This window comes from Nonomuraea sp. B1E8 (assembly GCF_039871515.1).
In the GTDB taxonomy this organism is placed as follows: Bacteria; Actinomycetota; Actinomycetes; order Streptosporangiales; family Streptosporangiaceae; genus Nonomuraea.
In genome coordinates this window covers 227,042-282,638 of the sequence record NZ_JBDPLS010000012.1, presented here as the reverse complement: position 1 = coordinate 282,638, position 55,597 = coordinate 227,042, and the positions used below count along the sequence as shown (strand labels likewise).

At 70.6% G+C, this 55,597-nt stretch carries 56 protein-coding genes (2 of these 56 cut by a window edge); 30 read left to right on the top strand and 26 right to left on the bottom strand.

The features are described 5' to 3' along the window. Window positions 1-697 carry the 3' end of a cytochrome c oxidase subunit I gene (ctaD, locus tag ABGA98_RS34285; RefSeq protein ID WP_347622576.1) on the top strand. Its footprint begins 1,001 nt before the window's first position, so the window shows 697 of its 1,698 coding nt (coding positions 1,002-1,698); its start codon lies beyond the left edge, outside the window; its stop codon occupies window positions 695-697. A gap of 10 nt (window positions 698-707) precedes the next feature. Here the strand turns inward: ctaD and ABGA98_RS34280 are convergent, their stop codons facing one another. The 3 genes from ABGA98_RS34280 to ABGA98_RS34270 form a co-directional block, all read right to left on the bottom strand. Further along, complete coding sequence (locus ABGA98_RS34280) at window positions 708-1,382, bottom strand: helix-turn-helix domain-containing protein (protein ID WP_347622575.1); 675 nt, start codon at window positions 1,380-1,382, stop codon at window positions 708-710. 94 nt (window positions 1,383-1,476) lie between these two features. Next, window positions 1,477-1,902: a hypothetical protein gene (locus ABGA98_RS34275; protein ID WP_347622574.1), complete on the bottom strand. Its 426-nt coding sequence runs from the start codon at window positions 1,900-1,902 to the stop codon at window positions 1,477-1,479. A 204-nt stretch (window positions 1,903-2,106) separates the two neighbouring features. Then, window positions 2,107-2,553, bottom strand: coding sequence for a DUF4383 domain-containing protein (locus tag ABGA98_RS34270; RefSeq protein ID WP_347622573.1), 447 nt, complete (start codon window positions 2,551-2,553; stop codon window positions 2,107-2,109). A gap of 116 nt (window positions 2,554-2,669) precedes the next feature. Here ABGA98_RS34270 and ABGA98_RS34265 point away from each other — a divergent pair, with 116 nt between their 5' ends. Both ABGA98_RS34265 and ABGA98_RS34260 read left to right on the top strand, forming a co-directional pair. After that, complete coding sequence (locus ABGA98_RS34265) at window positions 2,670-3,080, top strand: RidA family protein (protein ID WP_347622572.1); 411 nt, start codon at window positions 2,670-2,672, stop codon at window positions 3,078-3,080. 230 nt (window positions 3,081-3,310) lie between these two features. After that, entirely contained in the window at window positions 3,311-3,538 is a 228-nt protein-coding gene (locus tag ABGA98_RS34260) for a hypothetical protein (RefSeq protein WP_347622571.1), read from the top strand. A 144-nt stretch (window positions 3,539-3,682) separates the two neighbouring features. On the opposite strand, the gene ABGA98_RS34255 is transcribed toward ABGA98_RS34260, so the two are convergent. Both ABGA98_RS34255 and ABGA98_RS34250 read right to left on the bottom strand, forming a co-directional pair. Further along, window positions 3,683-3,829, bottom strand: coding sequence for a hypothetical protein (locus tag ABGA98_RS34255; RefSeq protein WP_347622570.1), 147 nt, complete (start codon window positions 3,827-3,829; stop codon window positions 3,683-3,685). 352 nt (window positions 3,830-4,181) lie between these two features. Further along, the gene (locus ABGA98_RS34250) at window positions 4,182-5,132 is read right to left on the bottom strand and encodes an AraC family transcriptional regulator (RefSeq protein WP_347622569.1); all 951 of its coding nucleotides are present in this window, start codon (window positions 5,130-5,132) and stop codon (window positions 4,182-4,184) included. 132 nt (window positions 5,133-5,264) lie between these two features. On the opposite strand from ABGA98_RS34250, the gene ABGA98_RS34245 reads away from it, so the two are divergent. Next, window positions 5,265-6,239, top strand: coding sequence for an SDR family NAD(P)-dependent oxidoreductase (locus ABGA98_RS34245; RefSeq protein WP_347622568.1), 975 nt, complete (start codon window positions 5,265-5,267; stop codon window positions 6,237-6,239). A gap of 68 nt (window positions 6,240-6,307) precedes the next feature. Further along, window positions 6,308-6,622, top strand: a complete 315-nt coding sequence (locus ABGA98_RS34240) for a hypothetical protein (RefSeq protein WP_347622567.1) — start codon at window positions 6,308-6,310, stop codon at window positions 6,620-6,622. Here ABGA98_RS34240 and ABGA98_RS34235 read toward each other — a convergent pair. Both ABGA98_RS34235 and ABGA98_RS34230 read right to left on the bottom strand, forming a co-directional pair. Further along, a complete protein-coding gene (locus ABGA98_RS34235; protein WP_347622566.1) occupies window positions 6,546-7,256 on the bottom strand; it encodes a DUF4158 domain-containing protein in 711 nt (236 codons plus the stop codon). The two genes, ABGA98_RS34240 and ABGA98_RS34235, sit on opposite strands and share 77 nt — an antisense overlap. 209 nt (window positions 7,257-7,465) lie before the next feature. Then, a complete protein-coding gene (locus tag ABGA98_RS34230; RefSeq protein ID WP_347622565.1) occupies window positions 7,466-8,788 on the bottom strand; it encodes an MFS transporter in 1,323 nt (440 codons plus the stop codon). A 181-nt stretch (window positions 8,789-8,969) separates the two neighbouring features. On the opposite strand from ABGA98_RS34230, the gene ABGA98_RS34225 reads away from it, so the two are divergent. Further along, complete coding sequence (locus tag ABGA98_RS34225; RefSeq protein ID WP_347622564.1) at window positions 8,970-9,551, top strand: hypothetical protein; 582 nt, start codon at window positions 8,970-8,972, stop codon at window positions 9,549-9,551. A 52-nt stretch (window positions 9,552-9,603) separates the two neighbouring features. Here ABGA98_RS34225 and ABGA98_RS34220 read toward each other — a convergent pair whose 3' ends face one another. Both ABGA98_RS34220 and ABGA98_RS34215 read right to left on the bottom strand, forming a co-directional pair. Further along, complete coding sequence (locus tag ABGA98_RS34220; RefSeq protein WP_347622563.1) at window positions 9,604-9,783, bottom strand: hypothetical protein; 180 nt, start codon at window positions 9,781-9,783, stop codon at window positions 9,604-9,606. Window positions 9,784-10,056: 273 nt separating this feature from the next. Next, on the bottom strand, window positions 10,057-10,701 hold the full coding sequence (locus ABGA98_RS34215; RefSeq protein ID WP_347622562.1) for a TetR/AcrR family transcriptional regulator: 645 nt from the start codon (window positions 10,699-10,701) through the stop codon (window positions 10,057-10,059). A gap of 121 nt (window positions 10,702-10,822) precedes the next feature. On the opposite strand from ABGA98_RS34215, the gene ABGA98_RS34210 reads away from it, so the two are divergent. The 4 genes from ABGA98_RS34210 (at window position 10,823) to ABGA98_RS34195 (ending at window position 14,768) form a co-directional block, all read left to right on the top strand. Further along, on the top strand, window positions 10,823-12,016 hold the full coding sequence (locus ABGA98_RS34210; protein WP_347622561.1) for an alpha/beta fold hydrolase: 1,194 nt from the start codon (window positions 10,823-10,825) through the stop codon (window positions 12,014-12,016). Window positions 12,017-12,095: 79 nt separating this feature from the next. Continuing rightward, the gene (locus tag ABGA98_RS34205; RefSeq protein ID WP_347622560.1) at window positions 12,096-13,112 is read left to right on the top strand and encodes a DJ-1/PfpI family protein; all 1,017 of its coding nucleotides are present in this window, start codon (window positions 12,096-12,098) and stop codon (window positions 13,110-13,112) included. Between the two features lie 104 nt (window positions 13,113-13,216). Continuing rightward, on the top strand, window positions 13,217-13,645 hold the full coding sequence (locus ABGA98_RS34200; protein WP_347622559.1) for an SgcJ/EcaC family oxidoreductase: 429 nt from the start codon (window positions 13,217-13,219) through the stop codon (window positions 13,643-13,645). A 154-nt stretch (window positions 13,646-13,799) separates the two neighbouring features. Continuing rightward, entirely contained in the window at window positions 13,800-14,768 is a 969-nt protein-coding gene (locus tag ABGA98_RS34195; RefSeq protein WP_347622558.1) for an NAD-dependent epimerase/dehydratase family protein, read from the top strand. Between the two features lie 210 nt (window positions 14,769-14,978). Here ABGA98_RS34195 and ABGA98_RS34190 read toward each other — a convergent pair whose 3' ends face one another. From ABGA98_RS34190 to ABGA98_RS34175, 4 genes are read right to left on the bottom strand one after another with little or no spacing between them, the layout of a single operon-like run. Next, window positions 14,979-17,147 (bottom strand): family 43 glycosylhydrolase, encoded by a 2,169-nt coding sequence (locus ABGA98_RS34190; RefSeq protein WP_347622557.1) that lies wholly within the window; start codon window positions 17,145-17,147, stop codon window positions 14,979-14,981. Window positions 17,148-17,150: 3 nt separating this feature from the next. Continuing rightward, window positions 17,151-17,960: a carbohydrate ABC transporter permease gene (locus tag ABGA98_RS34185; RefSeq protein ID WP_132633014.1), complete on the bottom strand. Its 810-nt coding sequence runs from the start codon at window positions 17,958-17,960 to the stop codon at window positions 17,151-17,153. Beyond that, window positions 17,957-18,871 (bottom strand): sugar ABC transporter permease, encoded by a 915-nt coding sequence (locus ABGA98_RS34180; RefSeq protein ID WP_347622556.1) that lies wholly within the window; start codon window positions 18,869-18,871, stop codon window positions 17,957-17,959. Before ABGA98_RS34180 ends, ABGA98_RS34185 begins: the two co-directional genes overlap by 4 nt. Beyond that, a complete protein-coding gene (locus ABGA98_RS34175; protein WP_347622555.1) occupies window positions 18,871-20,202 on the bottom strand; it encodes an ABC transporter substrate-binding protein in 1,332 nt (443 codons plus the stop codon). Before ABGA98_RS34175 ends, ABGA98_RS34180 begins: the two co-directional genes overlap by 1 nt. Window positions 20,203-20,339: 137 nt before the next feature. On the opposite strand from ABGA98_RS34175, the gene ABGA98_RS34170 reads away from it, so the two are divergent. Both ABGA98_RS34170 and ABGA98_RS34165 read left to right on the top strand, forming a co-directional pair. Beyond that, on the top strand, window positions 20,340-20,483 hold the full coding sequence (locus tag ABGA98_RS34170; RefSeq protein WP_347622554.1) for a hypothetical protein: 144 nt from the start codon (window positions 20,340-20,342) through the stop codon (window positions 20,481-20,483). A 386-nt stretch (window positions 20,484-20,869) separates the two neighbouring features. Further along, window positions 20,870-21,772: an NBR1-Ig-like domain-containing protein gene (locus tag ABGA98_RS34165; RefSeq protein ID WP_347622553.1), complete on the top strand. Its 903-nt coding sequence runs from the start codon at window positions 20,870-20,872 to the stop codon at window positions 21,770-21,772. Window positions 21,773-21,802: 30 nt separating this feature from the next. Here ABGA98_RS34165 and ABGA98_RS34160 read toward each other — a convergent pair whose 3' ends face one another. Beyond that, entirely contained in the window at window positions 21,803-22,930 is a 1,128-nt protein-coding gene (locus ABGA98_RS34160) for a serine hydrolase domain-containing protein (RefSeq protein ID WP_347622552.1), read from the bottom strand. A 342-nt stretch (window positions 22,931-23,272) separates the two neighbouring features. Here ABGA98_RS34160 and ABGA98_RS34155 point away from each other — a divergent pair, with 342 nt between their 5' ends. From ABGA98_RS34155 to ABGA98_RS34145, 3 genes are all read left to right on the top strand, one after another. After that, the gene (locus tag ABGA98_RS34155) at window positions 23,273-23,794 is read left to right on the top strand and encodes a snapalysin family zinc-dependent metalloprotease (RefSeq protein ID WP_347622551.1); all 522 of its coding nucleotides are present in this window, start codon (window positions 23,273-23,275) and stop codon (window positions 23,792-23,794) included. Between the two features lie 183 nt (window positions 23,795-23,977). Continuing rightward, the gene (locus ABGA98_RS34150) at window positions 23,978-25,084 is read left to right on the top strand and encodes a hypothetical protein (RefSeq protein WP_347622550.1); all 1,107 of its coding nucleotides are present in this window, start codon (window positions 23,978-23,980) and stop codon (window positions 25,082-25,084) included. Between the two features lie 49 nt (window positions 25,085-25,133). Beyond that, window positions 25,134-25,778, top strand: a complete 645-nt coding sequence (locus tag ABGA98_RS34145) for a hypothetical protein (RefSeq protein ID WP_347622549.1) — start codon at window positions 25,134-25,136, stop codon at window positions 25,776-25,778. 2 nt (window positions 25,779-25,780) lie between these two features. Here the strand turns inward: ABGA98_RS34145 and ABGA98_RS34140 are convergent, their stop codons facing one another. Further along, complete coding sequence (locus tag ABGA98_RS34140; RefSeq protein ID WP_347622548.1) at window positions 25,781-27,040, bottom strand: aspartyl protease family protein; 1,260 nt, start codon at window positions 27,038-27,040, stop codon at window positions 25,781-25,783. A gap of 142 nt (window positions 27,041-27,182) precedes the next feature. Between ABGA98_RS34140 and ABGA98_RS34135 the strand changes: the two genes are divergently transcribed. Together ABGA98_RS34135 and ABGA98_RS34130 are read left to right on the top strand one after the other, a co-directional pair. Next, window positions 27,183-27,860, top strand: coding sequence for a response regulator transcription factor (locus ABGA98_RS34135; RefSeq protein WP_347622547.1), 678 nt, complete (start codon window positions 27,183-27,185; stop codon window positions 27,858-27,860). After that, a complete protein-coding gene (locus ABGA98_RS34130; RefSeq protein WP_347622546.1) occupies window positions 27,857-29,002 on the top strand; it encodes an ATP-binding protein in 1,146 nt (381 codons plus the stop codon). Before ABGA98_RS34135 ends, ABGA98_RS34130 begins: the two co-directional genes overlap by 4 nt. Here ABGA98_RS34130 and ABGA98_RS34125 read toward each other — a convergent pair whose 3' ends face one another. Further along, window positions 29,003-29,593: a TetR/AcrR family transcriptional regulator gene (locus tag ABGA98_RS34125; RefSeq protein WP_347622545.1), complete on the bottom strand. Its 591-nt coding sequence runs from the start codon at window positions 29,591-29,593 to the stop codon at window positions 29,003-29,005. Between the two features lie 83 nt (window positions 29,594-29,676). On the opposite strand from ABGA98_RS34125, the gene ABGA98_RS34120 reads away from it, so the two are divergent. The 3 genes from ABGA98_RS34120 to ABGA98_RS34110 all read left to right on the top strand — a co-directional run bounded on the left by ABGA98_RS34120 (window position 29,677) and on the right by ABGA98_RS34110 (window position 31,977). Continuing rightward, a complete protein-coding gene (locus ABGA98_RS34120; RefSeq protein WP_347622544.1) occupies window positions 29,677-30,708 on the top strand; it encodes a saccharopine dehydrogenase NADP-binding domain-containing protein in 1,032 nt (343 codons plus the stop codon). Further along, entirely contained in the window at window positions 30,705-31,556 is an 852-nt protein-coding gene (locus tag ABGA98_RS34115; RefSeq protein WP_347622543.1) for an NAD(P)H-binding protein, read from the top strand. The genes ABGA98_RS34120 and ABGA98_RS34115 overlap by 4 nt, the downstream gene beginning before the upstream one ends. Window positions 31,557-31,677: 121 nt before the next feature. After that, window positions 31,678-31,977: a hypothetical protein gene (locus tag ABGA98_RS34110; protein ID WP_347622542.1), complete on the top strand. Its 300-nt coding sequence runs from the start codon at window positions 31,678-31,680 to the stop codon at window positions 31,975-31,977. Between the two features lie 286 nt (window positions 31,978-32,263). On the opposite strand, the gene ABGA98_RS34105 is transcribed toward ABGA98_RS34110, so the two are convergent. From ABGA98_RS34105 to ABGA98_RS34070, 8 genes are all read right to left on the bottom strand, one after another. Further along, complete coding sequence (locus ABGA98_RS34105; protein ID WP_347622541.1) at window positions 32,264-32,767, bottom strand: N-acetyltransferase; 504 nt, start codon at window positions 32,765-32,767, stop codon at window positions 32,264-32,266. A gap of 438 nt (window positions 32,768-33,205) precedes the next feature. Beyond that, window positions 33,206-34,921, bottom strand: a complete 1,716-nt coding sequence (locus ABGA98_RS34100) for an ABC transporter family substrate-binding protein (protein ID WP_347622540.1) — start codon at window positions 34,919-34,921, stop codon at window positions 33,206-33,208. After that, entirely contained in the window at window positions 34,918-36,987 is a 2,070-nt protein-coding gene (locus ABGA98_RS34095; RefSeq protein WP_347622539.1) for an ABC transporter ATP-binding protein, read from the bottom strand. Before ABGA98_RS34095 ends, ABGA98_RS34100 begins: the two co-directional genes overlap by 4 nt. Further along, window positions 36,984-37,826: an ABC transporter permease gene (locus tag ABGA98_RS34090; protein WP_347622538.1), complete on the bottom strand. Its 843-nt coding sequence runs from the start codon at window positions 37,824-37,826 to the stop codon at window positions 36,984-36,986. The genes ABGA98_RS34095 and ABGA98_RS34090 overlap by 4 nt, the downstream gene beginning before the upstream one ends. Window position 37,827: 1 nt before the next feature. Beyond that, window positions 37,828-38,805: an ABC transporter permease gene (locus ABGA98_RS34085; protein WP_347622537.1), complete on the bottom strand. Its 978-nt coding sequence runs from the start codon at window positions 38,803-38,805 to the stop codon at window positions 37,828-37,830. 516 nt (window positions 38,806-39,321) lie between these two features. After that, window positions 39,322-40,545, bottom strand: coding sequence for a four-carbon acid sugar kinase family protein (locus ABGA98_RS34080; RefSeq protein WP_347622536.1), 1,224 nt, complete (start codon window positions 40,543-40,545; stop codon window positions 39,322-39,324). Then, window positions 40,542-41,870, bottom strand: coding sequence for a RuBisCO large subunit C-terminal-like domain-containing protein (locus ABGA98_RS34075; protein WP_347622535.1), 1,329 nt, complete (start codon window positions 41,868-41,870; stop codon window positions 40,542-40,544). Before ABGA98_RS34075 ends, ABGA98_RS34080 begins: the two co-directional genes overlap by 4 nt. Then, complete coding sequence (locus tag ABGA98_RS34070; RefSeq protein ID WP_347622534.1) at window positions 41,867-42,529, bottom strand: aspartate/glutamate racemase family protein; 663 nt, start codon at window positions 42,527-42,529, stop codon at window positions 41,867-41,869. The genes ABGA98_RS34075 and ABGA98_RS34070 overlap by 4 nt, the downstream gene beginning before the upstream one ends. A gap of 294 nt (window positions 42,530-42,823) precedes the next feature. Here ABGA98_RS34070 and ABGA98_RS34065 point away from each other — a divergent pair, with 294 nt between their 5' ends. From ABGA98_RS34065 to ABGA98_RS34040, 6 genes are read left to right on the top strand one after another with little or no spacing between them, the layout of a single operon-like run. Further along, window positions 42,824-43,540, top strand: a complete 717-nt coding sequence (locus ABGA98_RS34065) for a FadR/GntR family transcriptional regulator (RefSeq protein ID WP_347622533.1) — start codon at window positions 42,824-42,826, stop codon at window positions 43,538-43,540. 13 nt (window positions 43,541-43,553) lie between these two features. Further along, window positions 43,554-44,330 carry an enoyl-CoA hydratase/isomerase family protein gene (locus ABGA98_RS34060; protein WP_347622532.1) on the top strand — a complete coding sequence of 259 codons (777 nt, stop codon included), beginning with the start codon at window positions 43,554-43,556 and terminating at the stop codon, window positions 44,328-44,330. After that, window positions 44,330-45,520: a CoA transferase gene (locus ABGA98_RS34055; protein ID WP_347622531.1), complete on the top strand. Its 1,191-nt coding sequence runs from the start codon at window positions 44,330-44,332 to the stop codon at window positions 45,518-45,520. Before ABGA98_RS34060 ends, ABGA98_RS34055 begins: the two co-directional genes overlap by 1 nt. Beyond that, window positions 45,508-46,563: a hypothetical protein gene (locus ABGA98_RS34050; RefSeq protein ID WP_347622530.1), complete on the top strand. Its 1,056-nt coding sequence runs from the start codon at window positions 45,508-45,510 to the stop codon at window positions 46,561-46,563. Before ABGA98_RS34055 ends, ABGA98_RS34050 begins: the two co-directional genes overlap by 13 nt. Further along, window positions 46,560-47,261, top strand: a complete 702-nt coding sequence (locus tag ABGA98_RS34045) for an SDR family oxidoreductase (RefSeq protein WP_347622529.1) — start codon at window positions 46,560-46,562, stop codon at window positions 47,259-47,261. Before ABGA98_RS34050 ends, ABGA98_RS34045 begins: the two co-directional genes overlap by 4 nt. Then, complete coding sequence (locus tag ABGA98_RS34040; RefSeq protein WP_347622528.1) at window positions 47,258-48,304, top strand: aldose 1-epimerase family protein; 1,047 nt, start codon at window positions 47,258-47,260, stop codon at window positions 48,302-48,304. Before ABGA98_RS34045 ends, ABGA98_RS34040 begins: the two co-directional genes overlap by 4 nt. 16 nt (window positions 48,305-48,320) lie before the next feature. On the opposite strand, the gene ABGA98_RS34035 is transcribed toward ABGA98_RS34040, so the two are convergent. Continuing rightward, window positions 48,321-49,163 (bottom strand): amidohydrolase family protein, encoded by an 843-nt coding sequence (locus tag ABGA98_RS34035; RefSeq protein ID WP_347622527.1) that lies wholly within the window; start codon window positions 49,161-49,163, stop codon window positions 48,321-48,323. Between the two features lie 299 nt (window positions 49,164-49,462). On the opposite strand from ABGA98_RS34035, the gene ABGA98_RS34030 reads away from it, so the two are divergent. Beyond that, window positions 49,463-51,886, top strand: a complete 2,424-nt coding sequence (locus ABGA98_RS34030) for a glycoside hydrolase family 95 protein (protein WP_347622526.1) — start codon at window positions 49,463-49,465, stop codon at window positions 51,884-51,886. On the opposite strand, the gene ABGA98_RS34025 is transcribed toward ABGA98_RS34030, so the two are convergent. Then, window positions 51,873-52,973, bottom strand: a complete 1,101-nt coding sequence (locus ABGA98_RS34025) for an FCD domain-containing protein (protein ID WP_347622525.1) — start codon at window positions 52,971-52,973, stop codon at window positions 51,873-51,875. The genes ABGA98_RS34030 and ABGA98_RS34025 overlap by 14 nt on opposite strands. Window positions 52,974-53,134: 161 nt before the next feature. Here ABGA98_RS34025 and ABGA98_RS34020 point away from each other — a divergent pair, with 161 nt between their 5' ends. The 3 genes in view from ABGA98_RS34020 to ABGA98_RS34010 are tightly spaced (each overlapping or abutting the next) and all read left to right on the top strand, a layout consistent with a single transcriptional unit that may run on beyond the window. Then, complete coding sequence (locus tag ABGA98_RS34020) at window positions 53,135-54,406, top strand: extracellular solute-binding protein (RefSeq protein ID WP_347622524.1); 1,272 nt, start codon at window positions 53,135-53,137, stop codon at window positions 54,404-54,406. Then, window positions 54,403-55,335, top strand: coding sequence for a sugar ABC transporter permease (locus ABGA98_RS34015; RefSeq protein ID WP_347622523.1), 933 nt, complete (start codon window positions 54,403-54,405; stop codon window positions 55,333-55,335). The genes ABGA98_RS34020 and ABGA98_RS34015 overlap by 4 nt, the downstream gene beginning before the upstream one ends. Next, window positions 55,332-55,597 carry the 5' end (the start) of a carbohydrate ABC transporter permease gene (locus tag ABGA98_RS34010; RefSeq protein ID WP_347622522.1) on the top strand. 541 nt of this gene lie beyond the right edge of the window, so the window shows 266 of its 807 coding nt (coding positions 1-266); the start codon lies at window positions 55,332-55,334; its stop codon lies off the right edge, out of view. Before ABGA98_RS34015 ends, ABGA98_RS34010 begins: the two co-directional genes overlap by 4 nt.

The following is a 55,597-nucleotide window of genomic DNA, read 5'->3' as shown; positions in this document are numbered from 1 at the left end:
GCCGACGGGCGTGAAGTTCTTCAACTGGATCGGCACCATGTGGCGCGGGCACCTGAGCTTCGAGTCGCCGATGTTGTTCTCGGTCGGCTTCCTGGTGACGTTCCTCCTGGGCGGCCTGACCGGCGTCATCCTCGGCTCGCCGCCGCTCGACTTCCACGTCACCGACACCTACTTCGTCGTCGCGCACTTCCACTACGTGGTGTTCGGCACGGTGGTGTTCGCCATGTTCGCCGGGTTCTACTTCTGGTGGCCGAAGATGACCGGCAAGATGCTCGACAACCGGCTCGGCGTCTGGCACTTCTGGCTGCTGTTCATCGGCTTCCACACGACGTTCCTCGTGCAGCACTGGCTGGGCGTGGCCGGGATGCCGCGGCGCTACGCCGACTACAGCGCCGTCGACGGGTTCACGGACCTGCACCTGATCTCCTCGATCGGCGCCTTCATCCTCGGCCTGTCGACGCTGCCGTTCCTGTACAACATCTGGCGTACGGCCCGCCGCGCCCCGCGCGTCACCGTCGACGACCCGTGGGGGTTCGGCAACTCGCTGGAATGGGCGACGTCCTGCCCGCCGCCGCGCCACAACTTCACGTCCATGCCCCGCATCCGTTCGGAACGGCCGGCGTTCGACCTGCACTATCCGCACATGTGGCACCCCCAGTACGACGCGGAGATCGAGCAGGCGAAGCGCGAGACCTGAGCGACGGCGTCTAGCGGCGGACGGCCGCGTCGAGGAAGAGCTCCAGGTGTGAGGCGGCCCGCCGCCTGCCCTCGTCGTGCAGGTCGTCGGGGCCGTGCAGGTAGGTGAGCCGGATGAACACCAGCGGCGCCAGAAGTTCCCAGGCCAGCTCGCCGCCGTCCAGCTCGCCGGCGAGCAGCCGCGCGCGCACGCGCGGCGACAGCAGGCCGCGCTCGGCCCACCGGGAGAAGATCGGGCCGAGCGTCCGCGTGCCCTGGGAGATCATCTCGTTGACGACGCCGGGGTTGTCGGCGATCTCCTCGCGCAGCAGGAGCCGGCTGAACTTGCGCGCGGCCGGCTGCTCGAAGAACTCGATCACGCGGGCGACGCACCCGCGCAGGAACGCCTCGGGGTCGTCCGGCGTCGCCTCGGGGCCGGGAAACAGCTCCGCGATCACCTGCCCCACCGCGCCGGGGCCGGCCGAGGCCAGCAGCTCGTCGTAGATCGCGCGCTTGCCGGCGAAGTGGCCGTACAGGCCGGCGTCGCTGAGCCCGGCGGCTCGGGCGATCATGCGGACGGACGTTGCGGCGTAGCCCTTCTCGACGAACAGGTCGAGGGCGGCCTCCAGCAGCACGGCGCGCGTGTCCTTGGCGTCTTCCTTGCGCGGCCGTCCCGCGCGGCGCGGCCTGCCCGTCGTGGTGCTCACACCGCCGATGGTAGGCGGTCCGGCGGGCGACGCCGCGCGGCGGACACGAGGGCCGGGACCGGTCAGGCCGGCCCCGGCCCAGGTGCGGAGGGGGTCAGGAACGCCCGGCTTCGGGAAGCTCGAACCAGACGGCCTCCTCGCCCGCCGTCCTGGAGACACCCCAGCAGCAGGCCAGGCGGTCGAGCAGCTTCCGCGCCCGGCGAGCCGGACCGGGGCACTGCCCGACCTCGCACCTGCACCACCCGTCCTCGGCGGACAAGCTGATCACGATCTTGCCGGCGGCGTGCCGCAGCGCCTCGTCGACCAGCATGCCGACCAGTGTCCCGGCGGCCTCGGCCCGGTCCCGCAGCCCCCACGCCCGCAGCCGGGTCGCGACCATCCGCCGGGCGCTCGGCACCGCCGACGGCGTCGCCGACAACTCCCAGGACACCGCCGGCTCGTCAACGCCCCATCCGACCCACAGGGCCACATTGTCCCGCCACGCCAGAAATCGGTTCCCCGACAGGACATCCAGACTCATGCGGGCGTTCTGCGGCTGTTCAGTGGCTCGCAGAATGTTCTGCGGCTGTTCGGTGACTCGCGGCATGGCCCCTCCCCCTGGTGAGCGCATGACAAGCATGCCTCCCGCTCACCGGGGAGGAGGACGTGAGAAATCCCCGTATAGATACCTATATACGGGTGCGTAGGTATGTCGCTCGGCCCTCGCCCCATAGACCGCCGGCGGTCAGCGCGAGACCGCCGCGCGACCGCGGGTCAGCAGCACCCCCAGCGCGATCATGCCGACGCCGAGGACCAGGTGGAGCCAGTTGTCGGCGGTGTTGAGCGGAACGAAGTTGGCCGCGCTGTCCTGGTCGATGAGCAACCCGTACAGCCAGAGCACCAGGTAGATGATCCCGCCGACGATCAGGTAGGCGCGCGCGCCCGGCCACGAGCGGGCCAGCGTGACACCGGCGACGCCGAAGAGCAGGTGCACGATGTTGTGCAGGATCGACACCTGGAAGATGCCGAGCAGCATCGCCTCGGATCGGTGGCCGGCGAACTGGAGATCCCCGTAGTTGGTCGTGATGCCCGGGATGAAGCCGAGCACTCCGACGAGCAGGAACACCAGGCCGACGACCAGCGCGGCGAGTTGCACGGGCGAGCGCGTCGCCGGCTTGTGCGAAGTACTCATCGTGAGCCTCCTTGACGTTGACCGCTTCCCGCTACCCTCCCGCGGGCGGATGAGTCGCACCCACCTGGGCTCGCGTATCGTGTGGCGGTGCACGAGACCACAAGCGTTGGAGAGCCATGAGCACGGGTGTCAGACTGATCCGCAACGACCGGTTGGCGCAGGACGTCGAATACGCCTACGCCTCGGTTGTGGACGCGCCGCTGCGCACCATCTGGGTGGCGGGCGCGTGCCCGCTCGACGCCAAGGGCGCGACGGTGGCGCCGGGCGACTACGCGGAGCAGGCTCACCAGGTGATGCGCAACCTCGTCACGGCGCTCGACGGCGCGGGGGCCGCGCTGACGGACATCGTCAAGACCACGGTCTACGTCGCCTCCTCCGACCAGGCCGACCTGGTGACGGCCTGGCAGGTCTACCGGGACTACATGGGGACGCACGACGTGCCCAGCACCCTGCTGGGCGTCACCGTGCTGGGCTACGACCACCAGCTCGTCGAGGTCGAGGCGGTCGCCGTGATCGCTGACGCTTAGCCTGGCCTGGGGCGGGTAGCCGCCGGTCATGCGCCTGGGAAACCGGGACGTCCGGCCCCTCGGGGGATGGGCCGGATGCCTGACCATGATCGCGATCTCGATCGTGTTGTCGATCCTGCTGACGATCGTCATCAACCTCATCCTGTGATCAGGACGGCACGAGACCTGGCACTTCGCAAAACACCAAAATATGCAGGGAGAGGCATCTTTCCCCACTAACGTGCACGTTCATGACGTACGGCCCTCACCAACCACCGCTCCCCCCGCAGCAACCCGACTTCGCACCGCCCCCCGTCGTGATCGACGTCGGCGGGGACGCCAAGGTCAGGGCGCTGATCGGCGGCTCCGTCGCGGGAGTGATCGGGCTCATCTCGATCATCTCGGCGTTCACCGGCCGGGTGGAGGGCGCGGCAGGGGGTCCTGGTCATATCCGGCCGGAAATTCCCGCTAAGCACTGAAGTACTGGTCAGCGGGGCTCGTCCCTGGTAGGCAACTGGGGAGCCGGAGCCGCCGCCGAAGCGGTTGCGCGCACCGTCACCGCGACCATCGTGAACAACGTCATCATCGCGGCGGCCGTGCTTCCGCAGAACTAAAGGAACGACCTACGTCGGTTCCCACAGATCGTCCAAGGACGACATCCAGACCGACCACGGAAGATCGCGCAGATCAATCAGCTGGGCATGGCCGAGCTGCTGACCGCCCTGCGACCGGCGCTCGCGGCGAGCGGCGATGCCCGGGCCGTGGTGCATGCGCAAACCCTCATGGGTGTACCAGGTGCCAAGATCCTTAACGGCAGGCCGAATCCCGCCCTGTCTCCGGCAGTCACGGCACGGGTGATCGCCCCGCAGCGACCGGGCCACGGTCCGCCGAGGCCTGACGCTCCTCCCGCGACCACGCGCGGCGACGACTCTCCGTGCTAACCCAACGTGAGCTCGACACCGCGGAGGCGATCGCGGACGGGCTGGGCAACGTGCAGATCGCGGACCTGCTGCACATCAGCATCGCGACTGTAAGGCGCACACCGGCAGCCTGTTCACCAAGCTGGCGGTGGAGAACCGCGTGCAGATCGCCCTGATGATCCGTAACGCCGAGATGTGACCGTTACTCGCTCGCGGTCCCTGTGCCGATTGCCGGGGGCCCATTGCGCACCGCTTGCCGGTACCGCAGGGGTGAGCAGCCGACCTCCCGTTTGAATGCTGTGCTGAACGCGGCCTCCGACGCGTAGCCCAGGTCGGCCGCCAGCTCGGCCACGCGGGTGCCGCCGTCGCGCAGCGCGCGCTGTGCCAGCAGCATGCGGTAGCGGCTCAGATACGTCAGCGGTGGCATGCCCGCCACGGCGCGGAAATGCCGGGCGAAGGAGGAGCGGGACATCGCCGCTGCGACCGCGAGCTCCTCCAGGCCCCAGGGCCTGCCCGGTTCGGCGTGCATCAGGGTGGTCGCGGGCCGCAGCCGTTCGTCGGTCAGGACCCGCAGCCACCCCGGCGGGACCTCGGCCTGGTCGAGGTACGCCCGTAGTACCTCCAGCAGGAGAAGCTGACCGTACTGCCGGATCGCGAACTCGGACCCGGCGCGGCTTCGGGTGACCTCGTCGAAGAGCTGGTCGAGCAGGCTGCGCAGGTTGGTCGCGGCCGCCGCCGCAGCCTGGACGTGGGCCACGGGCGGAAGTGCCCGCTGCAAGAGCTCGCGGCCAGCGGGGTTGACGTCCACGGCAGTGCCGATGACTACGTCGTGGACGCTGCGGTCCGCTGTACTCAGCCCGGTGAAGTTTTCCTCGGGTCCGAGCTCCTGACGCGGTCCGGTACCCGCGTCGCGACTCTCGTGCTCGAGCCACGACCGGTTGTTGAGGATCGCAACGTCACCCGGGGCAAGGTCAAGCGCTGTCTCTATCCCGTCAGTGATCAGCCGACCGTGGCCGGACACCATAGCGATGAGCTTCAAGGAGTCGACGCACGGTGAACGGGCGACCCATCGACCGCTTGCCGCGAACCCACCTGCGACCACGCCACGGATCTCGACAAGCTCGAACGCCCGGGACAACTGATCCGCCACCATGCTGGCACTCTTGCGCAAGAAATGTGGACGGACAAGTATTCAAAGTCCAGAACCAAAGTTGCACTGTGGTTCTCGGGCTTGCGCCGCGTCGAGGGTCGACGAGATCGGCGGGGGCACGGAAAGCAGGCAGCTGTGGCACACACGTTCCCGGGCGACGCCCGGACCATCGTCATCACCGGAGGGACCAGCGGGATCGGCCTGGCGGCGGCCGCCGCAGTCCTGGCGTCCCGGGACAGGCCGTGGCACGTGGTCCTGCCCGTGCGGGACGCAGCTCGCGGGCAGAGCGTCATCGACACGCTGGCCGCTGACACCGCACCTGGCAGCACCCTCGAGGCGATGACCCTCGACCTGGCGTCCCTCGCATCGGTCCGCGCGTTCGCCACCGACCTGACCCGGCGGACCGAGACGGGCGAGATCCCCCGGCTGGACGCACTGGTGTGCAACGCGGGCGTGCAGATGGGGGCGACGCTGGCCCACACCGCCGACGGGTTCGAGACCACCTTCGGGGTGAACCACCTGGGTCACTTCGTGCTGGTGAATGCCCTGCTGCCGATCCTGCGGGCACCCGCACGGATCGTCGTGACCTCCAGCGACACCCACAACCCGGCTCTGCGCCTCAGCCCAGCTCCCGCGTGGAGCGACGCGAAGGCACTGGCCCGAGGCGAGCTTGGACCGTCGGCTGCGTCGGCGACCGGGCTTGTGCTGGGGCAGCGCCGGTACAGCACGTCCAAGCTGGCCAACATCTACTTCACCTATGCGCTCGCCCGTCGCCTGCCCGATGGCGTCACTGCGAACGCTTTCAATCCGGGCATGGTCCTGGGTACTGGCCTGGGCCGCTCACTGCCCACACCCGCGCGATTCGTCGCCCATCACGTGTTGCCCAGGATCACATGGCTGCTGCGGCGGGTGCTGACGCCCAATATCCACTCGGCCGCGGAGTCGGGCGGCGCGCTCGCCTGGCTCGCGACCGCGCCGGAGCTCGCTGGGACCACGGGCAAGTACTTCGACGGGCGGACACCGATCCGTTCGTCGGAGGAGTCGTATGACATGAAGCGTGCCGAGGACCTCTGGAAGGACAGCCTGGAACTGACCGGTGTGCGCGCATGACCGGAACTGGAGCGCGGACCGCGACGAATCAACGAATCAGCAGAACTCGACGGCAGGGAGATGACACCGTGAACGACGCAGAGATTCTGAGGTTCTCGATCGCTGAGCGCGACCGACGCTGGCGTGCTGCGCGCAGCCTCCTGGACGGCCTGGGACTGGACGCGCTGCTTGTGTTCGGCGAGCACGAGGACGCGGGCCCAGCGGCCGTGGCGTACGACACGTGGTTCACGAACGGCCGGCCCGGGACAACCGTCGTCCTCCCACGGACCGGCGACCCGGTCGTCCTGTTCCCGGCACCGATGTTCATCATGGACCACCTCGAGTCCACCCGGCGCGGCGAGGCCCCCTGGATCCAGCCGGCGACCATCGTTCGGCCTGGGTGACCTTCTTACCGTCCGGCACCTGCAGGGTCGCCACCAGCTCGGCCCGCATCGGCGGCGGCGCGGCCTCGGCCAGACTGTGGTCGATCGCCTCCAGCTCGGCCCGGCGCACCTCGGTGACCAGCCGGGACAAGGTGGTGATGCCCGGCAGCAGCACCCGGTTGGTGATCAGCCACAGCACCGCCCGGTCGAACAGCTCCCGGCGCGAGTCCCGGCTCTTACGCACCCGGGAGGCGATGAAGGTCGCCACGTCCCCCTCGGCGGCCGAGAACTCGCGATAGCCCAGCATGGTCCGGATTTGCGAGGCATGCTCGTACGGCGTCTGCGGGCGGTCGCCGTACAACTTCGCCACCGAGACGTCGGCGATCCCCAACTGCTCGGCCACGTACTCCACCACCACCTGCGGCACGTCGGGCGGCCCGGAGTCGGTCAGGAACGTGCCGAGCATGCGCACCGCGCCCCACTGGATGGACCAGCCCAGGCGATTGTGCAAACGCCGTTTGTCCCGCGCTTCCTTCAGCGCGGCGGCGTCCAGGAAGAAGAACTTCTCCAGTTCCTCCGGCGTCGGGTCCGCCACGAACCGGCCATACCGGTCAACCTGTGCGGCGGACGCGGCGAACGCATCGCCGAGGCGCACCTGCGTTTCGGCTTCCGTCGCGCGATCTCGCTCGATGCGGAGGAGTGTGAGGGCTCGGTGGTAACACGTGATGGCTTCGTCGTGGCGGCCGAGGGTGGTGGGCGTAGCCGAGGCTGGTCCAGTCCGACCGGTTGAGCTGGCCGGCTGCGGATCAGCGCCCCAGAGGGCGAGGTGGAGGCGAATCTCTCTAGTCCGACCCCGTACAGGTGCTAGGGGCCGGTTTCGTCGTACTCGACCGCGTAGTCCATGTGGGCGCGGTCCTTGAGCGCGAACGCGGCGGCCACGCTGATCAGGCCGCAGATCGCCATGTAGACGGCGATGGCGAACGAGCTCTCATAGGTGGCGTACAGCCAGACGGCGATCAGCGGGGCGGGCCCGCCCGCCGTGACCGAGGCCAGCTGGTAGCCGAGCGAGGCGCCGCTGTAGCGTAACCGCCCGGTGAAGCTCTCGGCGATGAACGTGGCCTGCGGACCGTACTGGATGTCGTGGATGGGCGCCGCCGCCACAATGGCCAGGAAGACCAGCGCGGGCACGCGGGTGTCGAGCAGCGGCCAGTAGACGAACGACCAGACCACCATGGCCGCGGCGCCGATGATGTAGAGCCGCCGGCGGCCGACCACGTCGGAGATGTAGCCCCAGAACGGCACGGTGAACAGCGAGACGACGCCCGCGACGATGACGTACAGGTAGACGTCGCTCGCCTCGAAGCCGAGCGTCTTCGTGGCGTAGGTGAGGATGAAGACGGTGAAGATGTAGAACGGTGCCTGCTGACCGGTGCGCAGCAGGGCGCTCAGCACGATCTCCCGCCAGTTCTTCACGATGACCTGGCGTACGGGGACGCGCTCGACCTTGTTCTCCCGCAGGACCTTGGTGAAGACCGGCGTCTCCAGGATGCCGAGCCTGATGTAGAGGCCGACCCCGGCCATCACGATGCTGAGCAGGAACGGGATGCGCCAGCCCCAGTAGGGGTCGAGCGGCTGGAAGATCTGCAGCGCGAGATAGCCGAGCACGAGCCCGACCGGGACGCCGAACTGCGGCCAGCTGCCCAGAAATCCGCGCCGGCCGCCGCGCGTCTTGCCCCACTCGGTGGCGAGGAGCACGGACCCGCCCCATTCGCCGCCGACGCTGATGCCCTGGAGCAGCCGGAGCAGCGTCAGCAGGATGCCGCCCCAGATGCCGATCTGCGCGTAGGTGGGCACCAGGCCGACGAGGGCGGTGGCGACGCCCATGGTCATGAGGGTGATGATGAGGGTGGCCTTGCGGCCGATGCGGTCACCGTAGTGGCCGAAGATCGCGGCGCCGATGGGTCGGGCGGCGAACCCGCCGAAGTAGGTGCCAAGGGCGAGCAGGAGGCCGGTCGTCGGGTCGCTGGTGGGGAAGAACAGCTCCGCGAAGATGGTGCTGGCGGCGAAGCCGTACAGGAAGAAGTCGTACCATTCGATCGAGGTGCCGACGGCCGAGGCGATCACCGCCCGGACCACCTGCCGTCGCTTCTGCTGATCTGTCGCGTCGAGTCGCTGGTCCTCTGCCATCTACCGCTCCTCCGGTAGTGCCGCGTTACCCGCGACGCTACAGGACGTGTCGCCGATGGTCATCAGGCTCTTTTTCCCGGTTTGCCCGCACCCGCAGGAGGTTCGGGGCGGCGGCGGTTCGGCGGGGTCGTCACGGGTAGCGACTGGGCGATGACGGAGGTGCCGAAGGGGGTTGGGTGCGATGCGTCCCATCGTCTCTGCCATGGTCGCCGTGGTGCTGGCCGCCACCGGGTGCGCGAAGCTCGGGATCGACACCGTGCAGTGGCACCCCCCGAACGACGGCGCCAACGCCGACGGGCGGGACGGGGTGCGCCTGCGCAACGCCTTCCTCCTGGGCGGCGCCGACCCGGCCAAGCCGCCGCAGCAGTTCCCCCTGTACGGCGTGCTGGTCAACGCCGGCGACAGACCGCTGCAGCTCGAACGGATCACCGCCGAAGGGGGCGGCACGGTGCAGTTGCCCGGCCCGATCACCCTGCCGCCCGACCAGCCCGTCGGCACGGGTGAGCAGCCGCTCGCCACGGCCAGCGGCATCCGGGGCGGCTCGGTGCCGCTGACGTTCTCCTTCCGGGGCGCGCCTCCTATCCGCGTGATCGTGCCGGTCAAGCCGCGAACGGGCCACTTCGCCCATCTGACGCCGTCGCCCGCGAGCCCACCGTCGCCCACGTCAGCCGGCACGTCCCCGCCGAGCCCGTCGCCGACGTCCACAGGCGACGGCACCGGCACGCCGGGCGGGCCCCGCGAACCAGGCGTGGAGAACCCCTGACCGGATCGCAGCCGGACCCTGACCCGGTCCCGGCCGGATCCCGGCGTGGTCCCTAGCCGGGGCGGCGGGGGGCGTAGCCGGCGAATCCGCCGGCCAGCAGGGCCAGTGCGCGGCGGGCTGCGGCGACGGCGCGCGGCCCGAGTTCGTCGCCGGGCGTGCGGCGCGCGAGCGGGTGCGTCAGATGCCGCCTCCGGTCGGCGACGGTGACGTGCTCCAGGTGGCGTGCGAGCACGTCGATCTGGGATCGATAGTGCGAGAACGCGGCCCCCGTTCCTGATCGACTGACGTAGACACACCCACACCGATCGCACCGGCCGAGATGAAGCACGATCCGCACCCTTAAGTAATCGCGATCAACTGCTCTTCCGAGGTCGCGCCCGACTGCGCGTCCTCCTGCCCGGCTTACTCGTTGTCCACGGCGGTCTCACTCACCAGCCGCATCTCCGTGATCGCCGGATCCATCATCAACCAGACACCTCGAGCCTGGCACGGGAGGACCTTGTGATCAGGTGGCCGTGTCATCGGGCAGGCGGTGACCGAGGCCGAGGGCGCCGAAGTACCCGTAGAAGAGGAAGCGGATGGACCAGTCCGCCATCTGGCGCGGCGGGTAAGGCAGGCCCCGATCCAGCCACCACGCGATCACGCCCAGAAAGAGTTCTGTGGCGAACACCGGGATGAGCGTCATGGGCATGCGGGCCTGGTCGGGGTCGGGCTCGGCGGTGTCGATCCGATCCGAGATCCCCCCGCTCAGCAACTCACGTGCCCTGATCATGAACCGGCGGTTTCGCGGATAACCGAGCAGCGGCTGGTACATCCGGCGGTGCTCGGCGAAGTGCTCGAACAGCCTCTCCGCGCCCGCGATCCTCGAGTCCAACTCGGCGAGTTCGTCTCCGCCAGCCCAGCCCGGGCGCACGGGCGTGAACCTCCCGACCTCCTCGACCGCCTCCGCGAGGACGTCGACCGCGAGATCTTCCTTGTCCTCGTAGTGACGGTAGAAGGTCGCGCGGTTCACCATCGCCAGGCCGGCGATGTCGCCGACGGTGACGGCGTCGTAGCCGCGCTCACCGGCCAACTGCACCAGCGCGGCGCGCAGATGTGTCCGGGTCCGCACCACCCGCAGGTCTCCGGCCTGCTCCGGTCTCTGCGACACCTTGTCCTCGCTGTTGCGTATGCGCCAGTGGGCCGTACTTGTTGATTGAGCGCCACTCTACGACGTACCTACGGTTGGGCCATCCGCGAGACATTCATCAAGAAAGCGGGGGCGATCACAGATGGCACAACACTTCAACCGGCTACGGTTCAGCAACGACATCGGGCTGGACGTCCACTACCTGCGCATCCTCTCCGGCGCGCCGTACGGCGCCGCCTCCGCGGGGGAGGTCATGAACGTCGCGAGCACGATGCGGGCCCGCGGCGGCGACCGCGACATCTACATCGAGACCTGGGCCGAACTGGGCCGGCGGATCGCCGCGCAGGCGGAGGAGGCGCTGGCGGCCGGCCGGCGAGTGACCGCGCGAGCCGCGCATCTCAGGGCCTCGACCTACCTGCGCGCGGCGGAGTTCTTCTTCCCCGCCAACCGGCTGGAGGAACGGCGGAAGGTGTATGAGGAGAGCCTTACGCAGTTCGACGCCGCGGCGGAGCTCATGCCCCACCCGGTCGAAAAGGTCGAGATTCCCTACGAGGACGGCGTCACGCTGCCCGGCCACGTCTTCACCGTCGCCGACGACGGGCGCCCGCGCCCGACGGTGGTGCTGTGCGGCGGGGTGGACGGCTCCGGCGAGGAGATGTATCTGCTGGGCGGAGTTCCCGACGCGCTGGCGCGCGGGCTGAACGTCATCGTGTTTCACGGCCCCGGGCAGCGCGGGCTCCAGCTCAGCCACCCCCACCTCACGTTCCGCCCGGACTACGAGGTACCGCTCGGCGCGGTCGTGGACCATGCCGTCGGCCGGACGGACGTGGACGCCGAGCGAGTCGCCCTGTACGGAGTCAGCTATGGCGGCTACCTGGCTCCCCGGGCGGCAGCGCACGACCGGCGCGTCAGAGCGCTGGTGGCCAACTCGCCGATGCGCGCGCCGCTCGGCGTCATCATGGGCGGTGCCGAGCGCGCGGCCACCGGGGTGGCGGAACAGCTCGACGAGGCCGGCTGGGCCGGACAGGCCATGGTCGAGAACTACTTCATGTGGAACCACGGGGTGAGCCGCCTGGAGGAATTCGCCGCTCGCGTCCAGGCCTTCACCCTGGACGGCCTGGAAGAACAGATCACCTGTCCCACGCTGAGCCTGGTCGCCGAAGGGGAGACGGACATCGCGACGGAGCAGGCCCGCCGCTTCCACCACGCACTACGCGCTCCCAAGTACTTCGCGACGCTTCCCGCCGTGGACGGCGCCGACACCCACTGCGGCATCAGCAACATCCCCTACACCTCGGCCATGGCCTACGACTGGCTCGCCGAGCATCTGAGGTAGCTGCACGCGCGCACCACCGCTCCGCCAATCGCACCGCCGGCGACTGACTACACATGCTGTGAAGCTCAGGGGATGACTGATGAACGACACCGTTGACCTACCCGCTGTGGCAGGCGGCGAGCGAACAGTGCTCTTCGTTGTGTACGACGGGGTTCAGCTGATGGACCTGGCCGGGCCGGCGGACGCCTTCGCCAGCGCCGCCCGGCTCGCCGACACCCGATACCAGGTACGCCTGGCCTCCACGGGAGGAGGAGATGTACGAACATCGTGTGGTGTGCGCATCAGCGTGGATGTGGACATCGCCGATATCACGGGACCGCTGGACACGCTGATGGTGGCGGGCGGCCTGAGCCGCAGGCAGGCGCTGCTCGACCACGAGCTGGTCAAGCACGTGCGGCGGCTGTCGCAGGAGGCCCGGCGCGTGGGATCGATGTGCACGGGCGCGTTCGTCCTGGCCGAGGGCGGGTTACTCGACGGACACATCGTCACCACGCACTGGCGCTTCCGCGACGAGTTGGCCACCGCCTATCCCGCGGTCACCGTCCTGGACGACGCGCTGTTCGTCCAGGACCCGCCGATCGTGACCGCCGCGGGCGTGACCGCCGGCGTGGACGTGGCCCTGTCCCTCATCGAACAGGACCACGGAACCGAGCTGACGCGGCAGGTCGCCCAGTGGCTGGTCATGTTCGTCCAGCGGCCGGGCGGGTGCTCCCAGTTCAGCGTCTGGCAGCGGACCGGCGCCGTACGCAACGAGGCACTGCGTCTGCTGCTCAGCGACATCGCCGCCTACCCCGCAGCCGACTACACCGTGCCCGCCATGGCCGCACGGCTGTCGACCAGTAGCCGGCACTTCACCCGGGTCTTCAGCCGCGAGGTCGGCCTCAGCCCGGGCAAGTACGTCGAACGCGCCCGCGTGGAGGCGGCCTGCACACTACTGGAGGCCACAGCGGAAGGCTTGGACGTCATCGCCCGCCGAAGCGGATTCGGCACAGCCGAGACCATGCGCCGTGCCTTCGTCCGGCAACTCGGCACACCCCCCAGCGCCCGCCGCCAGCGCGGCGTGCGCCTCATGGCCACGGATCGAACGGCTGAGTGATGCTCTTACCTGCGCGAACCCCATCGCGCCCGTGACCTTGAGCTCGAGGTTCCTATGTACGACACGGTCGGCTACGCCGGGAGCACAATCCTTGAGGAGTGATGATGAACATTGAGGTCTTCGGCGACGCGGATGATCCGCAGGGCGATGTCGCAGCGATCGTCGCGCTGGTCGCGGCGGTCCAGGAAGCGCAGCAGAACGAGCGGGTGGAGGATTTTCTGAGCCTGTTCAGCAAGCAGGATCCGGTGTGGACGACCGGTCACGGCAAACGACTGGCGGGGTGGGACACCATCCACGACTTCACCGCCCGAGTTCTGCCGGGGGCGACGAAGCGCGGCACCGCGACCTATACGCCGGTCCGGATCCTTTTCATCCGCCCGGACGTCGCCGCGGTCAACGTCCACCAGGTCCCCATCGATCAGGATGGCAGGGCCACGGACGATCCCGAAGGCCGCCCCTTCTACATCCTCGCCAAGACAGAGGGCCTATGGAAGATCGCCGCAGCCCAGAACACCCAAGTCCACCAGGGCTAACCACTCTGGCAATCTTGAAGTCGCCCTGGAGAAGCGCCGTTGGAAAAGCCGCCGATGACCTGGGCGTCCGCAGCTCCCACAGCACCCGCAGCTCGGCGGCGAGAGCGCCGGAAGCTTATCCAGGGCAGGACGCGACGCAGAGGAATCAGAGGACATGAGAATTCTGGTACTGGGTGGCACCCGGTTCGTGGGCCGCGCCATCGTCGACGCCCTTTTGTGCGATCACGAGGTGTCGGTGCTCAACCGGGCGACTCGGCCGCTGTGGGATCGCAGGTTGACGCAGGTGGTCGCCGACCGGACCGACGCGGGCCAGATGCGCCGGGCGCTCGGCGCCTCCTCCTACGACGCCGTCGTCGATGTGTCGGGGACCGAACCCGTGCACGTCTCTAACGTGATTCGGGCGCTTCCACAGGGGGAGAGCCTGCGCTACGTCTACATCAGCTCGGCCACGGTCTACAATCGGCTGTCCGCCGACCCTCCGTTCGCGGAGAAGGACAGGGCGGACGGCGACGCGGTCTGGGACGGCTACGGGGAAGCGAAAGCCGCCTGCGAGGCGTTGCTGCGCGGCGCGCTTCCCTCTGGAACGCTCACGATCCTGCGCCCCCCTTATGTCTACGGACCTCACAACGCTGAGCAGCGGGAGCAGTTTCTCTGGGCCCGTATGATCTCCGGCCGGCCGATCCTCGTTCCAGGCGACGGCGGCACCCGTATCCAGTTCGTCCACGCCAGGGAGCTGGCGCGCATTGTCGCCACAGCTTGCGAGAAAAGGCTCGTGCCGGATGTGTACAACGTGGGGGAGCACGCCACGTACTCATTCCTCGAATACCTGCACATACTGGCGCGTGTCGCGGAGGTCACGCCTCGGCTGGTGATGATCACGGACACGTCGATACGCCCGCGTGACTATTTCCCGTTCCGTGACGTGGAACTGACGCTCGATGTGAGCAGGCTGGCAGCTGCGGGCGTCACGGCCGGCTCTCACCTCACCGAGGGTTTGGCGGAGACTCTGGCATGGTTTCAGCGGTACGGCGATCTGAAGCACGTTCCCGCCCGTGAGGAAGCACGATCAGGCCCGGCGGGCGCTTCGTTCAGGGACGGCGGCTCCACGCGGTCTCCGGCGTGAGGCGTGCCTCCTCCGATCAGCCGTCCCTGATCGAGACGGTTCTGGCCTGAACCCCCTCGACGTTGCCGTCCGACACCGCAGGCTTCCCCCGCCGTGATCGTGACGCGACTCCGCCGGCACGGCGTACGCCCCCGCGCGACGTGCCGGCGCATGCCGCCGGCTGGTGGCGTGCGCCGGCCTGACGAGCGGGGCGGCGCCGAGGTCGCCGGATCAGCGGGTGCGGTAGAAGCGGACGTAGTCGAACTCGGCCTCGACCGCGGGCTGCGCCCCGCCGTGGGCGACCAGGCCGATGCGCGGGGACGTGTCCTTGCCGAACGTCCACACCCCGGCCCACGTCCACGTCTTGCCGTCACGGCTCGACCCGGCGCGGAACTCGTGTTCCCCGGTCTCCCGGTCCACGTGGTGGGCGAGCCGGAGCCAGGTCGTCTTCGCCGGGGCTCCGGCGATGTTCCCGCCGAACGACAGCCGGTCGGCGAAGGGCAGCTCGCGACCGTACTCCACCTGCCGGGTGTTCCAGATGGCCACCTGGGAGAGCCGGGCGAAGTCGTCGTCGGAGGCGTAGGCGACGAGCCCTGCCTGCTGGTGGTTGCGTACGGTGTCCTCGCCCAGGTCGAGCGTCACCTTGGTCTCCACGATGTAGTCGCCGGACGGCGGCGTGCGCAGCAGCACGCTCGCGGTGTTGCCCGTTCCCACCAGGTCGCCGTTCTGCACCGGCCAGCGCAGCGCGCCGCCGGCGACGCGGGCGGCGGGGTCCTCGCGCACCCACTGCCAGGCGCGGTCGAGGCCGCCGAACTCGTCGGCGTCGAGCTTCCTGCCGGGCTCGGGGACGGGCGCCATGCGGGTGACCGGCTTGGCGAGCCGGGCCACGCTGACGTTGTCGAACTCCGCCGTGCCCCTGGCGACCACCCCGAACGCGCCGGACAGCGGGACGGGCGAGTCCAGGCTCACGCCGGCCTGGGGGTCGCCGAGCCTGGCCGAGGTCACCTCGGCGGTGATCGTCCGGCCCTTGACCGTGACGGCCAGGTTCCGCCAGGTGGCGGCGCCTCCCGGCAGGGCCACCGTGCGGCGCTCGCCGCCCGCCGTGACGGTCAGGCCGGAGTCTGACACCACCGCGGTGGCCGCGCCGATCCGCAGTCCCGCCGTGTCACCGGGGCGCGCGTCGGCGAGCCGGAGGTCGGTCTCGGCCCGGCGGTCGCCGCCGAGGCCCTTCCTGGACGCCAGCGTCGCCTGCTCACCACCGGTGTGCCGGACATATCCGTCCTGTACGGCCCAGCCGCCGGTGTCACGCCACCCGGACAGGTCGCCGGAGAACCGTTCGTCGACGTGCCCGCGCGTCACGGGCCGCTCGGAGGAGCGTTCGGACGGTCCCGCCCCGGCGCGGACGACCGGCCAGCCGTCGATCCAGTCGAGCCGGTCGAGCAGCATGGGCCGCTCGTTGACGCCGTACGGCTCGTCCAGGAACGGGTCGTCGCGGTCGATCGCGTGGTAGAGCATCCAGTCCTGCCCGGCCAGGTCGGTGAGCTGGGCGTGGTGGCCGACGCCGATCCAGCGGTTGCCGTTCTGCGCGAGGACGGGGGTGCCGCCGGCGCGGGAGGCGAGCAGGGGTTGTCCTTCCCGGTCGGTGAACGGCCCGAGCGGGCTGGTGGCGCGCCCGGCCAGCACCGAGTAGCCGGTGGTGGGGCCGGCGCAGCAGTTCGCCGACGAGGCCAGCAGGTAGTAGTAGCCGTCGCGGCGGACGACGTACGAGCCTTCGAACTTGTTGTCCACGGCGACCTGGGTGGGTTCGCCGACGGGTTCGAGGCCGTCCGCGGACAGCTCGGTCACCCACACCCCGCCGAAGAATCCGCCGAAGTACAGGTATTTCTTGCCGTCCACGTCCGTGAACTGCGAGGGGTCGATCGTGTTCCAGTACGCGTCGCCGGACGGGCGCGGCGGAACCACCGGCTCGGGTGCGGGCGTCCACGGCCCCGTCGGCGTGGGCGCGGTGGCGACGCCGATCGAGTAATCCCATGGGTGCGGCGTGCTCGCCGAGTTGGTGACCGTGAAGTACATGACGTACCGGCCGTCGAGATAGCGGACGTCGGGCGCCCAGAGCAGGGTGCTCGGATCCGCGTACGACGGCAGGTCGCCCTCGCCGAACGCGTCGCCCACGTACGTCCACTCCACCAGGTCGCTGGAGCGGGCGATGGGCAGGCGGTGGTGTTTCCCCTCGCCCTCGCGCAGCGGGTCGGAGGTGCCGTAGGAGTACCAGTAGCCGTCGAGCCCGCGGATCACGGCGGGGTCGGCGAAGGTGTCGGCGAAGTCCCGCGACACGGGATTGTCATAGGACGGCGTGCCCATCAGCGACAGGATGAGCGAGGCAACCGCTGCGATGTGCATATATCAGCCTTTCAACCCACTGCGAGAGATGCCCTCGATGACGTAACGCTGGGTCAGCGCGAACAGGATCAGCACCGGAACGCTGGCCAGCACGGCGCCCGCCATGATCACCGGGTAGTCGATCGTGTAGGCGCCCTGAAGGATGGACAGCCCGGGCGGGAGCGTGAAGTACTCCGGGCTGAAGATCACGAAGATCGGCCAGATGAAGTCGTTCCAGTTGGCCAGGAAGCTCAGCACCGCGAGCGTGGCCAGCGCGGGCTTCGACAGCGGCAGCGTGATCCTGGTGAAGATCTGCCAGTGGTTGGCCCCCTCGACCAGCGCGGCCTCGTCGAGCTCGCGGGGCAGGCCGAGGAAGAACTGGCGCAGGAAGAACACCCCGAACGCGCCCGCCGCGCCCGGCACGATCAGCGCGGTCAGGCTGTCGAGCCAGCCCAGCTGGTCGATGATGAGGAACTGCGGGATGAGGAAGACGAACCCCGGCACCAGCAGCGTGCCGACGATGACGGCGAACATCAGCCGCTTGCCCCGGAACTCCAGCCTGGCCAGCGCGTACGCGGCCAGCGACGAGACCACGAGGACGAGCAGCATGTGCAGGGTGGCCGCGATCAGGCTGTTGGCGAACCAGCGCAGCACCGGCGTCTGCGTCGTGCCCTCGAAGATGGTCCCGTACGCCCTGGTGACCGGCTCGGTCGGGAACAACGTCGGCGGCATCCTGGTGGCCTCCGACTGGCTCTTCAGCGAGGTGCCGAGCGCCCACAGCAGCGGCGCCACGAACACCACGGCCAGCGCGGCGAGCAGCGTGTAGCGCTTCACGAGCGCCTCCTGAACAGGCGGAAGTTGAGCACGCTGACCAGGATCAGGGCGAGCGTCAGCACGTAGCTCATGGCGGCGGCGCTGCCCATCTTGTACTGGCTGAGGCCCTGCTCGAGGATGTAGTAGATCGCCGTCCTGGTCTCACCGCCCGGCGCCCCCTGGGTCAGCAGGTACGACTGGCCGAACATGTTGGCCGAGGCCAGGATCGTCGTGGTGACCACGAACAACGCGACGGGCCGCAGGCCGGGCAGCGTCACGTGGCGGAACTCGGCCCACTTGCCGGCGCCGTCCACCTTGGCCGCGTCGTAGAGGTCGCGCGGGATGTCCTGCATGCCCGCGAGATAGATCACGCCGTTGAAGCCGATCGTCCACCAGACGGTCACGCCGACCAGCGCGATCCACGCCCAGGGCAGCGACGTCGTCCAGCCGATGTCGGTGCCGAGCAGCCAGTCGACCAGGCCGAGGTTCGGGTCCAGCAGCAGCCGCCACATGAGGCTGACCACGGCCACCCCCAGCACGTACGGCGCGAAGAACAGCCCGCGGAAGAACGTCCGCCCCCTGAACGGCCGGTGGAGCAGCAGCGCCAGCCCGAGCGGCAGCACCACCAGGAACGGCACGCTGAACAGCGTGAAGATCCCGGTGGCCCGCATCGACATCCAGAAGTCGGCGTAGACCGCCGATTCCGGGTCGAGCAGGGCGGTGTAGTTGCCCAGCCCGACGAACGGCCTGGCCTCCAGCAGGTAGTCCCAGTCGTGCAGGCTGATCCAGATCCCGTAGATCGCCGGGGCCAGCACGAACACGACGAAGAGCAGCAGGTAGGGGGCCAGGAAGAGGTAGGGGGTGGCGCGTCCCGACCGGGGAACGGCGGTGGCCGTGCGGGCCGCGGCACCCTTCAGGGTGAGCGAGACCATCAGGCGCCGTACTTCTTCCGGTTCTGCTCCAGGACCTTGTCCGCCTTGGCCGCCGCCTCGGTGAGGGCGTCCTTGGGGCTCTTCTTCAGCAGGATCGCCGCGTTGACGGCCTGGTCGACCACCGCTGAGGCGTCGCCGATGCCGGCCACGGGCGGCAGGAAGTACAGATGGTCGATCTGGGAGCCGATCGCCGCCTGCTCCTCCAGCCCTTTGAACTCCGCGCTCTCGCGGATGCTCTTGCGCGCGGGCACCTGACCGGCCTTGGCCCACTCGATGGAGTGGCCGCTGATCCAGTTGATGAACACCTTGGCGGCGGTCAGCTTGTTCTGGTCGGGCCGGCGCTGCTTGAAGATCACGAACTGGTGAGAGCCGGCCCATGCGGCGGGCTCGGTGCCGATCTGGGGCAGCGGCGCCACGCCCCACTCCAGGTCCTTGTGCTCGCGGAGCGTGTTGATGGACCAGATGCCGTTCCAGTTGAAGGCGGCCTTGCCGTTCTGCAGGGCGATGAAGTCGGCGTCCTGGCCCACGTTCTTCGGGCTGTAGCCCTTGTTGACCAGCTCGACCAGCCAGGTGAGCGCCTGCACGCCGGGCTCCTCGGCGAAGCGGGAGACGCCGGCGTCGTCGGCGAACAGCCGGCCGCCGTTCTGGTGGAGCAGGCTGCCGAACTGCATGCTTCCGGTGAAGGGGAACGGCGTGGCCCAGTGGCCCTGCACCCCGGCCTTCTTCAGGGTTTCCAGCGCGGCCAGGTATTCCTCGCCCGTCTTGGGCGGGTTGTCCGGGTCGAGCCCCGCCTTGGACAGGACGGTCTTGTTGTAGAACATGCCGAGCGGGTGCACGTCGAGCGGGATGGAGTAACGCGCGCCCTTGTAGACGCCGGCCTGCCAGACGGGCGGCGAGAAGTCCGCCTCGGTCAGGCTGAGCGAGGTGGCCACGTCGTCGAGCGGCAGCACCACCTGCCGGGCGGCGTTGGTGGCCACGCTGTCGACGTGCATGATGCCGAGGTCGGGCCCCCGCCCCGCGGACACCGCCGCGGGCACCTTCGAGTAGTAGTCGGACCACTGATAGACGTTCATCGCGATCTTGATGTTCGGGTGGGCGCTGTTGAACTGCTCGACGAGCCGCTTCATGAAGGGCCCGTCGCCGCCGGTGAACCCGTTCCAGAAGGCGAGGGACACCGCGGGGCCCGTGTAGCTGGTGGGCGCCGCCGTGGCCGGTCCGCTCGACTGCTGGGCCGCCTGCTTCGGGCCGCCGCCCCCGCCGCATCCTGCGAGCACCATCGCGCCGAGGCCGAGGCCGAGCGCGCGTCGCCGGGTCAGGCTCTCCAGGGACATGTGAATCACTCCTGCCCATGTGATGTTGCCCCGTTCTACATCGTTGGTTCTAACGTTGTAAACAGGCAGGACGAAAGTCGTTACAGCGTTGTAAACCGGGCCCTGTCAGGTCATCGGCAGCGAAAGAGGGCCGGCGTGTGGGCACGACTCAAGGACGTCGCGGAGCGGCGGTGTCGCTGCTCGCCGACCGCCTCGCCGGCGCCACGGGCGAGCCGAGAGAGGTGCGCGTCCCCCACCGGCTGACGCCCCGCGAAAGCAGCCCGTACGGCGAATTCCCGTGACCGGGACGCCCTTCACGAGACCGGCCCGTTCCCTCATCATGCCGCTCTGACCAGCGCATTCATTTGTCCAACGTCCGCTGGACAATGTTCGGACATTGATGGCTTGGCACGAGCCTGGGCGGCGGGCAAAAGTGGTGGAGGAAGCACCGGCCCTCGACGTCGTGCGCGGCAGGACCAGGTGCTTCACCTGCTCCGGGCGCTCGCCGCCGAGGCGCCTCGGGGCCCCGGCCGAGTGGATTCGCGGTGGCATCCATCCGGCCGGGGCCCGCACCGGAGAGGGCTCCCGCCGGGGATCCGGCCGGCCAGGACACCTTTGATAGCCTCGTTCCGTCTGGACGTGGTGCGGTTCTGCAGCCGCACGGGCGCTCGACCGAAGCAGGGGTGGGATGGCGGAGTCCTCCGGACCGCAGGACGAAGGCACGGGATCCCGGCGAGGGCGCCGGCCGATCCGGCCTGACCCTGGCGCCGGTCCCGTCTCCCTGCTCGCCCACCGCCTCTGGGAGCTCAAGGAGGAGGCGGGCGACCCGTCGTTCGCCGACATGGCCGGCCGGCTCGGCGCGGCGGCCTCGAAGTCGTCGCTGGCGGCCGCCGCCCGGGGCAGCGCGCTGCCGAGCTGGGAGACGACGTGGGAGTTCGTCCGCGTCCTGGCGGTCGACCGGCTCGGCCGCGAGCCTGAGCAGGTCAGGCGCGAGTGGCGCGGGCTCTGGGAGCAGGCGCAGGCTGGAGATGCCGCGGACGCACCATCCGCTGGTTCCGCCGGCCCGGGACCGTCCCCCGGCCCGGGACCGGGCGCTCGCCGTACGCCGCCAGTCAGGAAGGCGACCGTGCTCGCCCTGGCGACCGGCGTGGTCGGGGTCGTCGCCATCCTGCTCGGCTGGGTGCTGCCGCTGCTCGGAGGCAGCGACGAGAACGAACCCACGGCCCAGCCCACCCCGGCGCAGAGCGTCTCGCCGCGCGACGACTCCGCCTTCGAAGGGGACGTGACCTTCCCCGACGGGAGCGTGGTGAAGCGGGGCACCTCCTTCGACAAGGTCTGGCGCATCCGCAACGCGGGGACCGTCCCGTGGCAGGACCGCTATCTGACCCGCATGAACGACACCCCGTGCAAGGCGCCGGAACGGGTCGGGATCGGACCGGTGCTGCCCGGGGAGACGGTCGACATCACCGTACGCGTGCGCGCCGCCGACTCCCCCGGCCGCTGCAAGATCTTCTGGAAGATGACCGACGAGGACGGCACCCCGCTGCTGGCCGGCAAGAAGCCCATCTTCCTCGACGTCACCGTGGCCTGAAGCCCGCGTCTCCCAAGCGGCGCGGATGTGCTATTCCCCGGGGCAGAGGACTGCTTCCGCCGCCTTTTTGATCAGGGGCTCGACGGCGGGATCGCTGTGGGCCGTACCAAGCGTCACGGACACGACGAACTGCACACCGGTGTCACGCGAACCGTAGGTGATGGCTTTGAAACTGGGTGCGCTGCCCGCCACGCTCCCGTATTCGCCCCCGCACACGCCCTTGTCGGACGGCTCTTCTGAGGGGGGCGGGGTCGGCCGGCCGGCGTTCAGCGCGTCCTTCTCCTCCTTCGTCAGCAGGTCCTTGCCGAGCGCCAGGTGGAAGGCGCTCAGGTCGTCGGTGGTGGAGATCACCCCTCCGGCCGCGTAGCCGTAGCTCATGTTGAAGCGGTCGACGTCGTGCAGCTCGCCGTTTTTGCCGGGGTAGTAGCTGTGCCCGTGCGGGCCCTTGATACGGCCGGGGAACTTGACCGGCAGGTAGGTGTCATCCATGTGCAGGGGGTCGAAGATGCGCCGCTCGAACTCCGCGGCCACCGAGTGATCGGTGAGGTCTTCGATGATCAGTCCGAGAAGGTAGTAGTTGGTGTTGGAGTAGGAGAACTTCTCCCCCGGTTCCTGGGTGCGCGCCACGGTGCGTGACCTCTTGACCAGGTCCATCGGCGGGTAGTACGTGGTGAAGTCCAGGTAGTCGATCAGCGCGGGGGTGAACCAGTTGGGGATGCCCGAGGTGTGGTGAATCATCTGCTCCACGGTGATCTCGTCGGCCCGCTCCACCAGGTCCTTCTCCGCCACCTCGGGCAGCAGGTCGCTGAGCTTGTCGTCCAGGGCGAGCTTGCCCTCGCTGACCAGCTTCATGATGACGACCTGGGTCATGGCCTTGGTCTGGGATCCGGCCCTGAAACGGGCACCCGCGGGGATCTTGCCGCCCTTGTCGTTCAGCAGGCGGGTGCCGGCCGAGCCCTTGTCGATCTTCTTGCCGTCGATGTAGACGGCGCCGATCGCGCCGACCACTTTGGAGCTCTTCGCCAGCTCTGTCAGAGCCTTCTGCACGTCGCCGAGCCGTGGCCGGTCCGCGCTGGCCGCGGTAGCGGGTGCCGCGACGCTCAGCGTCAGCGTCGCGCAGGCCAGACCTGCCAGGCCGATCACCTTCACACGATCCACAAGCGAGATCCTTTCCTCTTTCCTGAGCGGCCGGGACGGTGTCCGCGTCAGGTACTCAGACGCCCTTGTCCGGCCTATGGCGACAGGTTTAGACCTGCGGTGGTTTCTCCGCCGTTTCCGCCCGACTCGATCTGGGGCGATCCCGTCGGGGCACGCAAAGAGGCGATCCACTCCGGTGCCGGTTTCGGGGAGGTGCCGGTCGCCGCGCCTGGCGCACGAGACAGGGCCGGCGCCTGGCTGTTGCCGTAGCTCCATACCACCGTAATAGGGGCGATTTGGGACGTCTCCCGGACGCGGAGTCCACATACCGTTGCAGCACCCCCACCCCCCGAGGAGGCCCCCATGCCACGATTCCTCCGTCTCATGCTCTCCTTAGCCGTCGGCCTCGCGATCCTGCTGGTGAGCTCGCCCGCGCAGGCCACATCCATGGTCAGGGTGATCCGGTACGACGCGAGCCGCGCGGCCGAGTTCGTGAGCGCCGTGGACCAGGCGGCACAGGTCTGGAACTCCAGCGTGACGAACGTCCGGCTCGTCCGTGGCGCACCCGCCGACTTCGTCGTGTACGCCGACAACGGCTGGCCGCGGGCGCTGCCCACCGGGCTGGGCCGCGGCACGATCTGGATGGGCCGGCAGGCGACCGGCCAGGGCTACGACCCGCTGCGCATCGCCGCCCACGAGATGGGCCACATCCTGGGCCTGCCGGACCGGCGCACCGGCCGGTGCTCTGACCTGATGTCGGGGTCGAGCGCGCCGGTGAGCTGCACGAACGCGAACCCGAGCAGCGCCGAGCGGGCCGAGGTCGACCGCAACTTCGCCGGCGCGACCCCGCGGATCGAGTTCGGCAGACTCCACGTGGACCGCTGACTCCTTCACCCGGCCGCACGGTGCTCCGGTCGCGGCGTACCGTGCGGTCAGGTGCCGTCGCAGGCGTAGACGGCGAAGGTGGGGCCGGCGTGTCCCGCGCTGCGGCGGGGTTGGACGCGCACCACTCGACGCCCACTACGCTCGACGGCTACAGGCGACCCTGCGGGAAGGAGGCGCGGGCGGATGGGACGCGGCGACATCGTCTACCGATGGAACGTCCTGCCGTGGTGGCCGCTCGCGCTGTGCTGGGCGGCACTGTCCGCGCTGGCCGTCGTCATGCCCATCGTCCAGCCCGCCCGCGGTGACGTGCCGTTCGTCGTCGACGCGCTGGGCTACGCGCTCGTCTGGGGCATCCCGGCGTGGGTGGCGCTGCTGACCATGTGGTCCGTACGCCACTTCGGGCGCATCGTCGTCACCCGGACCGAGCTGCGTGTGGGTCGGCACCGCTTACCGGTCGACCGGCTGAGCCGCGACCACCTCTACCTTCTGGCCCGCGACCTGCCCGAACTGCGGGCACGGCTGGAACCGCTGCCCGACCTGCCGTGGCCGCGGCTGCGCCTGCTGGCCAGGCAGGCGCGATGGTCGGGAAAGCCGTTGGGCGGAGCCTTCGCCGCGCCGTTCGGCGTCAGCACCCACCCCCTGCTGCTGGCCGGCGGGTCGGCCGTCGAGGTGGCCACGCGCGACCTGGCCGGGCTGGTGGAGGCGCTGCTCGACGTGGTGCCGGAGACCCCGGCGACCGGGCCGTCACAGTTTCGAAGGACGGGTGTCCTGCTGCCCGTCGTGCTGGTGGTCGTGCTGCCGGGCCTCATCGTCGGCGGGCTGGTGTGGTACGTCGGCGCCGCCGCCGGCCGCACGGCGTTCGCGCTGCCGGACCGCGCGGGCGACCTGGTGCGCCGCGACGACGCCGGCCTGATCGGCGACGTGGCCCCCGCCTTCACCGGGGCGGCCCGCGTCCACCTCGACACATACGCCGCGGCCACCTACGTGCGCGACGGCGGGAAGCGGCCCGCGTACTTCGTGCTCGGCGGCGAGGGCACCGTGCAGAGCCCTCCCCGCCTCCTCCGGCAGGCGCTCGGGGCGGACGCCCAGCGGCACGACCCCGGCGCGCGGGCGGGCAGCCTATGGTGCGCCACCCGCGAGCTCGCCGGCACGTGGCGGCGGGTGTGCGGCTGGGCGGACGCCGGCACCGCGGGGTTCGTGGTCGGCCTGGGCTCTCCCTCCGAGGGCTACGCGGAACTCGCCGCCCGCACCCGGGCCGTGCGCGCCGCCGGCACCCGTACCACGGGATGATGACGGGCCCGGAACGCGACAGGCGCAGGCGAGCGGAAAGGGGATCGTGGTGAGGTGGCAGGAGGTCCGGCGTTTCTCCGCGGGGCCGGGGACGACGAACGTACCCGTCAAGATCCGCGCCGACCTGGAACTGCGGGCGCGGCGCGAGCGCCGTACCGTGCTCTGGGGATCCCCCGAGAGGCGGGGCCGGTCCGGGTGGGAGGCGTGCGCGTTCGCCGGCCGGTCCGGCGACGGGCCGCTACGGCTGTTCCTGGACTTCGAGCTCCAGGCACCGCTGTGCGGCGCCGAGCAGGCGGACTGCGGCGGCTATCTGGCACTCGACGCGCACGGCGCCCAGATCGGCACGATCCGCTGCATCGCCGGCAGGCTGGGACACGGGTGGCGGATCGAGCAGCCCGGGTTCGCGGCTGTCGAGGGCCGCAACCGATGGTCTCCGAGCGGCGGCAGGCTCGGCAGGAGCGCGCGCGAGTTGCTGCCCGGCACCCTCGTCGAGGCCGTGCTGAGCACCGCCGCGGGCCCGGAGGCGAGCGCCGCAGGGCCGGAGTCGCCGTTCCCACCGCGCACGCTCGTGTGGCTGGCAGGCGACGAGGAGGTCATGCGGTCTCAGGGCCACCGCCTGGCCACGATCAGCACCGACCGGCTCGACCGGCGCCTCGCCTTCCTCGCGGTGCTGCTGGAGGCGCGCTCCCGCTGACCTCAGGACGGACCGTCCAGGAGAATCCGCATCCGGTCGAAGTCGAACGTCAGGGTGTAGGCCTGGAAGAACCTGTGCGTGATCAGCCCGCCGATCCCGAACCCGAACGCGTCCTCCAGCATCTGCGGGAAGACCCCCGCCCGTCCAGGGACATCACGGCGGGCCGCACGGCCCAGCGTCAGCCGGTCGACCGTCACCTCGTGCGGGCCCTCCCCTGGCGGAACCGTGATCCCGGCCTGGGTGTACGTGGCGTCGGGCGCCGTGAAGCCCGTACCCGCGCCACCGGTGTCGACCAGGAACACCATCGGCCCGGTGCCGTTCACGGTCCCGTGTCCCAGGAGGAAGTGGTCACCGGCGAACCAGAGAGGCGTGCTGACCGCACCGTGCATGGCCGTGCCCTTCTTGCGCAGGACCAGCGCCTGGCCGGGATAGTCGATGGAAGCCAGGAAGTGCGACAGCACGCTCGTCCCGATCACGCCCTTGGCGTAGCGCCCGTCGGGGGCCCGCATGGAGGCGGTCGGCCCATCGGCGGGCAGGGTGTGCACGGGAACGTCGCGTATCTTCATGTCGCCGAGCGCGAGAAGGTCGGCACGCCCGTGGTAGGCCTTGAAGTCACCGTAGACGGTTCTGCCCATCGTCCACCCGTACGTCGGCACGCGCGCCTGCTCCGCGTAGTCCTCGTTGACGGCGCACATCGCGCCGGTGTCGATGAAGAACACGACCGGATCGCCGCCGTTCAGTGAGACCTCCACCATCGGCAGGGGCGTGTCGGTCAGGAACCTGACCCGGCTCGACCGCGGGCCCTCGATCCGGTACGGCTCGCGCCCGGCGAAGCTTTTGAGTTGCCCCACCGTGGCCGACGGTCCGCCGTCCTTCACCTCGGGCAGCACCGAGGCCAGTTCCTCGAAGGCGTCCAGCCGCCACAGAGTGCAGGCCAGATTGCGCAGCGACAACGCGTGCGAGGGCTCCGCTTTGAGCACGCGGACGAGCTGCCTCCTCGCCTCCTTGAGCCGGCCCGCCAGCATGAGCACGTAGGCGTGCTGGGCCAGGGCGTGCGTATGGCCGGGATCGCGTACGAGGGCTTTCCTGTAGAGGCGGTCGGCGGCCGGGAAGTCACCCTGCTCGAAAAGCTCGTCCGCCCTGTCCAGGCCACCGCGTGCCGCCGCCGCGGCGGACCCGGCGACCGGCAACCCGGCCACCGTCGCGCCCGCCAGGGCGGCTCCCTTCAGGAAACTCCTGCGCGTGTCGTACCAGCCGCTCATGCTGTCTCCTCCTTCTCCGGATGCGTCGGCTCTGTTCTACGGGCCGGGGCGTAACACGGCCGCCACCGGAGCTGTAACGCCGGTGTTATGCCGTCTCTGGCATGCTCCGAGCCGGTACGTACGGGCGCGCGGAAGGGACGGCATGCGGGTCCTGATCGCGGAAGACCAGGTCGACCTGGTCGAGATCCTGATGGAGGGCCTGCGCAGGGAGGGGATGGCGGTGGACGCCGTGCACGACGGCGCTGCCGCGCTGGAGTACCTCTCCGTCCATGGTTATGACGTCTGCGTCCTCGATCGCGACCTGCCCAGGGTGCACGGTGACGAGGTGTGCCGCCGGTTGGTCCGCGCGGGATCGGCGACGCGGATCCTGATGCTCACCGCCTCCGGCACCATCCAGGACCGGGTGCACGGGCTGACGATGGGCGCAGACGACTACCTGCCGAAGCCGTTCGCCTTCGCCGAGCTCGTCGCCCGGATCCGGGCGTTGTCCCGCCGCGCCCATCCACCGCTGCCGCCGGTGCTGACCCACGGGGACCTGACGCTGGACACCGCCAGGCGGACCGCCGACCGCGCCGGGCGGCCGTTGTTCCTCTCGCACAAGGAACTGGCCGTGCTGGAGATCCTCATGGCGGCGCGGGGAGCGGTGGTCAGCGGGGAAGAACTCCTTGAACGCGCCTGGGACGCCCATGCCGACCCGTTCACCAACACGGTCCGCGTGACGATGGCGCGGCTGCGCCGCAAACTCGGCCACCCCCCGCTGATCGACACCGTGACGGGCTCCGGCTACCGCATGACCGGCGACTCGGGAGGCGCCGCATGAGAACGATCCCCCGCCTGACCCTGCGGTTCCGCCTCGCCGCGGCGTACTGCGGCCTGTTCCTGCTGACCGGCGGGGTGCTTCTGACGATCACCTACCTGCTCGTCCAGCGCTCGCTTCCCCGGGAGTCGCTGCTGGAGTCGGGGGTCGGGGAGTATCGCGGCGAGGGCACCCACATACTTCTTGAGCTTCCCCAGCCGCTCAGGGACGTGCTCAACCAGGAGGCCGCGCAGCAGCGTTCCGCGGCGTTGCAGCAACTGCTCACCCAGTCGGGTCTCGCACTCGGCATCATGGTGGTCGTCGCGGTCGCCCTGGGCTGGCTCATGGCCGGGCGGGTGCTGCGGCCGTTGCGGCACGTCATCGCCGCCGCTCACCGGCTCTCCACCGAGAATCTCCATGAACGGATCCGGCCCCACCGGCCGGACGACGAGTTCAAGGACCTGACCGAGACCCTCAACGGCATGCTCGACCGGCTGGAAGCCGGTTTCGAGGCCCAGCGCAGGTTCGCCGCGACCGCCTCTCACGAGCTGCGCACCCCGCTGACCGTGCAGCGATCGGCCGTAGAGGTCGCGCTCGCCGACCCCCGGCCCAGCGTGGAGTCCCTGCGGCGGATGGCGTTGAAGGTCCAGGCCGCCACCGAGCGGCACGAACGCCTGATCGACAGCCTGCTGGTCCTTGCCCGTGGGCAGGCGCGCCTCGACCGGTGGCAACCGGCCGACCTCGCCGACCTCGCCCGCAGCGCTATCGCCGCCGTCTCCGCCCACGGCGTGCGCATCACCGGCGACCTGCGGCCGGCGCCCGTTCTGGGGGACGCCGCGCTGCTCGAACGCCTCGTCATGAACATCGTCGGCAATGCGGTACGCCACAACGTCCCGGCAGGGTGGGCGCACGTACGCACGGCGGCCGACGGCTGCCATACCGTCCTTGACGTGGCCAACAGCGGACCTCCGGTGCCCGCCGACGTCGTGGCCTCACTGTTCCAGGCGTTCCGGCGGCACGACCGTCCGGGCGCCGAGGAGGGGTTCGGTCTCGGGCTGTCGATCGTGGCCGCCGTCACGCGTTCCCACGGAGGCACGCTCAGCGTCGCACCGCGCGACGAGGGCGGGCTGCGGATGATCGTCAGGCTTCCCGGCTCGCACGGCTGATCACCGCCTGAGCGCCTCCAGGAAACGGTCGGCCTCCGCGGCGAGCCGCGGCAGGTCGGCCGCCGGGTCCTGGGAGCGGGCCAGCAACATCCCGCCCTCGCACAGGGCGCCGAAGACGAGCCGGGCGCGGACGGGCAGATCGCCGTCCGCGGCCTGGCCGCCCGCGACCGCCACGCGCAGGCCGTCGTGCAGGACCCGCAGCAGGTGATCGTGCTCGATCGCCCGGACGGTCTCCCAGCTCAGCACCGACGGCGCGTCCAGCAGCACGATCTGCCGGAACCCCGGGTCGAGGCAGTGCTCAAGGAAGGTACGGCAACCGCGCCGCAGCGCCTCCATCGGCTCGCGCTCCTCGCCCGCCGCCCGTTCCAGCGCGGCGGAGACCTCCTCCAGCTCGCGCACGAACGCGGCGCGGAACAGCGCGACCTTGCCGCCGAAGTGGTGGTAGGCGGCGCCCTTGGTGACGCCCGCGGCGGCGGCCACCGCGTCGATCGACGTGGACGCGTATCCCCCGGCGCCGAACATCCGGCGAGCGGCTCGCACCAGCCGCCCTGTGGTCTCGTCCGAGCGCTCTGCCTGCGTGCGGCCGGCCATCGTTCTCCCCTTGACTTGCATACTCGCGGTACGTAACTTCGAGGCTAATTACGTACCCTCAGTATGAAACATGGAGGCGAGCCGTGTCCGCACCGCAACACATCGCCGTCTACGGCGCCACCGGCCACACCGGGCGCCTCGTGGCGGCCGAGCTCCACGCCCGCGGCCGCGAGGTCATCCTGGCCGGGCGCGACGAGGGCGGGCTGAAGGCCCTGTCCGGCGAGCTCGGCGGCGCGCCCGTGCACCGGGCCGCGCTCGACGACCGCGCCGCGTTACGGCGGCTCGCCGAGCGGGCAGCCGTGCTGATCCACTGCGCGGGCCCGTTCACGCACACCGGCGGACCCGTCGCCACCGCCGCGGCCGAAGGCGGCTGCCACTACGTGGACCACGCCCTGGAGCAGCACCACACGAAGTGGATGTTCGACGCCATGTCCGAGCCGGCCCGGCGGGCGGGCATCACCATGGTCACGGCGATGAGCTTCTACGGCGGCCTGGGGGATCTGCTCGCCGGCGCCGTGGCGGCGGGCATGACGGGCGTCGACCGGGTGATCACCGCGTACGCGGTGAGCGGCTGGCGGCTGACCACGGGCGCCAAGAGCACGGCGGAGCTGCTGTTCGCCGACACCCGGCGCATCACCTACACCGACGGCGCCCAGCACATCGGCTACGTCGAGCCGCGCAACGCCGTCTTCCCCTTCCCCCCGCCGCTCGGCCCGCGCACGATGATCGCGCCCGTCCCGTTCTCCGAGGTGCTGACCGTGCCCAGGCACGTGCCGGCGCGGCAGGTCGAGGCGCAGCTCACGGCGCACACGTTCCAGGAGGAGCAGGTGTTCGCCAGCGAGCACGTCGACGCCGCCACCAGGGCGGGCTCCGACTTCACCGTGGCCACACAGGTGATCACCGAGGACGGGGGCCGCGCGGGGCGGGCGAGCGGCCGCGACCTGTGGCGGATGAGCGCGCTGACCTCCGTGGAGGCCGCCGTGCGCCTGGCCGGCGGCGCCGGCCCCGGCTCGCCCGGCGTGTACGGCCCGGCCGAGGCGTTCCCCGCCGAGCTGTTCCTACGCGACCTGGAGCGGCTCGGGCTGTTCACCCTGACCCTGCCGGAGGAACGATGATCCTCGTCACGGGCGCGGCCGGCGGGCCGCAGGGATCCACCGGCCGGCACGTCGCCGAACTGCTGCTGGAGCGGGGCGCGCAGGTGCGGGCGTTCGTGCGCTCCGACGACCATCGGGCCGCCGAGCTGCGCGAGCGCGGCGCGGAGGTGGTGGTCGGCGACCTGCGGGAGATCACCTCGGTACGCCCGGCCCTGCGCGGCGTCCGCCGGGCGTTCCTCACCTACCCGGTGACGGCGGGCCTCCTGGACGCCACGGCCGTGCTGGCGGCGGCGGCCAGGGAGGAAGGGCTGGAGCGGGTCGTCGAGGTGTCGCAGCTGGACGCCTCGCCCGAGGCGCTGACACCCCGCATGCGCCGGCACTGGGTGGCCGAGCAGGTCCTCGACCGGGCCGGCGTGGGCGCGGTGCACCTGCGGGCCGCGGTGTTCTTCGAGAACCTGGCCGTGGCCGCCGAGGGCGACCGGCTGGCGCTCCCGCTGGGGCCGCGCGACACGCGGATCCCCCTCGTCGCCGCCGCCGACGTGGCCAGGGTGGCGGCCGGCCTGCTGCTCGACCCGGCGCCCGCCGACCCGGTGTGCCTGGTGACGGGGCAGATGGCGACGATCGGCGAGGTGGCCGACGCCTTCGGGGTGGAGTACGCGGACGTGCCGCCCGAGGAGTGGGAGGCCAGGGCCATGAAGGTCTACGGCGACCCGTACACGGTCGAGCACCTGACGCATCTGTGGGCGATCTTCCGCCTCATCGGGTCCGGCGACCATCCGCTCTACCGGGTCACCGAGAGCATCGAACGCTACGGCGGCCGCCCGCCGACCACGCTGCGCGAGTTCGCCGCGCCTCGCGGTGGCGAGTAGCGACGCGAGGGCACGCCCGAACCTACTGCTCCGTGTTGCCGAACGATGAGAGACCAGCACTCAACCTGGAGACCCCATGGGCGCAGCCGGTACCATGGGGTACCAGGAAGGGGTGTGTGCAATGGCCAAGACAGCAGAGTCTGGCGCGACCGAGAAGACCAGCCGGGCCACCGCCCCGCTGAAGGTCGCCCCCGAGGTCGACCAGTTGATCTCTGACGGTGCTCACTTCCTGGGCCTGACGAAGAAGGACCTGGTCGCCGAAGCAGTCCGGGTTTACCTGGAACTACGGCGCGAGGAGATCCGCTCCAGCATGATGGAGTCCATGCGCAAGCTCGACGGCTCCAACCTCTCCCGCGTCGCACTGCTCACCGGCCTCACCGTCGAGCAGATCAATGCCGTCGGCGGTGTCCGGGAGGACTGACCCGGACCCGTCCCTGCCGACCTGGTAGCCCTCGTCCTAGAACTCGTGCCGGGGTGCGATCCGCAGAGCTGGGCGCCCGAGGCACGGATGCCCCACCGCTCCTTGATCGGGAACGAGCAGATCTGGTCCACTCTCATGGACCCTCATGCGGCCGCCAAGCTTCTCGATGCCGAAGCAGAACCATAGATCGCAGTCAACTGCGCACGGCCGGCCGCCGACCACGCTGCGCGCGTTCCGGCGCTGATCGCCGCGGGCGCCGCCGGGAGGGGGCGCCCGCGGCTGTTCGTCAGACGCCGAACGGAGGCGCGTAGCGGATCGTGCCGGACGGCAGCGGCTCGCCGTCCAGCGACAGGGCCATCAACGCCTCGTCAGGCACGTCGAAGGTGACGCCGATGCCGTGGCGGGAGGCGATGGTGAAGCCGAAACGGGGATAGTACGGGGGGTGCCCGAGCACGACCACGGCGCTTTCGCCGCGTTCCCGCGCCTCCCGCAGCGCGTCCTCGATGACCAGCGTGCCCAGCCCTTGGCGCTGCGCCTCGGGCAGGACCGCGACCGGGCCCAGGGCGAGCGCGGGTGTCTCGCCGACGAGGCAGCGGGTGAGCAGGGCGTGGGCGACGACGCGGCCACCGGAGACCGCCACCCGGGACAGGGCGGGGATCCAGGCCGGGTCGAGGCGGAGCGCCTCGACGAGGTCGGCCTCCTCCGGCCTGCCGAAGGCGGCCGCGGTCACGGACCTGATGGCAGCCTCGTCGCCGGCCGTCTCGGCGCGCAGGGTGAGATCGTCGGTCATGCGGGTGCTCCAGTCGTGTGCTGCGGGCAGGGTGAGGTGGACGTCGTCGCATCCGCGTACGGGGATGGATCGAACAACGGAGAAGCCCTTCTGAGAGGGAGGACTCCCGTACCGGCGCGCAGGGCGGGGCCCGCGTGACACCACGCGGCGACCCGGCTCAGCTGCGGTGACCGGCTCCCAGGGAGCCCGGATGGGCAGAGGAACGGATGCTGCTCACGGCAGCCACCCAGCGGGCGGTCATACGCTCCTCGCTCCTTCCTGCTCCTCCGGCGACGCCTCCGGACGCTCGCCACACCACCATGCCTTCGTATCGACCGAAAGCACCGATTCGGGGCACGACCCTACCCGACGACCACAGAGCCCGCCAACCGGCTCCGCGCGGACACGCGAAACCCCCGGCCGGGGCGGGCCCGGCCGGGGGTTCGTCGTGCGCGAGGATCAGCCGGTGAAACCGATCTCCGTCCAGTTGTTGTACTTGTAGCCCTCAGCGCCAAAGTTGGCGAGGGTCTTCTTGGTCGCCTGGATGTCAGGACGCTGGTACAGCGGGATGGTGTGCACCATGTCCCAGATCAGCTTGTCGGCCTCGTTGGCCAGCTGGGCGGCCTGGGTCTCGTCCGTCGCGGACACCGCGGCGTCGATCGCCTTGTCAACGGCCGGGTCGTCGGACTTCGGGAAGTTGCTCTCGGAGCCGGTCTTGTAGATCTGCGCCAGGCTGCCGATCGGGAGCGGCGTGCCGATCCAGGAGAACGGCACCAGGTCGAAGTCGCCCTTGATGATGAAGTCGGTGAAGAACTTGTCATCGGGGACCGGGCGGATGGTCAGGCCGATGCCGGCCTCCTTGAGCATGGCCTGGGTGAGCTCGCCCTCCGTCTTCGCGTACGGCACGCCCGCCGGGACGACGAAGGTCAGCTTCATCTCCTTGCCGTCCTTCTTGCGGAGCTGGCCCTCCGCCTCCTGCTTCCAGCCGGCCGCGTCGAGCAGCTGCTTGGCCTTCTCCAGGTTGTACTTGCCGAGGTCGCCGGAGTTGTCGACGTAGGCCTTGTGGTTGTTCATGAAGACGTGGTTGCCGAGCGTCTGCAGCGGCCAGTCCATGTCCTTCAGGTCGGACTGCGTGATCACGTCACGGTTGATCGCGTACTGCACGGCCTGCCGGACCGACTTCTCCTTCAGGAAATCGCTCTGGTTGTTGACGGTGATGTGCCGCCAGTTGGGGCTCAGCGCCTTGCGGATGTCCACGTTGGGGACTTCCTTGGCCCGCTTGAGGTCGGCCGGGCTGCCCGGCGGGATCTCCACGGCGTCGAGCTCGCCGTTGGCGAAGGCGTTCACCTGCGCGGCGGGCGTCTCGATCGTCCGGAAGATGACCTTCTCGAGCTTGGGCTTCTTGCCCCACCACTTGTCGTCGGCCACGAGGGTGAGGGTCTTGGTGCCCTCGTCGAGCTTCTCGACCTTGAAGGGCCCGGCGGTGACCGGGATCTTCTGCAGGTAGTCGTTGTCGTACGCGTCAGGCGTCTCGATGTGCTTGGCCGGCAGCAGGTGCGAGGTGCCGCGGTTGAACAGGCCCTGCCACTCGAGGTAGGGCTGCTTGAAGGTCACGATGGCGACCTTGTCGGAGTCGCCCTTCTCGACCGACGCGATCTTGTCCCAGCCGTCCTTCGAGGCGGGCTTGAACTTCTCGTTCTCGCCGTTGTTGGCCTTCCACTGGGCCTCGAGGTCCTTCCACGTGATCGGCGTGCCGTCCGACCACTGGGCCTTGTCGTTGAGCGTGTAGGTGACGACCTGCTTGCCGTCGGTGATCTCGCTCTTGACGTCGGTCAGGTAGTCGGGGTTGGCGGTGAAAGTGGCATTCTCGTCGGAGACCATCAGCTGCGGCAGGAACGCGTCGAGCATGAACGCGGTGTCGGCCTGGTTGCCGTCCACGTGCTGGCCGTTCCACTGGCTCGGCCACTGGCCGATCGCCACGGTCAGCGTGCCGCCGTCCTTGACCTGCTCGTACGGGACGGGATTGATGCTGATGGCCGGGGTCTCCGACATCTGCTGCTGAGCCTGCTTGGACTGCTCGGCGTTCGGTTGCTTGGTCTCACCGCCGCCGCCACAGGCCGCGACGGCCATGGCCAGGACCGTCAGCCCAGCGGCTGCACGGTATCGAACCTTCACTCTTCCTCCTGATTGTCCGAGGCCGTGATGACCTCGACTTCCTCCGCGTAGTGACAGGCGGCACCGTGGTCGACGGCGCTCGCCAGCCGGGCAACCGAGGGCTCCTCGTCCACACATCGCCGCCGCTCCGCCTCGCTGAGCACGGCGAACTTGGGGCAGCGGGTGCGGAACCTGCATCCAGACGGCGGGTCGGCCGGGCTGGGCAGGTCGCCTTCGAGCAGGATCCGCTTGCGGGTGCGTTCCAGCTCGGGGTCGGGCAGCGGGATCGCCGACAGCAGAGCCTGCGTGTACGGGTGCGCGGGACTGTCGTAGACGTCCTCGACCGTACCGATCTCGGCGATCCTGCCCAGGTACATGACGGCCACGCGGTCGGCCAGGTGCCTGACCACCGCCAGGTCGTGCGCCACGAACAGGTAGGACAGGCCGAGCCTGCTCTTGAGCTCGTCCAGCAGGTTGATCACGCCCGCCTGGATGGACACGTCGAGCGCGGAGACCGGCTCGTCGAGCACCAGCAGCTTCGGCTCCAGCGCGAGCGCGCGGGCGATGCCGATGCGCTGCCGCTGGCCGCCGGAGAACTGCTGGGGGTAACGCTCGGCGTGCTCCGCGGCCAGCCCGACGAGCTCCAGCAGTTCCTCGACCTTCTCGCGCACCTCTTTCCTGCCGTGCGCCCGCAGCGGCTCGGCGATGATGTCGCCGACCGGCATGCGCGGGTCGAGCGCGGCCATCGGGTCCTGGAAGACGATCTGCAGATCGCGGCGCAGGCTCTTACGCCCTGCCTTGTCCAGTTCGGCGCTGTCCTTGCCGAGCACCACGACGCGCCCGCCCTCCGGCGGCCGCAGCTGCATGATCTGCTGCAGCGTGGTGGTCTTCCCGCAGCCGGACTCGCCGACCAGGGCCAGCGTCTCGCCCTGCGCGATGTCGAAGCTGATGCCGTCGACGGCGTAGACGGTGCCGACGCGGCGCTTGACGATCGCGCCCTTCAGCAGCGGATAGTGCTTGATCATGTCGTCGAGTTCGAGCACCGTGGGGCGCTCGGCGCGCGGCACCCTGACCACCTCGTTGGGCGGGATGACCGGCACCGGGAATACGTCGGCCCCGGTCAGGCCCTTGTGCTCGATCTCGTGCGAGCGGATGCAGGCCACGTGGCGGCCGCTGCCGAAGGGGGTCAGCGGCGGCTCCTCGTCGTCGCACATGTCCACCTTCATCGGGCAGCGCGGCGCGAAGGGGCAGCCGGGCGGCAGCGACGCGGGCGAGGGCGGGTTGCCGTCGATGGGCACGAGCGGGCCCTCCTCGCCGTCGATCCTCGGGATCGAGGCGAGCAGACCCATCGTGTACGGCATCCGCGGCCGGTGGTAGATGTCGTCCACGGGGCCCTGCTCGACCGGGCGGCCCGCGTACATGACGACCACCCGGTCGGCCATGCCGGCGATGACGCCCAGGTCGTGCGTGATCATCACGATGCCGGCGCCGGTCTCCTGCTGGGCGGTCTTGAGCACCTCCAGCACCTGGGCCTGGATGGTCACGTCGAGCGCCGTGGTGGGCTCGTCGCAGATGAGCAGGTCGGGGTCGTTGGCGACCGCCATGGCGATCATCGCGCGCTGCCGCATGCCGCCGGAGAACTCGTGCGGGAACGCCTTGGCGCGCAGGCTCGGATTGGGGATGCCGACCAGGTCGAGCAGTTCGACGGCGCGCTTGGCGGCTTTGTCCTTGCCGACGTTCTGGTGGACGCGGACGGCCTCGGCGATCTGGTCACCGATGGTGTAGACGGGCGTGAACGCCGACAGCGGATCCTGGAAGATCATGCTGATCGTCCTGCCGCGTACCTTGATCTGCTCGTCCTCCTTCATGCCGAGCAGTTCCTGGCCGTGCAGCTTGACCGAGCCGCTGACCACGGCGTTCGCCGGCAGCAGGCCCATGACGGCGAGAGAGGTGACGGACTTGCCCGAGCCGGACTCGCCGACGATGCCGAGCACCTCGCCGCGCTCGACCTCGTAGCTGACGCCGCGCACGGCCTGGATGCCGCCGGGGAAGGTGACGGTGAGGTCCCTGACCTCCAAGATGCTCACGAGTTGCTCCCCGGGTCGAGTGCGTCACGCAGGCCGTCGCCGATCAGGTTCACGCTGAGCACGAGCAGCACCAGCAAGCCCGCGGGGAAGGCGAACAGCCAGGGGTAGCCGGTGGCGTTGCGCGAGCCCTCGGCGATCAGCGTGCCGAGCGAGACGTCCGGCGGCTGGATGCCGAAGCCGAAGAAGGACAGCGCCGCCTCGCCGATGATCGCGCCGCTGACGTTGAGCGTGGCGTCGATGATCAGCAGCGAGGACAGGTTGGGCACGATGTGCCGGAAGATGATCTTCCAGCGGGGGATGCCCATGTAGACGGCGGCCTGCACGTACTCCCGCTCGCGGAGCGAGAGCGTCATGCTGCGCACCACCCTGGAGGTGATCATCCAGGAGAACGCGGCGAGCAGCACCACGAACCAGAGCCAGGAGGCGCCCTCCCGCAGCCGCGGCGAGATGATGGCGATGATGAGGAAGCTCGGCAGGACCAGCAGCAGGTCCACACCCCACATGAGCGCCTTGTCCACCCAGCCACCGAAATATCCGGCGAACGCGCCCACGATCGCGGCGAGCCCTGTGGAGATGAGCGCCACGAGCAGGCCGATGATGATCGACTTCTGCATGCCGCGGAGCGTGACCGCGTACATGTCCTGGCCGATCGTGGTGGTGCCCCACCAGTGGTCGCCGCCGGGGGGCGACAGGAAGGCCAGGAAGTCCTTCTCGGTCCAGTCGTACGGGCCGACGAACGGCCCGAGGTAGGCCAGTGCCACCAGCACGATCAGGGCGATGGAGCCATAGCGGGCCTGCTTGTTGCGGAGCAGGCGCCGCAGGACGACTTTCGAACGCATGTCAGCTCACCCGCACCCGAGGATCGAGGGCCGCCACCAGCAGGTCCGACAGGAAGGCGGCGAACAGCACGCAGACGGCGGTGAAGAAGGTCACCGCGGCGACGGAGTTGACGTCGTTCTGGTTGATCGAGTCGACCAGCCAGGCGCCCATGCCGTGCCAGGCGAAGATCTTCTCGGTGAAGGTGGCACCGGTGAACATCGTCCCGAACGCGAAGGCGAAATAGGTGGCGGCGGGGATCAGCGCGGTGCGCAGCGCGTGTTTGGTCAGCGCCGTCCTGCGTCTCAGGCCCTTGGCCATGGCGGTGCGGACGAAGTCCTGGTTGAGCACGTCGAGCATCATGTTGCGCTGGATGCGGCTGTAGAAGGCGATCAGGCCGAGGCTGAGCGAGATCGTCGGCAGGATCAGGTGGTTCAGCCGGTTGAGGAACTGGTCGAAGCCCGACAGCCGGGGGTTGTACTCGCCGGTGTACTCGATGAGCGAGAACCCCAGCCCTCTGTTCAGGTTGTACGTGGCGATCGCGAGGAGAGTGGCCAGCACGAACACCGGAACGGCCATGATCACGAAGGAGCTGACCCCGATGAACCGGTCGGTGAGTTTGTACTGCTTCACCGCGGAGATCGCGCCCAGCGCCACACCGACGGCGAAGCCGACCAGCGTGCCGATGAGCAGCAGCCGGAGGCTCACCATGATCCGCCGGCCCATCTCGTTGTTGACCGAACCGCCGTTCCAGGTGCGGCCGAAGTCGCCGGTGATGACGCCCTTCGCCCACGTGCCGTAACGGACGAGCACCGGGGTCTTGTCGTTCAGGTTGTACTCATCGAGCGTCGCGTCGATGACCGCCTCTGCGACCGGTGGCTGGCGACCTTCGTACGCCCCCCGCGGGTTCATGGTGGTGGCCGCGAGCATGTACGCCAGACTGGCCGCGATGGCGACCAAGATCACATTTATTGCCAACCTGCGGAGCAGGTACTTGCCCATTACTCTCCGTTCGCGCTGACCGTGGGCGCGGACTTTCCAGCGGGAGAGAGGCGCCCTCGCAACGTAAACCCATCTCGCTTGGTGAAATCCACTTGACGCCGAGATGGCGATCAGAGCGCAGAATATATGTAAAAATATAACGGGCAGAAACCGTGCGACGTAACGGTCAGGTCAAGCGCAATAGCTGCGCGGCCCCTGCCGCACCCCTCCGGATCACCGGCTCCACCTGCGAAGACGCCTCCTCCTCAGATCCGCTTGACGGTGCCGGCTCTGAGGGTTATGTCACAGAATCCGGACACTATTTGACGATCGCGCAAGGTGATCCACTTCATCTTTGCGATTGCGGTGTGTGCGGCGTCAAGGGTGTCACCGTCTCTCGGCGGATCGTGCGCGAGAGAGGCCGACGGCGCCCCAGCCGCGGCAGCGGGCACTACGGCATCCACTTGCCGTCGTACCCGCCCGGCTACCGCTTCGTGGATCGTCCCCCGGTTGGGCGGGGCGGCCGGCGGACGCGGATCAGCGGGTGGCGGCGAGGCCGGCCGCGGCGCGGAGGAAGAAGTCGTCGCCGCCCACCTGGCCGCCCTTCAGCGCCACCTCGATCCCGTCGACCGCGGGATCGTCCGAGGCCAGCACGCACACCGGCCCGCCGGCGGCCAGGCTGCCCACCACGTCCAGCGACCGGGCGCCGAGCACCGCGACGACCTGCCCTGACGTGTCGCCGCCCGCGACCACCAGCCGCCGCACCAGCCCGGCCCGCACCATGGTCGCGGCGATCCGGCCGAGCGACGTCCCGATGCCGTCAGGGTCCCTGGCCGGTCCACGCGTCGACTCGACGACGGTGTGACGGCCGTCGCGCAGGCTCGCCTCGACCCGCTCGATGAGGCCGGCAGGCCCCGACAGGTCTCCGAGCACCCGCCACCCGGCGCGCTCGGCGGTGTCGATCTGGCGGGCGGTGATCGGCGAGCGGCTCCCCGACAGGACGAGCACCGGCGCGACCGCCCCCAGCGCTCCCTGCTCCACCGTTGCCGCCGGGGTGGGGGTGAGGGCTGAGGCGAGGGCGTGGCTGAGGCCGCCGGAACCGACGCAGCACAGCGGGGTACGGGTGGCGGCGTCGGCGAGCAGCAGCCGGCCGAGCGCCCTGACGTGGTCGTCCGTCATCGCGTCCGCGACGAAGGCCGCGTCCCCGGCCCTCGCCCGGTACGCCTCCTCCGATGGCGACGCGGGCAACCACCCGGTCCGTCCAGCGCCCTGCCCGGTCAGGCGCGCCCGCAGGTCGGCCTCCGTCGCGGGGGTGACCGGGTGGTCGCGCGCCGGCGGGTACCGGTCGAGCCGGTGGACCTCGTCGCCCGCGCGTACGAAATGGTTGGCGAACCACGTGTAGCGGCCCAGTTCGGGCTGCGCGGCCAGCACCGGCACGGGGCCCCGCGCCAGGCCCGCACGGTGCAGGGCCGCGATGACGGCCCCGATGCTCCCGTGCTCCGGGGACGAGTCGAAGGTCGAGCAGACCTTGTACTGGATGACCAGCGGCCGCAGCGCCGCCAGCGCCGTGAACGCGGGCAGCACCACGGACGCCGGGTCGGCCGACGCCCGGGCCGTGGTGGCGATGCCGATGACGTCGTCCCGGTCGTGCAGGTGCGCCACGTCGGTGACGAGGGATCCGCTCAGCCCGAACCGCCTGAACTGCCACAACGCGTCGGTCGCGCCCGTGAAGTCGTCGGCCGCGAAGGCGATGCGCGTCACCGGCGCACCACCCCGCCGAAGTGCCGCAGCGCCCGGGCCAGCTCGGGCTCGCGCACCTCGGCCAGCGGCACGCCCGCCTCCGCCGCCGCCCACGCCTGCCGGATGCTGGTGATCCCGGCCGCGGGCCCGTCGGGGTGGCCGAGCACGCCGCCTCCCGCCAGGACGAGCAGGTCGCTGGTGCCGGTGCGTTCCAGGGTGACCGGCGCGGTGCCGGCCCACTGGGCGGACGACAACACGGGCAGGCACGGGAAGCCGCCGAGCAGCGGTTCGCGCACGGCCGCCACCGCCTGCTGCACGTCGTCGTCGGTGACGTAGAACTTGCTGTGGAACCCGCCGCAGTGCAGGTGGTCGACCCCGGCCAGGCGGGCCAGCTTCTGGTAGGCGACGTGCGCGATGCCGATCCCCGGGTGGCGGAACAGTGCTCCGGTGCCGGTGACGTGCCCGTGGATCGGCACGCGGGAGTGCCGCCGCACCATCGCGACGGCCGGGAGGCCCACGACGTTCAGGTTGACCATGACGCAGGTGCCTCCCGCCGCCACGACGAGGTCGTGGTTGGCGAGCATCCGGTCGGGTTCGTCGCTGATGTTGAACGCGTACATCGGCCGCCGCCCGGTCCGCCGTTCGACCTCGTCGAGCGCGCCCGTGACCGCGCGCACCCGCTGCGGCAGCGGCGCGGGCGGGCAGTCGCCGTTCACCTCGTCGTCCTTGATGAAGTCGGCCCCGGACAGCCCGAGTTCGAGCACCAGGTCCACGTAGTCGGAAGGCCGCAGCCCGACGTTGGGCTTGACGATGGTGCCGATCAGCACCCCGTCCGGACGTCCTGCCAGCCGCCGGGTGCCCTCCACCGCGAACCGGGCGGGCAGGTACGCCTCCCCGAAGGCCGCGGGCAGGTCGATGTCGACCAGCTTCAGCCCGGCCAGCTCGCGCAGCTCGAACAGGTTGCCCGCGACCACGGGGAGCACGTTCGTGAGCGACGGCCCGGTGTTGTCGAGCGGGAACCCGATCCGCACCAGGCCCGCCGTGAGCGGCCCGTCGCCGGCCGCGCCCGGGAGGGCCTCGGCGACCGGCGCGGGGATCTCGGTCATGCCGAGCACCACCGCGCCGTGCCGGGCGCGCAGTTCGTCGGTCTCCCCCGCGACGCTGACGAACGTGCCGGTGCTCTGCTCGCCCGCGATCGCGCTCACCGCCTGGTCGAGCGGGAGGCGGGTGAGCACGTGGTACGTGGCGACGGTCAGCTCGCGCCCCGCCCCGTGCGAGGCGGCCGGCTCCGGCCCGGCCCCGTGCGAGGCGGCCGGTACGTGTTCCGCCCCCGGCGAGGTGGTCATCGGCGCGTCCGCTCGCCCAGGAGCTCCCCGGCCAGGTGTTCCATGGCGAGGGGCGGGCTGGCCAGGATCGGCGCCGCCGCCGGCGCCGTACCGGCGACGCGGGCCATCGACGCCTGGGCCAGCACGACCACGTCGACGTCCCCGCCGAGCTCGCTCAGGGCCTGCGCCACGCGCGCGTCGTGGGTGGCGGCATCGCCGCTCATCAGCGCCTCGAACGCGCCCTCGCACACCCTGGCGGTCAGCTCGATCTCCTTGCCGGCCGCGGCGGCGCGCCGGCGTACCAGGTCGGCGGTGGGTTCGAGGGTGGTGCTCAGGGTGGCGAGCACGCCGATCCGGCGGCCGAGCGCGACGGCGCGGTCGGCCATCGGACGGTCCACCCGCGTCACCGGCACGCCGGTCAGCGGCTCGGCGGCCTCGACGGCGGCGCCGATGGAGGAGCAGGTCACCAGGATGTGATCGGCCCCCGCGGCCTCGGCGGAGCCGACGTGACCGGCGACGCGGCGCGCGGTCTGGGGGGTGAGACGGCCCGCGGCGATGGTGTTCTTGATCAGGCTGTCGTCGACGATGTTGAACGTGTCGATGCCGGGGAGGTGCTCGGCGCACAGCTTCGCGAACACGTCGACCAGCGTGGCCGAGGTGTGGATCAGTCCCAGCCTCATGGTGTCTCCCTATGGGGTCGGTGAGCTGTCGTATCGGGGTCGCGGCGGCGCCCGCGCGGAGGCCGCGGGCCGGGCCCGGTGCTGGACGCCGCACACGGGATCGGTGTCGGTGGCGGGGGCGGTCGCGATGGCAGCGATGGCGGGTGGCGGTCTTCTCGGGTGACTGGTCGTGCCGCTCCCAGGCAACGTACTACCGAGATCGTGGATTGTTAAGGGGCTTCATCGGATGAAGTTCGAACTTCATCCGATGAAGGGTCTAGGAAAAGGCGCGCGCTCGGGGTACCTTGCGGAACCGTGGCAACAGATCCCCAGCCGGACGCGGCCCGGCACGTCCAGGTCGTCCAGGCGCTCGGCGCCCAGATCGTCGGGGGCGCGCTGGCCCCTGGCACGTCCATCCCCATCGAGGAGGAGCTGGTCGGCGAGCTCGGCGTGGGCCGGTCCGCCGTCCGGGAGGGCGTGAAGGTGCTGGCCGGCAAGGGCCTGCTGGAGACCAGGAGGAGCGCGGGCACCATCGTGCGCCCCCGCGAGTCCTGGAACCTGCTCGACGCCGACGTCCTGAGCTGGCGGTTCGTGCCCGAGCCGCGGCCCGGCGACATCCGGGTGCTGGCCGACCTGCGGGTCGCGCTGGAGCCAGGGGCGGCGCGGGTGGCGGCCGAGCGGGCGGACGCGGTGGCCGTCCGGCGCATCGACGAGGCACTGGCCGCGCTCTACGCCACCGCCGACGACCCCGAGCCGTTCATCGAGGCCGACCTGGCCTTCCACAAGGCGGTGTTCGCCGCGGCGGACAACGACCTGCTGCTCTACATCTACGACATGATCAGCATCGCCCTGCGGTCCGTGCGCCAGGTGCACACCCGCTCGGTCGCCCACAACAAGGAGACGCTGCCCGGCCACGAGCGGGTGGCCGTGGCGATCAGGCGCCACCACCACCGCAAGGCCGAAGAGGCGATGCGCGAGGTGGTCGAGGTCGCCCGCGCCGACGCCGAGCAGCACGTCCGCCTCTGCTGCTGAAGATTTCACCGAAATGAGCGAACAAGTGCACGTTCACCTCGACGTCGACGGCCCCGTTGCCGTCGTCACCCTGAACAGACCCGCCAAGCTCAACGCCATCACCCCCGACATGGCCGCCGCGCTCCGCGCCGGCCTGGACCGGGTCGACGCCGACCCGGCCGTGCGCGTGGCCGTGCTCACGGGCGCGGGCGAGCGCGCGTTCTGCGTCGGCAGCGACATCGGCGAGCTCGACGACTACGCGACGCCGTGGGAGTTCCGCAACCGCGGCGACTACGGCGACGCCGTACGAGCCCTGCGCAAGCCGATCATCGCGGCCGTCAACGGCTACGCCTACGGCGGCGGCCTGGAACTGGCCCTGGCCTGCGACATCCGGCTGGCCGCCGACACCGCGACGTTCGCCGCGCCCGAGATCAAGCTGGGCTGGATCGGCGGCAGCGGCCAGTCGGCGCTGCTCGCCCACGCCGTCGGCCCGAGCAACGCGGCGACCATGCTGCTCACCGGCGACCCGATCGACGCCGCCCGCGCCCTGCGGTGGGGCCTGGTCACCGAGCTGCATCCGAGGGAGGAGCTGCTGCCGGCCGCGCTGGAGCTGGCCGGCCTGATCGCGGCCAGGCCGCCGATCGCCGCGCAGACGGCCAAGGCCAACGTCAGGGCGGCCTACTCGATGCCGCTGGAGCAGGCCATCCAGTACGAGCGCGACCTGCAGACCGTCTGTTTCGCCACCGCCGACGCGGCCGAGGGCAGGGCCGCCTTCGCCGAGCGGCGCGAGCCCGTCTTCGAGGGGCGCTGATGGGCGTTCTCGACGGTTACCGCGTGGTCGACCTGTCCATCGCGATGGCGGGTCCGCTGGCCGCCATGCGGCTGGGCGACCTGGGCGCCGACGTGGTCAAGGTGGAGCCGGTGACCGGCGAGTGGCAGCGGCACGCTCCGGCGGGCGGGGCAACGGGCAACCGGGTGAACGCGTCGTTCCTGTCGCTCAACCGCAACAAGCGCAGCCTGGCCGTGAACCTGAAGGCGGACGAGGGCCGGGCCATCGTGCACAAGCTGGCCGCGACGGCCGACGTGTTCCTGCAGAACTACCGTCCCGGCGTGGCCGAGCGGCTCGGCATGGACTACGCCACGATCAACGCGCTCAACCCCCGCATCGTGTACGTCTCCATGTCCGGCTATGGCGAGACCGGGCCGTACGCGTCGCGGCCCGGCCAGGACCTGCTGCTGCAGGCCATGAGCGGCGCCATGCTGAGCACCGGCCGCGAGGGGGACCCGCCGGCCCCCGCGGGCACGTACGCCATCGACGCCATCACCGCCTACAGCGCCTTCGAGGGCGCGCTCGCCGCGCTGCTGCACCGCGAGCGCACCGGGGAGGGGCAGCGGGTGAGCGTCAACATGCTGGACGCGGCCGTCGCCGCGCAGATGCAGGAGCTGTCGATCTTCACGGTCGGCGGGGTGCCGCAGCGCCGCGGGAGCGAGCCGCACGGACACACCTACATCCGCGCGCCCTACGGCGTGTTCGCCACCAAGGACGGCTATCTCGCGCTCGGCATGCCCCGGCTCGACGTGCTGGCCGTCGCCCTCGACCTGCCCGAGCTCGCGGGCATGGACGGCGACGCCGACGGCCACACCAGGCGCGACGAGATCACCGCGATCGTGGCCCGCCGCCTGCCCGGCCGCACGACCGCCGAGTGGCTGGAGATCTGCGCCCGCCACGACCTGTGGGCCGGCCCGGTGTACGGCTACGCCGACCTGGTGGCCGACCCGCAGGTCAGGCACAACGGGTCGTTCGTCACCTACGACCACCGCTCCGAGGGCACGGTGACCACGCCCGGCTTCCCGTACGGCTTCAGCGCCACCCCTCCGGAGGTGCGCAGGGGCGCGCCGCTGGTGGGCGAGCACACCAGGGAGCTGCTCGACGAGCTCGGATACCCGCCGGAGCGCGCGGCCGAGCTGGTGGCGGAGGGCGTGCTGGCATGCGAGGACTGACCTGGGACCATCCGAGGGGGTACGCGCCGCTCGACGAGCTCACCCGGCTCGACCTGGCCGGCTCCAACCCGTACGGCGAGGTGCCCGAGCCGATCGTGTGGGACCGGCAGCCGCTTGAGGGGTTCGAGTCGGAGCCGATCGCGCGGCTCTGCGAGACGTACGACGTGCTCGTCATCGACCATCCGGGGCTGGGCGCGGCGGTGGACGCGCTGGTGCCGATGGAGGAGCTGTTCGAGCCGGACGAGCTGGCGGGCCTGCGGGCCGGCTCGGCGGGCCGTTGCTTCGACAGCTACCACCTGGACGGGCGCCAGTGGGCGCTGCCGCTCGACGCGGCCACCCAGGTGGCGGCGGCCAGGCCGGGCGTGCGGGTGCCGGCGGAGTGGACGGAGATGGCGGAGTTCGCCCGGAGCACGCGCATGGCGTTGTGCCTGGGCGGGCCGCACGCGTTCCTCATGTTCTGCGCGCTCTGCTCGGGCGACTTCCTGGACGAGGAGGCCGGGGTCAGGGCGCTGGAGCTGATGGCGGAGCTGCTGGCCGCCGCGGACCCCGGGCTGTCGCTGCGCAACCCGATCGGCGTGCTCGACGCGTTGGCGGCGGGTGAGGCCGACTGCTGCCCCCTGCTGTACGGCTACTCCGCCTACCCGCTGTCCTTCTCCGACGCGCCCGCCTGGCCGGGCCGGCCGCCGGGCAGCGTGCTCGGCGGCACCGGGCTGGCCGTCTCCAGGCGGCGCGCAGGCACGATCCGCGAGGCGGTCCGCGCCCACCTGCGCCGCCTGCTGTCGGAGCCGGTGCAGGCGGGGTTGTTCCCCGCCACCGGCGGGCAGCCCGCGGCCCGCAGCGTGTGGGAGACCGCCGGGGAGGGCGACGGCTTCTACCGCGACACCCGGGCCACCTTGGAGGCCGCCTGGATCAGGCCGCGCTTCCCCGGCTACATCGCCCTGCAGGAGAGGGCGTCCGCGCTGATCCGCGACGGGCTGCTCGCCCGCGTCCCGGCCCGCGACCTGCTCAAGGACCTGCACCACGACGAATGGAGGAACCCATGACCACGGCGCTCGTCACCGGCGCCGCCGGCGCGCTCGGCCGGGCGATCGTCCGCCGGCTGGCCGCCGACGGCCACCGGGTGGCGGCACTCGACGTCGACGCCAAGAAGCTCGAAGGCGCGCTCAACCTGGAGACCGACCTGCGCGATCCGGCCGCCGTCGAGGCCGCGTTCGCCGAGACGGAGGCGCGGCTGGGGCCGGTCGGCATCCTCGTCAACAACGCGGCCGTCTACCCGGCCCGGCCCTTCCTGGAGGTGCCGCTGGCCGAGTACGACGACGTGCACGCGGTCAACCAGCGCGCCTACTGGCTGGCGGCCCAGCTCGCGGCCCAGCAGATGGGTGACAGGGGCGGCGCGATCGTCAACGTCGCCTCCATCACCATGCACGGCGGCTGGGCCGACCTGGCCGCCTACGTCGCCACCAAGGGCGCCGCCGCCGCGCTCACCAGGGCGCTGGCCCGCGAGCTCGGCCCGAAGGAGATCCGGGTCAACTGCGTCTCGCCCGGCGCGTTCCCGACGGCGGCGGAGAGCATCCATCCGGATCCGGAGGCGTACGAGCGGATGGTGCTGGAGCGGCAGGCGCTCCAGCGGCGCGGCAAGCCGGAGGAGCTGGCGGCCGTGGTGTCGTTCCTGACCGGCCCGGACGCCTCGTTCGTCACGGGCCAGACCATCGAAGTCAACGGAGGGTGGGTGATGGCATGACGCCGGACCGCAGGCGGCTGGCCGAGCTGACGGGCGATCTGAGCGCGGCCGGCGGGGTCCGGCTGGTGACGCTCGGCGACGGGGCCGAGCGCGGCATCAGGACGCTGGAGTTCAGGACGGGCTCGGGGCTGGCGTTCGACGTGCTGGTGGACAGGTGCATGGACATCGGGCACGCCGAGCACGGCGGGCGCGCGTTCGGCTGGCGCTCCCCCACCGGTTTCCGCCATCCGGGGCTGCACGAGAACGCCGACGAGGACGGGCTGTCGTGGTTGCGCTCGTTCTCCGGGCTCATCGTCACGGCCGGGCTCGACCACACGCTGTTCGGCGGCGACGTGCCCGCCGGCACCTACCGCTACCCGCCCCGCACGTCGGTGCGCCACGGCCTGCACGGGCGCGCGGGCAACCTGCCCGCCCGGCTGACCGGCTACGGCGAGCGGTGGGACGGCGAGCGCTGCGTGTTGTGGGCCGAGGGCGAGGTGCGCCAGGCCGCGGTCTTCGCCGAGAACCTGCGGATGGTGCGGCGGATCGAGGCCGACCTCGGGGGCGAGGAGATCAGGCTGGTCGACACCGTCACCAACGCGGGGTTCGAGCCGACGCCGCACATGTACCTCTACCACATCAACCTGGGCTGGCCGCTGCTCGACGAGGGCGCCAGGTTCGAGGCCGCCATTCGCGAGACGCTCTGGCAGAGCGACAGCGTGGCCGAGCAGAAGGCCGATCACCTCGTCTTCCCCGGGCCGGTGCCGGGGTTCGTGGAGCAGGTGTACGAGCACGCGCTCGTCCCCGGCGGCGACGGGCTGCACCGGGTGGCCGTGGTCAACGACCGGCTCGGGATGAAGGTGTCCGTGGAGTGGCCGGCGCAGGAGTTCCCACACTTCTTCGAGTGGCTGAACCTGCGCTCGGGCAACTACGCGGTCGGGCTCGAGCCGTCCACGCACCACGTCGCCGGCGACGCCGCGGCGAGGGAGGACGGCAGCATGATCTGGCTCGGCCCGCAGGAGTCGCGGACGTACCACACCACGTTCCGTGTCGAGGCGCCCTGAGGCCGCCGGGCGGCCGTCAGTCCAGCCGGTACGCGCGCCGCGCCGCCCCGGCGAAGACGTCGGCGCGCTCGCTGTCCGACAGGCCCGCGCAGAGCTCGCCGGCGGCCTCGGCGACCCGCTCGTAGCCGGCCGCGAGCAGGCACACGGGCCAGTCGGAGCCGAACATCACCCGCTCGGGCCCGAACGCCTCCAGGACGGTCTCGGCGTACGGCCGCAGGTCGGCCACCTGCCAGGACGCCCGGTCGGCTTCGGTGACCATGCCGGACAGCTTGCAGAAGACGTTGGGGTGGCGGGCCAGTTCCAGGATCCGGCCGCGCCACGGCTTCAGCTCGCCCGAGGCGATCGGCGGCTTGGACAGGTGGTCGAGCACGAACGTCAGCTCCGGCATGGCGGCCACCGTGTCGATGGCGGCGGGCAGCTGGTGCGGGAGCGTGAGCAGGTCGTAGGCCAGCCCGGCGGCGGCCACGGCGGCGAGCCCGCGGCGCACGTCGGCGCGGGTCAGCCAGCCGGGGTCGGGCTCGGACTGCACGCCGTGCCTGACGGCGACCAGCCCGCCGCGCTGTCCATGGGTCAGCCCGGCGAGGGTGTCGGCGGCGTCGGGGGCGGTCAGGTCGATCCAGCCGACGACGCCCGCGACGAGCTCGGACCCGGCGGCCAGGGCCAGGAACTCGCGGGTCTCGTCGAGGTCGGGCAGCACCTGCACCAGCACGGTGCGGCTCACCCCGGCCGCGGCGGCGGGCCCGGCGAGGTCGTCGAGGGTGAACGTGCGGCGTACGGGGGCCATGGGCTCCGGGTCGAGCCAGGCGTGGGGGCGGACGGACAGATCCCAGACGTGGTGGTGGGCGTCGATGCGGGTCATCACGGCTTCCGGCTCGGTCGGGAGCGGGCGATGGCCGCCCTCTCCAGAAGGAGATCGTTTCCGGACCGGAACCTAACATACATCCTACGTTAGAGCCAGGATTGAGGGAGGTATGGACATCAGAGCCCTCTTCGCGTAGACATACATCCCATGTTCGCGGTGAACCTCCGCTGAACACCTCGCCTTCGACGTCCCCCGCGGTCCGCGAGACATCCGGACCCCCTGACGGCGCGATCGCCCTCATCGCTCTCATGACATCCCGCCCCGGCGGCGGCATGCGTTCTGGAAGAGGAGTAACGGTGACCAACGACGGCTACACACGACGAGGCGTGCTGGCGACGGGCTTAGGCGCCGCGGCCGGATCCATGCTCGTGACCGGGGTGAACGCCGGTCCAGCGCGGGCCGGTACGCGGCACGGCCCGGAGGAGAACCCCCTCACCCTCTGGTACACCCGCCCGGCCGAGGAGTGGCTCGAGGCGCTGCCCGTCGGCTGCGGGCGGATCGGCGCCATGGTGTTCGGCGGCGTGGCCACCGAGCGGTTCCAGCTGAACGAGGACAGCATCTGGGCCGGCGGGCCGCACACCTACGACAACCCCGAGGCGCTGGCCGCCCTCCCGCAGATCCGGCAGTGGGTCTGGGAGGACAAGTGGCAGAAGGCGCAGAACCTGGCCGACGAGAAGTTCCTCGGCATCCCGAGCGAGCAGGCGCCGTACCAGGTGCTCGGCGACCTCACCCTGACCTTCCCCGGCTCGGCCGAGTTCACCGGCTACCGGCGCGAGCTCGACCTGACCCGGGCCGTCACCACCGTCACCTACGTCCGCGACGGAGTCCGCCACACCCGCGAGGTCTTCGCCAGCAACCCCGGCCAGGTCATCGTCGTGCGGCACACGGCCGACCAGCCCGGCTCGGTGACGTTCCAGGCGGCCTTCTCCAGCCCGCAGGCCACCACGACGGCCGCCGCGGGGCCGGACACCATCGCCCTCGACGGCGTCAGCGGCGACACCCAGGGGCTCAAGGGCGAGGTGCGCTTCCGCGCCCTGGCCAGGGCCGAGGCGAAGGGCGGGACGGTCGGCACCGACGGCGGCACGCTCACCGTGACCGGCGCCGACGAGGTGACGCTGCTCATCTCCATGGGCTCCAGTTACCGCAGCTTCAAGGACGTCGGCGGCGACCCCGCCGAGGTGGCGGAGCGGCACCTGAAGCGGGCCGCCGGGCAGCCGTACGAGGTGCTGCGGCGCAAGCACGTCCAGGACTACCAGGAGCTGTTCGGGCGGGTCGAGATCGACCTCGGCACGTCGGAGGCGGTCGCGCTGCCGACCGGCGAGCGCATCGCCCGCAAGCAGCTCGACACGGACCCGCAGCTGGCCGCCCTCTACTTCCAGTACGGCCGGTACCTGCTGATCTCCTGCTCCCGGGCGCCCGGCCACGCGGCCAACCTGCAGGGCATCTGGAACGACTCCCTCACGCCGGCGTGGGAGTCGAAGTACACCATCAACATCAACTGTGAGATGAACTACTGGCCGGCCGGGCCCGGCAACCTCATCGAGTGCATGGACCCGCTGTTCGACCTGATCAAGGACCTGGCGGAGACCGGCGCGCGCACCGCGAAGACGCAGTACGGGGCGAAGGGCTGGGTCGCCCACCACAACACCGACGGCTGGCGCGGCACGGCGCCCGTGGACTTCGCCTTCTACGGCGTGTGGCCGACCGGCGGGGCGTGGTTGTGCCTGACGCTGTGGGAGCACTATCTCTACACCGGCGACGAGCGGCGGCTGCGCGAGCACTTCCCGCTCATCAAGGGCTCGGTGGAGTTCTTCCTCGACACCCTCCAGACCGATCCCAGGACCGGCTACCTGGTGACCAACCCCTCCCACTCGCCGGAGGTGGGCCACCATGAGGACGGCGACGAGAACGTCAGCATCTGCGCGGGGCCCACCATGGACATGCAGATCCTGCGGGACCTGTTCGGCGCGTTCGCGGAGGCGTCGGAGGTCCTCGGGGTCGAGGAGGACCTGCGTGCGAAGGCCGGCGAGGCCCGCTCGCGGCTCGTGCCCAACCAGGTGGGGCATCTCGGGCAGATCCAGGAATGGCAGGAGGACTACCGCGGCGACGCCGCCCTGTCGCGCAGCCGGCACATCTCCCACCTGTGGGGGCTGTTCCCCGGCCACCAGATCGACCCGCGCCTCTCCCCCGACCTGGCCCAGGCGGCCCGCCGGACGCTGGAGCTGCGCGGCGAGGCGGGTGCGGGATGGTCGCTCGCCTGGAAGATCAACTTCTGGGCGCGGCTGCTGGACTCCGCCGAGGCGTACAAGCGGCTGGGCAACCTGCTCGTGCCCGCGCGCACCGCGCCCAACATGTTCGACCTGCACCCGCCGTTCCAGATCGACGGGAACTTCGGCGGGGTCTCCGGGATCACGGAGATGTTGCTGCAGAGCCACGGCGGCCAGGTGCACCTGCTGCCCGCCCTGCCCGCCGCGTGGCCCGCCGGGTCGTACCGGGGGTTGCGGGCGCGCGGCGGGTTCGAGGTGGACCTCACGTGGGAGGGCGGCGCCCTGCGGCACGGCCGGATCCGGTCGGACCTCGGACGCGAGCTCACCCTCCGCACCGCCGGCCCGGTCACGGTCACGGAACGGGGCCGCCCGGTCAAGGCCGACCGGCCCGAACCCGGGGTCCTCGTCCTCGACACCCGTAAGGGCGCGACGTACGAGATCACCCCGGCCTGACATCCTCCCGGCCCGGCGGGGTGGCGCCGGGCCGGGAACGCGGGCGGGTGCGGGAGGCCTCGCCGCGGGCGTGGGCGGCGAAGAGGCGGGCCGCCTCGTCCGGGTCGCCGGACGACAGGGCGGTCACCAGGTCGTCGTGGTGGCCGGCCATCGCCATCCAGTCGCCTTCGTAGAGCGGGTTGCCCACCACGTGCAGGCTCCACAGGTTCGACTCGATGGTCCGCCACAACCGCAGCAGGAAGGAGTTGCCGCACGCGGCGCACACCCGCCGGTGGAAGGCGAGGTCGGCGTCCCTGAACGCTCCGATGTCGCCGTCGCCCGCCGCCCTCCGCATGGCCAGCACATCCCCCGCGAGCTGCTGCAACGTCTCGGGCTGGATGCGGGCGGTGGCGCCGCGTGCGGCATACTCCTCCAGCAACACCCTGATGTCACGCACCTCCCGGGCCTGCTCGTCGGAGATCTCCGCGACGTAGCTGCCCCGGTTGGGATAGGAGATGACCAGTCCCTCGTGCGCCAATCGCTTGATAGCCTCTCTCGCCGGGGCCTGGCTGGTGCCGACCCTGCGGGCGATCTCGGCCTCCACCAGCCGCTGCCCGGCCACGAGCTCTCCCGAGACGATCCAGCCGCGCAGCAGCGCGTAGACCCGGTCGGACAGCAGCTCCCTGGGCAGCACCTGGCTGGCGGGTGGCGCGATCTGCTGCTCCTGCCAGATGCGCGCGACCGTCGACTGCGACAGCCCGAGCTGCCTGGCCATCGAGCGGGTGGAGGGCACGGCGGAGCCATGGGCCGCGGCGGCGATCACGCGCTCGGCCTCCTGCCGCTCCGCGCTGCGCGGCCGCCCGGGTCTCGGCGCGTCGGCCAGGCCGTCGAGGCCGCGCTCCACGAAGCGGGCGTGCCACTTCGCGACGGTCGCCGAGCTGACGGCGAGCCGGGCCGCGATCTCCTTGCGCGACAGCCCGTCGGCGCACGCCAGCACGATGCGGCTGCGCAGGCCCAGCCCGCCCCCGGCCTCCTCCGCCCACGTCTCGAGCGTGGCGCGCTCCTCGGCGCCCATTACCAGCCGTTTGTCGTCAACGCGTCCAGTCACGCCCCAACTCTAACGTACTTATGACTCAGACGGCCGCTGGAAACATATTTGTAGCAGAGCATAACCCCTTGACCGCCCCCAGTTATCAACGTATTAAATAATCGCTAATCGAGTATCGACCCATTAAAAAGGCGTCGCAGATCTCGCCCCTTGGAGGTGCGATGCGGTCCCCCCGTTCATTCCCCGTCCTGTCAGGCATCGGATGCCTGCTCCTGCTCACCGGTTGCGGCGGGGGCGGCTTCGCCGGCGACTCCCAAGCACAGCAGAGCGAGGGCGGCCAGGTCACCGTCAGGATGCTGGTCAACATCAGCCCGAACCTCACGCAGGCGTACTGGGACGGCCTGGTCAAGCCGTTCGAGCAGGCGAACCCCGGCATCGACGTGAAGATCGAGGCGCCCACCGGCAAGGGCGTGGCCGACACGCTGCCGCAGCAGCTCGCCGCCGGCAACGCCCCCGACGTGGTCGAGACGCTGATGGCGGACGAGACGCTGGCCAAGCAGATGCTCGACCTGAGCGACCAGCCGTGGGCGCAGGACACGCCGCTGGCCGAGCAGGCCAAGCTGGGCGGCAAGATCTACACCGTCGGCGTCGGCGTGCAGGCCCAGTCGCTGGTCTTCTACAACAAGGCCGCCTTCGATAAGGCCGGGATCGACCAGCCGCCGACCACGTGGGACGAGCTCGACGCGGCCATGGGCAAGCTCAAGTCGGCCGGCTACCTGCCGCTGCAGACCGGCGGCGACTTCCTGACCGGCCTGCAGCTGCTCCAGCTCTCCAACCCCTCCCGCGCCCAGCACCACCCCACCTGGCAGCAGGACGTCACGTCGGGCAAGATCAAGGCCGGCGAGTCGCTGCTGCCTTACCTGGAGCGCTACCACGGCTGGATCGGCAAGGGGTACGTCGACAAGAACGCCCTGGGCATGAAGTACGCCGACGCCGAGACCGCGTTCCTGTCCGGCAAGTCGGGCATGTACGTCATGGGCAGCTGGTTCACCGCCGCCGAGGCCAAGGCCGAGAAGGACTTCGAGGTCGGCGTCTTCCCCGCCCCGGTCGACAAGGGCCAGCAGCACCCCGGCCCGCAGGGCGCGACGCTCGCGGCCCCGTACATGATCCTCAAGTCGACCCCGCAGAAGGACGCGGCGCTCAAGCTGGTCCAGTGGCTCGTCACCGACCCGGCCGCGGTCAAGAGCCAGCTCAAGCAGGACGGCAACTTCCGCACCGGCGTCGAGCGCGAGTTCACCCCGCTGGAGAAGCAGGTGCAGGAGATCCTCGACCAGGCGCCGGCCGGCGTCCCCCAGGGTGAGGGCTACGGCGACGCCACCCTCCCCAAGGGCTTCAACTCCGCGTGGAACACCGAGGTCCAGGGCCTCTACGTGGGCAAGTCGCCCAAGGAGGTCGCCGAGGGCGTGGACCGCTGGCTGGCCGGACGCTCATGACCCTCACCCGGGAAGCACCCGTAGCCGCCGTGCGCGAGACGCCACGCAGGCCCAGGCGGCGGCACGACGGCCTGACGACCGCGCTGATGGCCGGCCCGGCCACCATCCTCTACGTGGTGATGCTGGTCATCCCGGTCGGCCTGGCCTTCTACCTGAGCCTGACCGACTGGGACGGCTTCAGCGCCGACCCCGCCTTCGTCGGCGCCGCCAACTACGCGAGCCTGCTCGACGACCCCGAGCTGCGCCGCGCGGCCCTGGTCACCCTGCTGGTAGCGGCGGCGGGCACGGCCGGGCTCAACCTGCTCGGCCTCGGCTTCGCCCTCCTGGTGAACGGTGCCTCCCGGGCCAACACGTTCTTCCGGATCGTGCTGTTCTACCCGCACGTGCTCAGCGCCCTCGTGGTCGGCTTCCTCTGGTCGGCCATCCTCGGCACCACCGGCGCGGTCAACAACCTGGTGACCACGTGGGGCGGTGAGGTGCTGCCGTTCCTGTCCGACCCCGCCTGGGCCACGGTCACCATGATCGCGGTGCTGGTGTGGGCCGGGTTCGGCGTCAACGTCGTGCTCTACCTGGCTGGGCTCCAGGCGGTGCCGCACTCGCTGATCGAGGCCGCGAAGATCGACGGGGCGACCCGGTGGCAGGTGTTCAGGAACGTGACACTGCCCGCGCTGGGGCCATCGGTGACGATCAACATCGTGCTGTCGCTGGTGACGCTGCTCAAGACGTACGACCTGGTGGTGTCGCTGACGGCGGGCGGCCCCGCCGGGCAGACCCAGACCGTCGCCTACCTCATCCTGTGGAACTCCTTCCACGACGCCCGCCTCGGCTTCGGCTCGGCGCAGTCGGTGATCCTCATGCTGGTCACCGCGGCGCTGGCGTTCGTGGTGACCAAGCTGCGCCGGCGCGGCGAGATGGCGGTGCACCAGTGAGAAAGACCTTCCTCTGGGCGACCGTCGCCTTCATGCTCGTCCCGCTCTACGTGCTGACCGTCAACGCGTTCAAGGGCCAGCAGGACATCCTGAGCGACCCGTTCGGCCTGGGCGGCCTCACGCTGGAACCGCTCGGCAGGGCGCTGACGAACCCGCAGTTCGACGTGGTCAAGGGGTACGCGGTCACGCTGCTGTTCGTGGTGGCCGTCAACGTGCTGTCGGTGCTGCTGGCCGCGCCCGCCGCGTACACGATCGCGCGCAG

Bases quoted from the DNA above. Each gene is read 5' to 3' on its own strand.
- ABGA98_RS34275 (WP_347622574.1), bottom strand. From the start codon at position 1,902: ATGAGTCTGGATGTCCTGTCGGGGAACCGATTTCTGGCGTGGCGGGAC.
- ABGA98_RS34270 (WP_347622573.1), bottom strand. From the start codon at position 2,553: ATGAGTACTTCGCACAAGCCGGCGACGCGCTCGCCCGTGCAACTCGCC.
- ABGA98_RS34265 (WP_347622572.1), top strand. From the start codon at position 2,670: ATGAGCACGGGTGTCAGACTGATCCGCAACGACCGGTTGGCGCAGGAC.
- ABGA98_RS34260 (WP_347622571.1), top strand. From the start codon at position 3,311: ATGACGTACGGCCCTCACCAACCACCGCTCCCCCCGCAGCAACCCGAC.
- ABGA98_RS34255 (WP_347622570.1), bottom strand. From the start codon at position 3,829: ATGCACCACGGCCCGGGCATCGCCGCTCGCCGCGAGCGCCGGTCGCAG.
- ABGA98_RS34250 (WP_347622569.1), bottom strand. From the start codon at position 5,132: ATGGTGGCGGATCAGTTGTCCCGGGCGTTCGAGCTTGTCGAGATCCGT.
- ABGA98_RS34230 (WP_347622565.1), bottom strand. From the start codon at position 8,788: ATGGCAGAGGACCAGCGACTCGACGCGACAGATCAGCAGAAGCGACGG.
- ABGA98_RS34225 (WP_347622564.1), top strand. From the start codon at position 8,970: ATGCGTCCCATCGTCTCTGCCATGGTCGCCGTGGTGCTGGCCGCCACC.
- ABGA98_RS34210 (WP_347622561.1), top strand. From the start codon at position 10,823: ATGGCACAACACTTCAACCGGCTACGGTTCAGCAACGACATCGGGCTG.
- ABGA98_RS34205 (WP_347622560.1), top strand. From the start codon at position 12,096: ATGAACGACACCGTTGACCTACCCGCTGTGGCAGGCGGCGAGCGAACA.
- ABGA98_RS34200 (WP_347622559.1), top strand. From the start codon at position 13,217: ATGAACATTGAGGTCTTCGGCGACGCGGATGATCCGCAGGGCGATGTC.
- ABGA98_RS34195 (WP_347622558.1), top strand. From the start codon at position 13,800: ATGAGAATTCTGGTACTGGGTGGCACCCGGTTCGTGGGCCGCGCCATC.
- ABGA98_RS34190 (WP_347622557.1), bottom strand. From the start codon at position 17,147: ATGCACATCGCAGCGGTTGCCTCGCTCATCCTGTCGCTGATGGGCACG.
- ABGA98_RS34180 (WP_347622556.1), bottom strand. From the start codon at position 18,871: ATGGTCTCGCTCACCCTGAAGGGTGCCGCGGCCCGCACGGCCACCGCC.
- ABGA98_RS34175 (WP_347622555.1), bottom strand. From the start codon at position 20,202: ATGTCCCTGGAGAGCCTGACCCGGCGACGCGCGCTCGGCCTCGGCCTC.
- ABGA98_RS34165 (WP_347622553.1), top strand. From the start codon at position 20,870: ATGGCGGAGTCCTCCGGACCGCAGGACGAAGGCACGGGATCCCGGCGA.
- ABGA98_RS34155 (WP_347622551.1), top strand. From the start codon at position 23,273: ATGCCACGATTCCTCCGTCTCATGCTCTCCTTAGCCGTCGGCCTCGCG.
- ABGA98_RS34150 (WP_347622550.1), top strand. From the start codon at position 23,978: ATGGGACGCGGCGACATCGTCTACCGATGGAACGTCCTGCCGTGGTGG.
- ABGA98_RS34140 (WP_347622548.1), bottom strand. From the start codon at position 27,040: ATGAGCGGCTGGTACGACACGCGCAGGAGTTTCCTGAAGGGAGCCGCC.
- ABGA98_RS34135 (WP_347622547.1), top strand. From the start codon at position 27,183: ATGCGGGTCCTGATCGCGGAAGACCAGGTCGACCTGGTCGAGATCCTG.
- ABGA98_RS34130 (WP_347622546.1), top strand. From the start codon at position 27,857: ATGAGAACGATCCCCCGCCTGACCCTGCGGTTCCGCCTCGCCGCGGCG.
- ABGA98_RS34125 (WP_347622545.1), bottom strand. From the start codon at position 29,593: ATGGCCGGCCGCACGCAGGCAGAGCGCTCGGACGAGACCACAGGGCGG.
- ABGA98_RS34115 (WP_347622543.1), top strand. From the start codon at position 30,705: ATGATCCTCGTCACGGGCGCGGCCGGCGGGCCGCAGGGATCCACCGGC.
- ABGA98_RS34110 (WP_347622542.1), top strand. From the start codon at position 31,678: ATGGCCAAGACAGCAGAGTCTGGCGCGACCGAGAAGACCAGCCGGGCC.
- ABGA98_RS34105 (WP_347622541.1), bottom strand. From the start codon at position 32,767: ATGACCGACGATCTCACCCTGCGCGCCGAGACGGCCGGCGACGAGGCT.
- ABGA98_RS34090 (WP_347622538.1), bottom strand. From the start codon at position 37,826: ATGCGTTCGAAAGTCGTCCTGCGGCGCCTGCTCCGCAACAAGCAGGCC.
- ABGA98_RS34085 (WP_347622537.1), bottom strand. From the start codon at position 38,805: ATGGGCAAGTACCTGCTCCGCAGGTTGGCAATAAATGTGATCTTGGTC.
- ABGA98_RS34075 (WP_347622535.1), bottom strand. From the start codon at position 41,870: ATGACCACCTCGCCGGGGGCGGAACACGTACCGGCCGCCTCGCACGGG.
- ABGA98_RS34070 (WP_347622534.1), bottom strand. From the start codon at position 42,529: ATGAGGCTGGGACTGATCCACACCTCGGCCACGCTGGTCGACGTGTTC.
- ABGA98_RS34060 (WP_347622532.1), top strand. From the start codon at position 43,554: ATGAGCGAACAAGTGCACGTTCACCTCGACGTCGACGGCCCCGTTGCC.
- ABGA98_RS34055 (WP_347622531.1), top strand. From the start codon at position 44,330: ATGGGCGTTCTCGACGGTTACCGCGTGGTCGACCTGTCCATCGCGATG.
- ABGA98_RS34050 (WP_347622530.1), top strand. From the start codon at position 45,508: ATGCGAGGACTGACCTGGGACCATCCGAGGGGGTACGCGCCGCTCGAC.
- ABGA98_RS34045 (WP_347622529.1), top strand. From the start codon at position 46,560: ATGACCACGGCGCTCGTCACCGGCGCCGCCGGCGCGCTCGGCCGGGCG.
- ABGA98_RS34040 (WP_347622528.1), top strand. From the start codon at position 47,258: ATGACGCCGGACCGCAGGCGGCTGGCCGAGCTGACGGGCGATCTGAGC.
- ABGA98_RS34035 (WP_347622527.1), bottom strand. From the start codon at position 49,163: ATGACCCGCATCGACGCCCACCACCACGTCTGGGATCTGTCCGTCCGC.
- ABGA98_RS34020 (WP_347622524.1), top strand. From the start codon at position 53,135: ATGCGGTCCCCCCGTTCATTCCCCGTCCTGTCAGGCATCGGATGCCTG.
- ABGA98_RS34015 (WP_347622523.1), top strand. From the start codon at position 54,403: ATGACCCTCACCCGGGAAGCACCCGTAGCCGCCGTGCGCGAGACGCCA.